We start from the raw sequence: 57,671 nt of genomic DNA on the forward strand, positions 1-57,671 counted from the left end.
TTTTTCCAAGTGCTAGTTTCACTCTTTACCTTTTCTTTATCTTGTGGTGAGAGTTCATTAAAATAAGGAGTGGATAATATCCTTTGCTTTTGTCTTTCTTTTTCCAAAAGGTCTTGTAAGTGTTTCTGTGTTTCTTCCCTATAAAATTCCTCTCCTTTTTTCTTAGCTAAGGCAAGTTTTATATTCTTGCTCTCTTGCAGGTTAAAAAAGGCATCTTTTTCCTCTTTAGTTAAAGAGCTTTCATCTTTTAAGGCTTTGTTTAAAAAATCACTATAAAACACTTCACTCTTAGCCCTAAAGGCTTCATCCTCTCTTTTTTGCTTGGTATCAAAGAAATAAGCAAAACCTTCAATAGGACTTTTAATCTTATCGTCTTTCTCTAAAATGGCTTGTGTAATAGGCTTGTTATTAAGGGTCTGTTGTTGCAGGGTATCTTGAGTATCATTAGTATGCATAGATGGGATTTGTTGGCTTTGGGGATTTATTTGTGTGTTTGTTTCTAATAGCGGTATAGATAAGGGATAAGCTTCCCATTTATTGTTGCTTTTTAGTGCATTATAAATCATCTCCTCTTTTTGTCCTTGCGGCAGTGATTTAAAACTCTCCTCTAATTTTTCCCACGCAATATTAGTATTTAACCTATTTCTCAAATAATCTATGGTTTTTGCCTTTGGTATGCCATCGTTTTCTAATGCATCAAAATCAATAAAAATCCTCTCCATTTTTTAATCCCTTTAATTTTTTTGTAATATTAGCTTTTTAGAGACTTTAAAAAGAGGGTTAAAAAAAATCGTGCATCTTTGTAGTATAAAGAATGAGGCTATCAATATCCCTTTTAGCTTTGGCTTTTTCTATTTGCAATTTATAATATCTCCTCTTTAGCTCTAATACACAGTGTTTAAATTTAGCAAAGGGGATGGTAGAAATACTTTCATCTAATAAAATATCCCTTGCTTTTTGGGTTAAAACTTTTTTAAAAACAAAGGATTCATAATCTTGGGCGTATTCTCCTAAATCCTCATTATCTAAACAATCTAGAGTGATTTCAATTAAGCTCTCATCTAAAAGCAAGGTTTTTAAAAGGGATTGTTCTAAAGAAGTATTTTTATTATTCTTGCCACTTTGTGTAAAAAAGGATGGGGAGAGATTAAGCGTATCTATGGCTTTGGCTATTAGCTCCTCTTTAAGATAAAAATTGCTCTGCCTTGCAATAATAGCTTTTATCTTGTTGATATGCTGCTCTTTTTCTTTAGGTGTTTGTGCGGTTTTAATCCCATTTAGGCAAAAATAAGAAAAGCCATCGATATTTTTAAACTGCAATTCCGCCTTTTTTTGTAAAATCTCCCCTATATCTTTAAATCCTCCACTTAAAAAAGACAAAGAGCAGTTAAAGAAACCTTGATTGATTAAAAGTTCTAAAGCTCTTTTTGTAGCCATAAGCCCTGCTTCATCATTATCAAAACAAAGGTTGATATGAATATCCTCTTTTAATCGATTAATATTGCTTAAATGGTGGGTATTAAAAGCAGTTCCACAAGTGGCAACGCAGTTTCTAACACCCATTTTATAAAGAGCAATACAATCCATAAAGCCTTCTACAATATACACACTTTTTTGCTTGACTATCTCACTTCTAGCCTTGCTTAGGTTGTAGAGTATTTGGGATTTATTAAATATTTTGCTTTCTTTAGAGTTAATATATTTGGCAGTATTTATAAAATTAACATAAGGGTGAATCCTTGCTGAAAATCCTACTATTTTATGCGTAGCATTCCTAAGACCAAAGGTTATGCGATTAGAAAATGGGCTTTTATTATTCTCATACATTATAGCTAATTCTACTAATTCTTTTTTATACTCTGTTGGTAAAACATTGGGGGCTAATCCTATATCAAAAGATTCTAAATCCTCTAATTCTAACCCACGATTAAACAGATATTGCATTATCTTTTCATTCTCTCTTGCTCTTAAATGTTCTTTAAAAACATCATTAAGAGACTTTAGGGCTTCATATCCTTTGTATTGGGGTTTTGCTTGGGTTTTAATAAGGGTAAAATTCATATCATTAGCAATTTCCTCTAAGGCTTCCTGAAAACTTAGCTTTTTATATTCTTGCAAAAATTTGATAGCATCCCCACTAGCTCCACAACCAAAACAATGGTAAATCTGTTTTTGGGGTGAGATTATAAAGCTAGGACTTCTTTCTTGGTGAAAGGGGCAATTACAGGTGTAATTTACTCCACTTTTGCGTAAAGGTAGGTATTTACTAAGCACCTCTATAATATCTATTCTGTCTTTTAATGCTTCAAGATTGGTAACCATAATACACTCCTTGTTTTTTATATACCTTAAATCTTTGGTGTATCAAAAATCATTGTTTCTTTGTTATCCTCAAAAAACACTTCTAAAGGCTCTTGTTCCTGTTCTTTACTAAAGGTTAAGGTTTTGGGGTTAAAAAATACCTTTTCTTTAAAATGCTTCCCTGTTTGCTTGTTTTTCTTGACAATGATTATTCGCTCATTTTCGTTGAAATCTGTATTTTCTCCCTTTTGTTCGGGGATTCTCTCTATCCTAATAGTGATACTTGCTTCGTGTCCTCCCTTTTTGCTCCCCATAGGATTTTCCTTATCTCCTTTAGCTGTTTGCACGATTAAAATCACAAAGATTTTTAAGGTATGGCAAAGCCTTGCAAGTGTGCTAAATTTTAAGCTTTCCTCCTCCTCCATACTTCGAGTTTGGGGGGTAGTAAGGCGCATTTGACTATCAATTAAGAAAAACTTAGCCCCCTTTTTATACATTCTTTTAATATTTGTTACAACCTCATAAATATCAAATCCCTCATTAACTATAAAAATATTATCTGAACCACTAGTTTGCTTTTGTTTTCGATACAAGTGATTTTCAATCATAAATTCAAAGCAAAAAAAGCCCACTTTGGTTGTTTTAGCTAAATTATCTAAAATTTGTAAGCCTAACATTGTTTTCCCAGCTTCTGCATCTCCACTTATAAGCATTAATTGACCGAGTGTGAATCCCCCATTAAAACAAGAATCCAAAAAATCAATTTTAGTAGGATATTGCGGCATTTTGACTTTATCTTTTAATTCCTCAATCCATTCCTTTTCAGTTTTTAAGTCATTGCTATGTATTTCTAGATGTTGTTGCAGCATTGACAAATCTAGCAAGACATTATCATTACTAGCATTTTTTAGTTTATCTGCTAAAAGCCTTTGTTTTTTGATTTTAGATTCAAAAATGAAATTTTGCGTAAAATTTAAATAATTAGGGTTTGGCTCTGTAGAGAGGAAGTTTAAAAAATAATCGCTTTGCTTGAAATTTTCATCTAAAGAACAAAGTAGTGTTTGTATGCTTAAAACTTCTTTTTCTTTTAGGGGTATCATTTTTTCTAAAATATCTAAACCCTTTTTAGAAAAACAATTTTGGGTTACAATTTCTAAAAACTCAAAAAAATCATCTTGGTAATACAACATTGATTTTAAAATCATCGCTTCCATTGTTTCTTATGCCTCTTGAACCCATTTAGGGTATTTTTTAATCTCTTGAGAATACAGAGCTTTAGTTATAATCTCTATTTCTTGTAGCCTTGTGCCTACAAAGTTTTTAATATGCCCTTGATATGCCTTTTGCTCGCAAGTTTTTAGCATTTCTTTTTTAAAAATCCTTGCAAACTCATTTAAAGAAATATTAAATTGTGTATCATTTAAGACAAGGGCTAATTTGTGATAATAGCTTTTAGGAATAATGTTAATAAACTCTATGAGATATTCCTTTAATACTTCATTTTCTAATCGGATCTTGCAAAGAGATACTTCGTTAAATATGCGTGTTTCCATTATCACAATCTTTTAAGAATTGAAAAACAAATAAATTTTGTAATGATTTTTGTATAAAAAAATCATCTAAGCACTTATGCAAATAAGCATTTTTGGATATATTTTTTTGTTTGCTTATTTTTCCTATTTTTTTGATTGTGCTTTGCTTTAGGGTAAATTTTTTTCTTTTTTTTCTTTCCATTTTTGAATCCTTTAAACGCAAAAATTAAAGCATTTTCAATAATCAAACTTCGGCTTATATTTTCAAGTTCTGCAATAAAATTTAAAACTTGCAAGGTTTGTTCTGTTAAATAAAAGCTCCCTGAATGAATCTTAGGGGTTTTTGTCTTTTTGTAGTGCATTTTCTCTCCTTAAACTACAAAATACACTAAATCACCCTCTTTTTGGATATACCTAACCTTTGCATCAATCGTTAAAGGCACTATCTTTCCTTGCTCGTATTTGGCTAAATTTTCTGGGCTTAATTTACCAATATGTTGCATAATAAGCTCCTTATCTTGCTTATCTTGCTGTTGCTTATCTTTGGCTAATTCTTTGGCTAAAGATTTCCTAGAGCTAAAGCCATAGGTAGGTATTATGGTTTTATTTTTAGGGAATAATCCGCTCCAACCTCGATTAATGCTTGTTTGAATAATGCTAATAATATCCTCTCCTTGCTCTTTTAGCTTTCTTAGGTTGTCTAATATGCTTTTCTTTGTGCTAAGGCAAAGATTTCTGTGCTTTTCCTTGCGGTAATTAAAAAAGTTTTGTATGGATTTTAATTCTTGGTCCGAAAAGCCTTTAAAATCTAATTCAAGATTTTTCTTAGGCTTAATAAAGAGTGTTGATAAATTTATAACTTTTTGTGTTTGTCTTAATATAGATTCTCTTTTTTTATAATATATTCTATCTTTATATGTTGATAAATTTTCCGTAATCGGTGATTCTATCAAACGGGAGGAATGATTATTTTTAGGCTCTTTTAAGCTTTCTGCTAAATCCTGCTCTTGTTGTTGCAAGGGTTGGTTTAGGAAATGAATAAATTCTAAATTTTCTATGATTTTTGGTTCTGTTATTTCCTCCTCTTTTATAAAAATCTCCTCCTCTTGAGGATCTATAAATTCATAATACATATATTCATTAAACTTCCCATTTGTCTTGCCCTGTATTCTTTTTAAGAAAGAATTATCAATTAGCTCTCTTATGGCTTTTCTTATCGTTGTCTCTCCAATATTTAGCATTTTTACTAAATACGCAACATTGACATTCCAAGTATTAGGTAGGCTTAAAAGCAGTATCCCTACCATCTTAGCATTAACGCTTAAAGTCTCATTTTTGATAAAGGCATTGCTTACCTTTGTATAATCTGTTTTGCATTGTGATTTAACTATCATTTTTTATTCCTTATAATCATTTAAAAAGGTTGCCCTTTCTTTATTGCTGCTTTTTATAAATTTGGCATAGACCTTATAGGTGATGTTTAAATTACTATGCCCTAGCATTTGGCTTATCCACATTGGCTCTTCTCCTTTTTGCAGCATTATAGAAGCGAAAGTATGCCTAGTGCAATAAAGATCTGCATTGGGGAGATTTAAGGCTTTTAATACCTTATTAAAAGATTGTCTGAAATTATGGATAAGTTTGGCGTATTTTCCTTTAAAGAGCCTACCTTGTGTTTTTAGCTCTAAATTTAAAATTGGAGGCAACACATCAATTACCCTATTGCTTGTCTTTGTTTTGGGGGATTGAATACCATTTACACTTAGTGTTTTAGTGATTTTTAGGGTTTTATTCTCTAAATCAAAATCACCAGATTCTAAAGCAAAAATCTCCCCACATCTAGCACCACTAAAAAAAGCAAGGGTTAAGTAAAGGCGCAAGGAGGCAGGATACATTGGTCTTTTACTCTCTTTTAGGATAGCAAAGACTTCCTCTAGGCTAAAAACCGTTCTTTCTTTTGAGGGCTTAATATTCCTTAGTTTTTTATTAAAGAAAGGATTCCTGAAATCACTCCTGCTTTGCTCGGCTAAAGTAAAAATTGCATTTAAAACCATACAATAAAGACTGATAGTAGCAGAGCATAGATTTTTTTGTAAAAGCTTGGTATAAAAGAGTTCTATATGGTCTTTATGATAGGATTTAATAGGTTTATTGCCGATTATTTTTACAATGCCTTTAAGGGTTGATTGGTATTGCAAAAAGGTATTTTTCTTAATAAAGGGCTTTTGCGTTTGTAAGAATTTATTCCCATAATATAAAAAATCATTGTTTCCATTGCTAATATTTGGGTTTAAATAATTATCAATGAATGCCTCTAAATTAGTGCTAACAAACTCTATATTTTCAGCATTAAAGGGTAAAAAAGTAGAAAATCTTAAGCGATTTCCATTAACACTGGTGTGAATATGGATTTTTCCACCCCTATTGACTAAAGGTTTTTGAATTTTAGACATTATTTCTCCTTTTTAGTTGGTGAGATACGCACAAAGGTATCAATGATATTATGTGATTTTTTAAGATAAACAAACCCATCTTTCACATAATAATACTTTGGGCTATATATTGATTTCTTTCCAATTATCATAGACATATTATTCTCCTATGGTTAAATTTATGGCTTGTGTTAGGATATGCAAGTATCCCCCTAAAGAATGAGTGAGATTCTCTAAGATTTGGCTAGGGTTTTTAACAAACTTTGCTATTTCAATACTAGTAGTTCCAATAAAGAGCTTTTGCTTGGTCCATACAAAAGGAATTTCTAGTAATTGCATAGAAAAGACATCTACCCCATTGCCTATACAAAGGGCAAAATTAACCCCCTCTAAATTAGCTTTTGACAAATCCGCTCCTAAAAGGTTGCAAGAGGTTAAATTAGCCCCGTCTAAATTGGCACTCCTAAAATTAGAATAGCTTAAAGTGGAGTGGCTAAAATTGCATCCTTGTAAATTGCTACCTGCAAAATTACAACTATGCAAAAATTGATGCGAAAAGTCGGTATTGCTTAAATCCATAAAAGCATAATTAGTTTGCATATCTATCCTTTCAGGGTTGTCTTAAAAGGCTATTAGCTGCTTCTTTTAAGATAGCGGTAAAGTAATCATCAAATACCGACTTTTCAAAACCCATTCTATAAGTGTTGTAGTTTTGCTTGATGAGTTTTACATACCCACATAAATCCACATAAGAATCACTTTCTTGTAATTCTTGTAAGGTTTTACCACTGCTAAGCCCATAATAAAGCCTTGCTAGCTTTAAGCTTAGATAAAAGCCTAAAGCATTATTGTGCTCTAGTTCTTGGCTTTTAAAGTCTTTAGCAAAGTCTAGGAGCTTTTCGCAATTAACTTTAAAGTCTCCATATTCTTGCCCTCTTTGGCTTAAGATTTCATCAATGTTTTTCATTTGTTCTCCTTTTGTTGTAGTTGTTTTAGCTGTGTTATATTGTTATAGGGGAGAAATTCCATATATTCCATATCCTCACTAGACAAATAAAACACATAATGTTCTTCTTTGCCTTTTATATAAAAGGCAAAATCTTTGGCATAAAACCCATTAAGACTCTCTTGGCAAGAGAAATAATGTAAAGTGGAATTTTCGGGTGTTGCTATTTGAGATGGCAAAAAAGGCACTTCCTTAATGAAATTTAAGTCTCTATCAAAGATTTGTAATGCCTTTTTAGAAAAAGAAAATTGACCAAATCGTAAAAAGAAAAGGTCAGAGGCATTTAAATTTATACCAACAAATGGCGGCATTTGTGAATAAGTATTAAAAGGTTTATTAAAATCCTTTCCTTCAAACACATAAGAATTGCAAACAAAGAAGTTTTTATAAAAAATGCTATTTTGGATTTTATTAATCGGTCCCACTTGGAGTTGAAATTTCCCTGTAAAATACCTAAAATGAGTTTTTAATGCCTTAAAATGTAGCCATAGGTCATTTTTTAAATGGCTATTATCACATTGTATTTTTAAAACACTAAAAGTATCACTCACATAAACAGCATCTTTTTTGATGTGGATAGTTTTTCCAGGTCCCAAATTTTTCTTTGCCTTAGCATAGTTATAATTAAAAATCCTGGAATCTAAAGTAACACTTATTTTATCCATTGGTTTTTCTCCTTTTGTTTTCTTATTTTTAAGATGGCTTTTAAAATTTCTGCCTCATTAGATAGGCTTTGCATTTGATTAGTATTGAGTGTTTTACTCTTTTGTTCTTTATGAATTTGTGCTAATCTTTGCGGAGCTGTTGTGATAAGCTCTTGAATTGCTTTTTTGCGTTTTTTCGTGAAAGATTTAAATCTTATAAAACCTTTAACTTCCTTATAAACTTTTTCATAAAAGTCAAAAAGCCATATACCCATACATTTAGCACAATAAAACAAGGTATTTGTTTGGTGATTATGCGTAATAGCTTCTAAAGCAAGTTTTTGTATTTTGAAATCTTGTTGGTATTTTTCCCTTACATTAAATGTTTCACAATATGCCTTAAATAAGGTATTTAAATTATCATTCATACCTACGCCTCATATAATCAAATGCTCTTGTAAGACAATATGGCTCAATATCCTCGTGAAAAGTATCGCTCATAGAATTCACAAAGATTTTGCTACCACTTGGATATTTCTTTTCGTCTAATATTTGTTCTAAATGTTCTGCATGGAATATTACTTTATCCCAGCCCAAATAGTATTTTGGCAATCTTTTAAATATTGCGTTGTTCTCTCTACAAAGGCATTGATACATATTCAGATGATACTTACTATCGCACCTTTGGCTCATTTCTTGACGACAAAACTCACACAACATAGATTTATGAGCTTCTTTTCTAGCCATTCCCTGCAAACACTTAGTCATAGCCTTAGCATAGCAGTTATCACACGCAGCAGATATTTCAGTGCAGCCTGTTATCACATTCCAAGTCTTATCTGTCCATTCTATTTTACTCATTTTGTTTTTCCTATTAAAGCATTTCGCAAACGCCACACACAAGGGCAAAAATACATACTTATTGCCCCACACACTCACACACAAAGGCGTTATGAACTAATATAAACTAATGTTTAAATGAATAATTTTAAAAAGTGAAAATCAATTTTTGAAGCAAAAAGTGCAGTTTTGGCACAAAATTTCTGTAACCCCATTGGGTTTCTACCCCCCCGCCTTTTAGGTAAAAATTCCTACAATTCGGATAGACTTGCAAAAATGGCACAAATATAAAAAGTATATTTAAAAGATAAGGATAGATGAGTTTTATTCAAGATTCAAAAAGATAGTGGATTATACTCCATAAAATCATAGTTAAACAGAGGGGCTAGAAAGATAAAGAAATTAAGCCATAAGAACTTTTAAGATAAATGGGGATAATGATGAGTTTTAAATAATAATTTTTGGTTTTTGTAGAAAGTGCAGCAAGTTTAGTAATTTTTAGTTGTAGAATCCCTAGCAAGATTCTACAAACTTGATTTTATAATCCTAAAAGCTCTTTTACTCTTTTACCATAAGCTGGGTCAGCCTTAGTGAAATGCTCAATTTGTCGCTTACAAATCTCTGCTGGGACACCTTCCATTGCCTCTTTAATGTTTTGGCATAGTGCCTCTTTTTGTTCATTACTCATTAAGCGGTATAAATCTCCTGCTTGGCTAAAATGATCTTCTTCGTATTCACGATGATTATATCTAGCCATTACATCACCTTCTTGTATATGTAATGGTGGTTCAATAGCATTAGTATCTTCTTTATAATCCTCATAATAGCTAGGATTATAATTTCTCTCTCCACCATATCTACCCATTTGCATATATCCATCTCTATGTGTGTTAGCCACAGGTGCAATAGACGCATTAACAGGAAGTTGAGAATGATTGATACCTAAACGATATCTTTGTGTATCTCCATAGCTAAAAAGTCTGCCTTGCAACATTTTATCAGGACTGTATCCAATTCCTGGAACGACATTAGCTGGATTAAATGCTGCCTGCTCTACCTCTGCAAAATAATTTTCTGGATTTTTATTTAATTCTAAAATACCAACCTCAATCAGTGGATAATCTTTGTGAGACCAAACCTTCGTTAAATCAAAGGGATTGACTTTGTAATTTGCGGCATCTTTTTCTGGCATAATCTGCACACAGAATCTCCACTTAGGAAAATTTCCTTTTTCTATATTTTCAAATAAATCTTTTTGGTGAGACTCTCTATCTTTAGCAATAATCTCCTCTGCTTCTTTATTAGTGAGGTTATGGATTCCTTGCAGACTCTTAAAGTGGAATTTCACCCAAAATCGCTCATTTTTGGCATTAATAAAACTATAAGTATGGCTACCAAATCCGTGCATTTCTCTATAACTTCGCGGTATCCCTCTATCACTCATAAGTATTGTTACTTGGTGTAAAGATTCAGGATGCAAACTCCAAAAATCCCAAGCGGCTGTGGCACTTCTTAAATTAGTCTTGGGATCTCTTTTTTGAGTATGTATAAAATCAGGGAATTTCACGGCATCTTTAATAAAAAATACAGGCGTATTATTGCCTACAAGATCCCAATTTCCCTCATTGGTATAAAATTTCAAGGCAAATCCTCTCACATCTCGCTCTGCATCTGCCGCACCTCTCTCACCTGCTACGGTGGAAAATCGTAATAATACTTTTGTTTTTTTGCCCACAGAGCTAAAAATATCTGCTTTTGAATATTGTGTAATATCCTTTGTAATCGTTAATTCACCATAAGCGGCACTTCCCTTAGCATGAACTACACGTTCTGGAATCCTTTCTCTATCAAAATGTGCTAACTTTTCTAAAAGCCAAGTATCTTGTAAAAGTGTAGGACCTCTTTTTCCCGCTGTGATGGAATTTTGATTATCTCCTAATGGAGTTCCTGTTGCTGTTGTTAATTTTTTACTCATTGATATTTTCCTTCAATTATTATTTATAATTCTAAAATATAAAAATTACTCTGTAAATATATCATATTTTTATTAAAAGAAAATTATTATCAATGGAAATTTTAAAAAAATTATTTTAGAAGATTCTTTTTGGTGAGAATACCTTAAAAATTAAAACTTCATTTATTACATTTTTGCTAAAATTATTTGCATAGGTGTAGTGAGTGGTTGCTTTTTAAAGAGGAAAGTCCGAGCTACTTTGGGATAGGATTCCATTTAACCAATGGCTAGAGTAATCTAAGGGAAAGTGCAACAGAAAACAAACCGCTAAATAGCAAGGGTGAAAAGGTAGAGTAAGAGCCTACCGAAAATGTAGCAATACATTTTGCTTTGCAAACCCAATCCGTAGCAAAAAGGGCAAGGTTAATATCCCAAATTTTAGCCCTTTGCTAGATTTTTAATGCGAATTAAAAACAAGATAAATAACCACATAAACAGAACTCGGCTTATAGCTACACCTAAATCTATCTAAGGTTTTATGATGAAGACAAATTCTCTTAAAGACTCACATATTCAACTCTCTCACGGAAGCGGTGGTATTCAATCCCAAATTCTTATTACAGAGCTTTTCTATAACTATCTAAAAGGTTCTATAGTAGGAATAGGAGAAGATGCTGGTATAGGCGAAATCAAAAATAAAATGGCAGTTAGCACAGATGGCTATACGATTTCCCCTTTGTTTTTTTCTGGAGGCGATATAGGAAAGCTTGCAGTTTGTGGGAGTTGTAATGATGTAGCAATGATGGGTGCTAAGGCAAAATATCTTACAGCTAGTTTTATGATAGAAGAAGGATTTTTAATAAAAGATTTAGAGCAAATCCTAAAATCCTTTGGTAATACCTTAAAAGAATGCGGAGTAAAACTTATATCAGGAGATACTAAAGTCTTACCCAAAGGAACATTAGATAAAATTTTTATTACCACTACGGCTTTTGGGGAAGTTCTTTACCCCAATTTAAGTGCTTTTAAGATACCAGAAGACACTGCTATACTTTTAAGCGGAGATATTGGTGATCACGGAGCAATTATCTATTCTACCCGTGAGGGGATAAATTTACAAAGCAATCTACAAAGTGATTGCGCATTACTTTATCCTATGTTAGAGCCACTTTTTAAAAGTAATATAAAAATCTATGCTTTAAGAGATGCTACAAGAGGCGGTATTGCAAGTGTATTAAATGAATGGGCAAATACCTCTAATATTGGAATCACCATAGAAGAGAGCAAACTCCCTATCAAAGATGAAGTCAAAGGAATTTGTGAGCTTTTAGGGTTTGAAGCTTATAACTTAGCCAATGAGGGAATGTGTGTTTTAAGTGTCGCTAAAGAAGATGCTCAAAAAGCTTTAGAGATTTTACACAAAACACAAAAGGGTAAAAACGCGCAAATGATAGGTTACACTCATAATCATCATCCAAAATCCGTAATTTTGCAAACAGATTATGGTTCCAAACGTTTTTTAGAATACCCAAGCGGGGAACTACTCCCTCGAATCTGCTAATTCTAAGAGGTAATTACGCCACAATCTCCTTATTGTATTGCATTCTTAAGTCTTATGGGATCTTTTTAGGGATTCCGCACACACTCTAGCACTAGCCCAAGCAAAAGCTAAGTTATAACCCCCTCTATCCCCTACAATATCAAGCATTTCGCCTATAATATAAAGCCCACTTACGGCTTTACTCTCCAAAGTATTAATCTTTACTGCATTAGCACTTACTCCACCTCCACTAACTTCTGCATTTTCAAAACCTTGCAATTTAGGATTCTTAAATTCCCAATTTTTTAGGCAAAAAATCAGTTTTTTAATATTTTTTGTATGACATTGTTTTATCTTTAAAACTTCCATACAAACCCTAGCAAATTTGGGAGGTAAAAAACCATTTAATAGCTGTAATAACGACCTTTGTGGAAAACTTTTATGAAGTTTTAGCAACATTTGCTCTAAAAACTCTGCTTCAAAATTAGGCAAAAAGTCTATAATTAAAACATTATCCTGTGATGTTTGAATTTGCGAGGAAATATCCAAAATACCAAAACCCGAAACTCCATAGGAGGTAAAAAGTAAATCATCAATAACTTCTTTTTTGGTAATGGTATCAACCTTTAAAGTTATCTTAACTTTCAATTTCATACCACTTAAATCCCTTAAACTATGGGTATCAAGCTTTAATGGAACTAACGAAGGATAAGTTTGCACAATCTCCAAACCAAGACTTCTTGCTAACTCTAACCCCTTGTTGCTTCCCCCAAGTTTTGGATATGCCTCACTCCCACAAGCAAGTATTAAATAAGAAGATTGATAAGTTCCTTTAGTGCTTTGCACAAAAAAATTTTTAGAATCCTTATGGATATTTAAAACTTCTTCTTCTAAGTGGATTCTCACCTTACCCTCTTCTAGCTTCAAAGAAAATACTTCCAAAAGGGATTTGGCACTTTGAGAATTTGGATATACCCTACCATCTAATTGCTGTGTAAGCAACAAACCCATTTTTCTGCAACATTCTTGAAACTCTGAAAAATTAAAACCCTCTAAAATAGATTGAATAGCTTGGGAAGTAAAGCTACTACTTTGATAGCAAGAGGTGCGTGTATAGAGATTATGAATATTACAGCGTCCATTACCTGTTGCTAAAAGCTTCTTTCCTAAAATTTTATTTTTTTCAAAAAGATAAATAGGCAAACCCAATTCTAAAAGTGAGATAGCACAAAAAATACCACTTGCGCCACCACCAACAATTATGATATTAGGAGTTATTGAAAACTCCCATAAGACATTATTTTATTATAGCGATTTTGTAAATAGTCCTTATCACTGCGTATCTCTTTTAAAGAAGTCAAAAAGTATTCCTTAATTTTCTGAGCCGCCATTTCTTTATCCCTATGCGCACCAATTTTTGGCTCCTCTATAATCGCATCAATTAAACCCGCTTCTTTAAGGTCTTCTGGAGTAATCTTCATAGATTGCGTTGCACCCTCAATCTTACTAGCATCATTCCATAAAATAGCCGCACAACCTTCAGGAGAAATAACACTCAAAACAGAATATTCCATCATAGCTAATCTATCTGCAACAGCAATTGCCAACGCTCCACCACTTCCACCCTCTCCAATAACAATAGAAATTGTTGGTATTCTTAAGGTGCTAAACTCTTGTAAATTTTTCGCTATGGCTTCACTTTGCCCCCTCTCTTCAGCACCAACACCAGGATAAGCACCAGGAGTATCGATAAACATCAATAAAGGGATATTGAATTTTTCTGCTATTTTTGCAACTCTCAAGGCTTTGCGATACCCCTCTGGATTTGGCATACCAAAATTCCTATAAATTTTATTCTTTGTCCCTCTTCCCTTTTCTTCACCAATTATCATAACTTTTTGGTTATCAATTTTTCCAAGATAGCAAACAATAGCATTATCATCACTAAAATGCCTATCTCCATGAATTTCTACAGAATCTTTTAAAAGCAAATTAATATAATCCATTGCATAAGGGCGATCAGGATGTCGCGCTAATTGTAATTTTTGATAATCGGAGAGATTAGAATAAACTTTGTGTATTTCTTTATCTAAGTCTTTTTGCAAAATCTCAATTGCGTGAATATCATTCTTCAGTTGTGCCGTTGTGATACTCTCTTGAAGTGTTTTGATTTTTGTTTCAAATTCTAAATAAGTTGACAAACCCTTACACCTTCTTAAAAATAACAACTCCATTAGTTCCACCAAAACCAAAGGAATTACTCATAATCGTATTCACATTAGCCTCTCTTGCCCTATTAGGTATATAATCTAAATCACATTCTGGATCTTTTTGTGATTGATTAATCGTTGGGGGTAAAATACCTTTTTGCATAGCCATAATTGCAATGACTGCCTCTATACCACCTGCTGCCCCTAAACAATGCCCTATTTGACCCTTTGTAGAGCTTACAGGAGGAACATCACCATTAAACGCTTTCTTAAGTGCTAAAGTTTCATATAAATCATTGTATTTTGTGCTAGTTCCGTGAGCATTGATATAATCTATCTTGGTATTTGCCATTTTTAGAGCATCGCGTATGGCTCGATAAGCACCTTCTCCCTCTGGGGATGGAGCTGTGATATGATTAGCATCACCACTCTCACCAAAACCAATTAATTCTGCATAAATTTTAGCCCCTCTTTGCTTTGCTATTTCGTATTCTTCTAAGATTAAAGCAGCCGCACCCTCTCCCATAACAAAACCGCTTCTTTTAGCATCAAATGGACAAGAAGCAAGTGTAGGTTCATCATTTCTATCACAGAGTGCTTTCATTGCGGCAAAACCGCCAATACCAACCCCACAAATTGCAGATTCTGCTGCAACTACCAACATCCTATCTGCTTGATTTATCATAATTGTTTTTCCTGCTTCGATAATAGCGTGCGTACCGGCTGCACAAGCTGTAACACTTGCTAAATTTGGACCTTTAAGCGAAAAATCAATGGAAATAAATCCACCTAACATATTCACTAATGCAGAGGGAATAAAAAATGGAGAGATTCTTTTAGGTCCCTTGTCAAAATTAATCACAGAATTTTTTTCAATATTTCCTAAGCCACCAATACCAGAAGCAGAATACACGCCAAAGCTTTCTGCATCAATATTGCTCACTAAACCTCCTTGTGAATCAAGAAGTTCGCTATCTTCCATAGCTTCCTTAGCGGCTTTAATGCCAAGCTGAATAAATCTATCAGCTTTCTTTACTTCTTTAGCATCCATTACACTCACAGGATCAAAATCAGTAATTTCCGCAGCAATTTTCACAGGAAATTCAGAAATGTCAAAAGAGGAGATTGTTTTAATTCCACATTTTCCCTCAACAATAGCCCCAAAAGAATCCTCTCTATTTAATCCTAAAGCATTAATCATTCCAATACCTGTAACTACAACGCGTCTCATATTTCTCCCTTAAAAACTTGAGTAAAATGCTTCATAGTATGCCAAAGGACATACTATAAGACATATCAATTAAGATTTTGCCTTTTCAATATAAGCCACTACATCACCTACTGTTGCAATCTTTTCTGCATCTTCATCAGGAATTTCAATCTCAAACTTTTCTTCTAATGCCATTACCAATTCAACAACATCTAAAGAATCGGCTCCCAAATCATCAACAAATTTAGATTCTGATTTAACCTCACCTTCATTTACATTTAATTGCTCTACTACCACAGCTTTCACATCATCAAATATTGCCATATAGCATTCTCCTTAAATTTTTCGATATTTAAAATGAAGAGTAATTGTAGCTAAGTTTTTCTTAAAAAACTTAAAGCCTCTACATATACAATCCGCCATTAACCTTTAAAACTTCTCCTGTTATATAATTTGCATAATCAGAAAGCAAAAAGGCAACCGCTCCAGCTACTTCCTCTCCTGCTCCAAAATATCCTAAAGGAATATTGGTAATATAAGATTGCTGGATTTCTTCCTTAAGATTTTTTGTCATATCACTTTGGATAAATCCGGGAGTAACACAATTAAAACGGATTTTTTTACTACCACCTTCTTTTGCAAAAGATTTTGTCATAGCTATCATACCACCCTTACTTGCTGCATAATTACATTGCCCTATATTCCCAATCTCACCAATAATAGAAGCAATATTCACAACACTACCATATCCCTGTTTGCGCATAATTTTTAATGCCTCCTTACAACCAATAAAACAAGAAACTAAATTGGCATCCAAGACTGCATTAAACTCCTCTACCTTCATACGCATTGAAAGCTTATCATTAGTAATACCTGCATTATTAACCAGATAACCCAATTCTCCATCACTTTGCACTATAAGTCCTAAAGCCTCTACAAATTGTGCTTCATTAGTGGCATCAAAACAGACAACAGCTACTTTGCCCCCTTGCTTTTCAATCTCATCTTTTAAAGCATCTGCAACTTCAGGCTTAGAGCGATAATTAATCCATACTTTTAATCCCATTTGCGCAAGTAACCTTGCAATATCTGCTCCAATGCCCCTACTAGAACCTGTAATTAAAACATTTTTGCCATAAAATTTCATAACAATCCTTAAAAATAAAAGGATATTATACCTAAATTTAGGCGGTTACCTCATAATAAATAAGGGTTTTAGAATTAGCCATATCCCTCTTTATATCAAGTATATTCAATCCCTCAATCATCAAACACTCTAACTCCTTGAGAGTTTTTAAATTATTATTGGCACATTCTCTTAGCAAGATTCCACGATAATATTTTGCATAATGGCTCACTTTTTTTTGATTCTTTATAAAAATAGGTTCATAGACTAAAAATGTAGAGGGTATTGGAAGACATTGTTGATAAAATCCTGCCCTTAAATCTAAAATCTCCTTTTCTTTATCTAAAAACTTCAAATATTTTTCTTTATTCTTAGCATAAAACTTTTTACTTTCAAAACCCAAAAATCCATTTCCTTGCTTCAAATCATAATAGGGAATCAAATCATTAGCTTTCAATAAACCAAAAAGGTTTGAAAAGATTAAAACTTGCCTATCAATATATTCTTGAGAATTTAAAGGTAATTTTTCATAATCAAGCGCTCTAAAAGCTACACCATCATAGCGCAAAATAGCCTTTAATAGCGGTATTTTAAAAATATTTTGCAATAAAGCTATTTCGTTCATATTAAGGTTTTTAACCCCTAAAAGTTTCTTTAACTCTTCATCACTTGCACTTGTCAAAAAAGCATAATAAGCATTTAAAACTTCTTCTAAATTAGGGGTTAAAAAATCCTTATAAAACTCTTTTTTAGTTTTTATCTCTTGTGAATGGGAAGTTTTTTTCTTTTCGCTAGGTGAGAATAAAATCCACATTTTAGACCTTTATGTTATAATTTTGGCAAATTCTATCACTAAAGGCTAGGTTATGCAATATTTATTTAAGCTTTGTCCCTATTTTTTAGCCCTCTATTTACTACTTATTGGCATTAGTTTAGGAGCTGCTTTAGCAAGTGGGGCTTTTACTGCGCCCTCTATTTTTCGCGCTGCAGAGATTGTTCAAAATTTAGAAATCACTACTTTTCAATCAGGCATTTTAATGACTTCTATTTTTATCAAGCTTAATTTTCTATTAAATATTTTAGCCTTATATATTATTATCTATGAAACAATACTAAGCTTCTATAAAGAAAAATTTACGCCTTTATTAGGGCTAATTAATGTTATTTTAATTTTTCTTTTTACTCTGTATTACACTCCTTTGATTGTAGAAGCACAAATCTCAGGGGAAGATAGCCTTTATAATGAATCTTTTGTTGCTATGCATCACCAATCTGTTTTAGTCTTTAAAACCCTTATCATAGGCTTATGTGTGCTTTTTATTTATCGTGTTTTAAAGGTTATTAATAGCGGTTACAAAGGTAAATAAACTCACAATTTCTGCAAACCTCTCTCTTTTCAGAAAGCTCAAAAGAAATGGCTTTTGCTTTAGCCTTAATCTCCTCTAAATATTTGGATAGATATTCTTGTTTTTCCACTAATACTTCCTCATAAATAATTTGTGGTTGGCAAATACTATAAAAAGCAGCTTTAATGGATTCTCCTAATTTCAAATCTTTAAGTGCTAAAGCATAGATAGGAAGTTGAAAATCTTTAGATTTTTCATAATTTTTTTGTGTATCGCATTTTATTTCTCTCTTGTATTTATAATCCAAAATCAAAATCTCATCACCCCTTTTATCAATCCTATCTATCTTTCCATAAAAAGGAATCCCACAAAACTCCATAGAGAATTCCTTTTCAAGTGCTAAAGGAATCCAACCTTCTTGCAATCTTTTTTCTTCTTTTTTTAAAAAAGCTTCTAAATATCTTTTTGCTAATTGGCTCAAAAAATATTCTTGTTGGCTAGAGGAAATTTCAAGATTTTGATAAGTTTTTTGAATAACTTGTTGAAAATCTCTTTTCTCTAAAAACTCACTAAAACCCTCTTGCAAAGCTTTATGAATCTTACTCCCTATGTTAAAAGTTTCTTTTTTTTCTTTAAATCCCTGCACATAACGATAGTAATATTTTCTCTTACAGGTTAAAAAACATTCCAAACTCGTTGGACTAAATTTAAGCTCTAAAGGCTCTATAATCTCTATTTCTCGGTAATTCAACGCTCCTCCACGCAAAAAATACTGCCCAAACTCTAAAACATTACCCTCTAAAACCTGTTTTTGCGAAAATACCCTCTCATCTAATAAAAATCTTGAGGGTTTATCCTCTTGATTATCAAGAGTTAAAAGCCATACTTCTTTGGAATTTTTAAAAAGTTGTGAATAATAATATTTTTGTAAATTCTCTCTATCTACCCTAGTAGGCAATCCCACTTTTTGCCGTATCGTTGTATTTAAAAAAATATCTTTATGGCTTAGAGCAGGAACATTTTCTTCTATAAATTCTGGAATTAAAACATAACTAAATGCTATCCCCCTTGTTTCTAAAATCCCCATTATGCTAATTCTACCTCCACCCACATCATCTAAGGTTTCTTGCTCCAACATAAAAAGAAAGGCAAATACCTTATCTTTGGGGGATAAATGATAAAGATACTTTAACCCGCATTCAAATTTTTCTAAAACTTCATAAATTCTTGTTTTAATTTTTTTATCCTCTTGAGAGTTCCCTTTAAACTCTGCAAGAAAAGCCTTTAAAGATTCTAAATCTCTAAATCCTTCTAAAGATTCCAATAACGACTTAAAAAGTGAAGTTTCTATGATTTTCTTACCCATTGCAAAATTAAAATTCCTTGCCCTATCAAAAAGCTTAAGATATTTCACAAAATCCTCATTGGGTAAAACAACACAAATTTCCTCTGGTGCAATGCCTCTTTGCAACCATTTATCAATTTGCATAAACATTGCCCCAATTTGCGTGATTCTATCTGGTGTTTGCAGAATATGAATTTCTGCTTGTTTATCACCATTATCTTTTCTTAAAGAAACTTTTTCTATCTTCTTAGCTTCTAATTTCACAACAACTTCACCAAATTTCAAAGAAAGACCAAAGAGATTCTCATAATATTTTTGATTAAAAGCTTGAATATCAAGCTTAAAAAACACAGGTTTATAAAGAGAAATTTCCTCAAAAACCAACATTTCAAAGCGACTTAAAAAACCATCTAAAGCAACTTCAATACAATCATAATTCCCCAAAAGCTCAAAAGTAATTTTAAAATCTTCTAAAAAATATTTGTCAAAAAATCCATTAAAGGCTAATTTATCCTTATAAGATTTAAAAATCGCCTTTAAGACCTTCAAATGATCATCATAAAAAGCATAAACATCAAGCTTCTCTAGCTGTTCTAGCACGATACATTCTGCGCATAATTCATCATAAAACTTTAGAAAAAAACTAGAATTTAAAAGGAATTGTGAAAAATTCTTTGCAAATTCTCCAAGACCCTTGGTTTGATTTTCTCTAATAGCCTCATAGAGATAGATAAGACGCAAAAATTCTGGAATCTTAACTTTATTTTCAACCCTTAAAACAAAATCTAAAAACTCCCCAATACTCTGTGCATTAGGCAAAAAGTTCTGATGATTTTGATAAAAAAACTTAATGGCTCTGGAGGTGGAAAACAAGTAAAGAGTTTGAAGACTCACCTACAAAACCCTTTTAATCGTTTTTAAAACATTCTCCACACTAAACCCAAAATATGCAAAAAGTTCCTCTCCTTTGCCACTAGCCCCAAACCTATCCATACCAATAACCTCATCGGCAAAAGCTCTCCATTCTAAGCCTCGACTAGCTTCAATGGCAATCACTTTACCTTGCAATAAAGAATCTTGATAGCTCTTATCTTGCTTGAAAAATAAATCCAAACAAGGCACACTTACCACTTGAACCCCTAGATTTTCTTGCTCTAATTTTGATGCGCATTCTAAAGCCAAAGCTACTTCACTTCCACTTGCTAAAAATGTGATTTTAACAGGCTTTGTGGATTTTCGTTTTAAATATGCACCCCTTTTTACATCCTCTTTATTGATCTTTTCTAAAACAGCAAGATTCTGACGACTTAGCACAAAGGCACAAGGACCCTCAATCTCCAAAGCACACTGCCAAGCTGCGATATTTTCATTAGCATCTGCTGGACGAAAAACATTCAAATTTGGCATAGCCCTAAAATGGCTTAATTGTTCAATGGGTTGATGGGTTGCGCCATCCTCTCCCACGCCTATACTATCGTGCGTCCAAATATAAAATACCTTGCTTTTCATAAGCGAAGCTACCCGCACACTAGGGGTTAAATAATCACTAAACACAAAAAAAGTCGCATTAAAGGGCAAAAAAAGCCCATAATTAGCTAAGGCATTACAAATAGCCCCCATACAATGCTCCCTAATCCCAAAGTGAAAATTACGCCCTTTAGGAAAATCCCCCATACCCTTTAATTCTGTGTTATTAGAAGGTGCTAAATCTGCACTCCCCCCAATAAACCCCTCTAAGGCTTTAGCAATGGCATTTAAAATCTCTCCATTACTAGAACGCGTTGCGATACTCTCCCCTGTTTTAAACTCTGGATAAACAATCGCATTAAAATCAGGATTTAAAAGCCTCTCTAAAAACTCTCTTTTAGGATGATTCTTAGAGATTATCTCCCATTCTTTATTGGCTAACTCTCCGAGTTCTTGCGTATTTTTAAAGCCAATAGCACAGGAGGGGGGAACAAAAAATTTCTGCTTAGAATCAAAACCCAAAGCTTCTTTAGAATCTTTAATCTCTTGCTCTCCTAAAGGAGCACCGTGGCTTTTATGAGAACCACAAAGCCTAAGTGAGCCTTTGGCAATCTTTGTTTTAGCGATAATAAGTGTAGGCTTTTGAGCATTTTTGGCATTTTCTAAGGCTTCATCAATAGCTAAAAAGTTATGCCCATCAATCTCAAAAACCTCCCAATTTTGCGCTTTAAATCTTGCTTTTACATCCTCGCTAAAAGCAATCTTACAATCTCCTTCGATAGTAATATCATTACTATCATAAATGACAATGAGATTATTAAGACAATGCAAGCCCGCCAATGAAGCAGCCTCATAAGAGATTCCCTCTTGTAAATCTCCATCCCCACAAAAGCAATACACCTTGTGCGAGATAAGATCCTCCCCCAACATAAAAGAAGCCATTTTTGCCCCCATTGCAAAGCCAACTGCATTAGCGATTCCTTGCCCCAAAGGACCTGTGGTAATCTCAATCCCTTGTGTATGTTTATATTCAGGATGACCCGGAGTTTTAGAGCCTAATTTTCTAAAACCCTTTAAATCCTCCAAACTTACATCAAACCCCCATAAATGAAGCAAACTATACACCAAAGCACTAGCGTGCCCTCCACTAAAAACAAGCCTATCCCGATTAATCCAACAAGGATTTTTGGGGTTTATTCGGATATGATAGCCCAAAACCACTGCAATATCTGCTAATCCCATAGGAGCACCGGGATGTCCGCTATTTGCTTCTTGCACCATATCCGCACAAAGGAATCTTAAAGTATCCGCCATCAACTGATATTCATTGATTTCATTTTTATCCAACATTATTTCCCCTCATCTTAAATCTTTAAAGAATCCTTTTGAATTTTGCTTGTAAAGCTTCATAAAAGAATTAGCTCTTTTTGTAGTGCTATTTTTATTGAAATCTTATAAAACTTTCTTTCCATTAATTTTGCAATCTACAATAATCTCTTATTTAGTTATAAGCTAAATGATAATTACTTATTCCTTGCAGTAGCAAATTCCCATAACTTTAAAAAAGGAATTTTACTATAAATACCCAATCTTTACTGAAAAATTTAAGAAAATTGCTGAATAACCTTTAAAAATTCTTTATAAACTTTGTTTAAATCATTGATCTCTTCTAATCTCTCCTGATTGAATGGTGAATCTTTTTGTAATATCTCCAATCGTTTATAAATATAGCAAAAAAGCTGATAACTAATATCAGGTATTTTATCTAAATCATCACTATTACCTTTAATCACAGCCTTAGCTGGGATTCCAACAGCCGTAGAATTTGGGGCAATAGAATGAATAACAACAGAATTTGCGCCAATTTTTGAATGTGAGCCAACAACAATATTCCCAAGCACTTTTGCACCCGCTCCAATAATCACATTATCCCCAATAGTTGGATGCCTCTTAACTCTCTCTAAGCTCACGCCCCCTAAGCTCACTCCTTGATAAATTGTTACTTCATTGCCAATCTCTGCAGTCTCACCAATAACAACACCAATGCCATGATCGATAAAGACTCGATGACCAATCTTACAAGCGGGATGAATATCGACATTGGTTAGCCATTGCGTAATTCCCATTATAACTCTTGCTAAAACTTTAAAGCCTCTATTATAAAGACTATGTGCGAAACGATAATGCACTAATGCTATTAAACCCGGATAGTTAAAAAACAATTCTATTTTAGAGTTAATCGCAGGATCTTTTTGTAAAATCACTTCAAAATCCTCTTTTATCGTTCCCCATAGGGTTTTTGCATACTCCATCACATAGCTCCCTCATTCTTAAACACAGTTCTTAAATAACCATTTTCACTAAGCATAATATAAAGTTGTCCTAATACCTCTTGCTTGGATTCTTCAGAGATTTTCTCACTCTCATCAAGCTTTTGCTTTAATCGTCGCTCAATTTCTTTAGTATCATAATCCAAATCATCTAATACATCTAAAATCGTTTGCGCTTCTAAGAGATTTTCTATTTTATAATTTCCCTCCTCATCAAAGACAACGCTAAATTCTGTGGGGTGTGTAAAAAGATTATGCCGCATTCCAAGCACTTCTTGATAAGCCCCAACCAAGAAAAAGCCTAAAAAATACTCCTCTTTATTGACATCAATATCGTGTAAAAAAAGTGGCGTGTTTTTATTAAATGCTATTTCTCCATCACTATCACAGGTAATATCCCACAAACTCGCACTTCTTGTAGGTTTTTTGTTGAGTTTATCAAGCGGAATAACAGGAAAATTCTGTCCTAATCCCCAATAATCTGGCAAACTTTGAAAAAAGCTACAATTTAGCAAATACCGCTCTTGCACTTGCTCTTGAATCCTAATAATATCACGATGGTTTTTGTGTTTTAAAATCTTAATCACTTTTTTGATAATTAAATGCACCAAAACTTCTGTATTGCTTCTATCTTGCAAATCAATATAACCTAAATCAAAAAGCGTTAGAAGTGATTCCATATGCTCTAAGCTATCGTGCAAATATTCAATGGCGGTTTTATCCACCACGCTATTATAGAGGTCATAAAGTTCCTCAATGAGTGGAGGATTCTTTTCTTTTAAGCGCAAAGCTTCCTCATCATATTCTTGAGAAAAAAGCTCTAAAACAGGACTAATAAGCACTGCGTGGTTAGCACAAACATAACGACCGGATTCGATAAAAATATCTGGCTCTGGCTCTTTTTTGTTTTTAGCAATCTCTTTAAGCGTAAAGACAACATCACCACTAAATTCCGCTAAAGTGTAATTGCGGTTTTGATGATTTTCATATTGCGTATATTCTACGGCTAATCCCCCACCAATATTGACATATTTAAGGTTTTTAGCTCCCATTTTACGCAATTCTGCATAAATATTTCCCGATTCCCTTAAAGCTTTTTTTAAAGGCGAAATATCGCTAATTTGACTCCCAATATGAAAATGAATCATCGTAAAATGCTCTAAAAGCTTATTTTGTTTTAAAAGCTCAATAGCCTCCACAAGCTCTGTGGCACTCAAACCAAACTTAGAATGAAATCCTCCACTTTTTGCCCAAACTCCAACCCCTGTGCTATGAAGTCTTATCCTTAATCCAATCTTTGGGTAAGGCTTTCCCATAGTCTTTGCGACTTCAATGATAGTTTCAAGCTCATTTAACCCTTCAATCGTAAGCGTAATATCATACCCCATTTTTGCAGCGATAAATCCGAGAGAAATCATCTCTTTATCTTTAAAGCCATTAACGGTAATTGGGGCGTTTTCATTGGTATAAGCCATAGCGATAATAAGCTCTGATTTACTCCCGGCTTCTAGTCCATAGCATCGATTTTGTGTTAGCTCCATTAAAGGTAAAATAAAATTAGGATAATGATTGACTTTGATAGGAAAAACAGCTTTAAATTTGCCTTTATAATGATTTTCTTTAATAGAATCTTCAAAGCTTTGAAAAATCTTTTCGATTTGCTTTTCTATCAAATGAGGGAAGCGGATAAGCAAGGGACCTCTATACCCATCTTCTCTAACTCTTTTTACAATTTCAATGAGTGCGGGTTTATTTTTGTAATTTACTTTGACTTGACCATTTTCAATCACAAAATCATCATTAGCCCAATATTTAATGCCATAATCAACCATATCGATACCTCAAATTCAAAATACAGAAACATTGTAACATAATTCTTAAAAGTTATTTATTTTGCCTTTGTGATTGTTTAATCATTTATTTTTTTAAGTTATTATCCAAAAGTATAAAAACTTTATTCAAATTTTTAAGGATACAATAATGAAAGCTTTTACATATTCGCTCATTCTAGCAACTGCTTTATCAAGCTCCGCTCTAGCACAACCGCATAATCATTCGCACTCTCATTCGTCTATAAAAACCCCTAATCAAGGGATTTTGACAACTATTATACAATCTATGCACGAACCTATGATGAAGCATAGCCCTGTAAAAAGCGGAAATGCCAATAAGGATTTTTTAAGCAATATGATACCTCATCATCAAGGTGCCATTTTAGCTTCAAAGGAAGTATTAAAAGTACCTAACCTAAACCCAAAAATTCGCAAAATTGCAGAAAACATCATTAAAAGCCAAGAAGAAGAAATTAAACTTTTTAATTCTTTACTTAGTAAATCTCTCCCCCAAACACCAAACAAAAAAGCTTATAAAAACTTCTACGATGAAAGCCAAAAGACTATGGATTCTATGATGGATAAAATGAATAAAGCTTATGATGATAATCCACAAAAAGCTTTCTTAGCTGGTATGATACCCCATCATCAAGGTGCTATTTTAGCTTCAGAACAAATTTTAAAAATTAGTGATGATTCAAAAACCCGAGAGATTGCTAATGATATTATCAAAGAGCAGACTAAAGAGATAGCAGAAATGGAGAATCTTTTAAAAGAAATGGAATAAACCCCCATTCCTTTTCTTAAACGAGTTAAAATTAATTAAGCTGTAATATTAAACCCATCTTGTGCATTAACATTTTGCCCATTGTTTCCTGTCCCATTTTGGACATTTTGTGCATCTATTGAACGCCTATTATTTTCATTATCTCTATTTTGTTGAGCGTTTAAAGTATTATTGCCTTGACTTGTTGAATTATAATCATTGTAACCACCATAATAATTCGCACTACTTACATTCATAATTGCTTCCTTGTTCTTAAAAATTAGAGTCTATTTGTATCCCAAAACTCCTTAAAAAAATATTATTTAAAAACTATAACCCCATAGAGGATTATCGGAAATAGAGATATAAAAGCAGAGATAAGAGATTTTAAAATCTCATAAAAAGTTTAAATCTTATTTTTATTTTTTAATGAAGCCTTTGCTATACTAAAAAAATTTACAAATTCTAAAAATTATTAAGGAATACTAATGCAAGAGGTTATTGACTCAATTGCGCAATATGGCTATATTCTCTTATTTTTATACTCTTTAGGCGGTGGTTTTGTCGCCTTAGTAGGTGCAAGCGTATTGAGTTATGTAGGAAAAATGGATTTAACACTAACTTTAATCATAGCAGGTATAGCAAACTTCTTAGGAGATATTGCACTTTTTTACCTTGCACGTTACCAAAAACAAAGTGTTATGCCCTATTTTGCAAAACACCGCAGAAAACTTGCTCTAGTGCATTTGTTAATGAAAAAATATGGTTCGTGGATTTTAATTATCAAAAAATACATTTATGGACTTAAAACTCTCATTCCACTAGGAGTTGCCCTAACGCATTATCCTTTTAAAAAGTTTATATTTTATAACGCCATAGGTTCGCTAATTTGGAGTATTAGCGTTGGAGTTTGTGGATATTTTCTAGGAGAAATTCTTATTAAAACCTTTGATACTCTTTCTAATTATCCCTATATTGCACCTTTATTTATAATCATCTTGTTTGGAGGTTTATGGCTATGGCTTAGCAAAACAAGTAAAAAATGGAGGCAACAATGAATCTCAAAAGATGTATAAAAAATCAGGTCTTAATTCTTGATGGAGCAATGGGGACAGAAATACAAAAAAAGGCTATACCAAATTGGGGAACAAATACCAAAGGAGAAAGCCTTAATGGATGTAGTGAAGCCTTAAATCTTTATACCCCCTCTATTATTCAAGAAATCCATACAAGCTATTTACAAGCAGGTGCAAATATCCTAAAAACCAATACTTTTGGGGCTATGCCCTGGGTTTTAGCAGAATATGGTTTAGAAGATAGGGCAAAAGAAATAGCAAAATTAGGTGTGCAACTAGCCAAAGAATGTATCCATAAACATAAACCCTCAACCTATCAAAAAGATGCACTTTTTATAGCTGCTTCCTTAGGTCCTGGGACAAAGCTTCCTAGTTTAGGGCATATTACTTATGATGAAATGTTTTTAGGTTATTGCCAATGCGTAGAAGGATTTAAAGAAGCAAAGGCTGATATTATCCTCTTAGAAACCGCTCAAGATCCCTTGCAAATTAAAGCAGCTATCAATGCTTGCCAAAGCGTAGCCAAAGAGATTCCCATTATGGTTTCAGCCACTATTGAAACCAATGGTGCTATGTTAATAGGAACAGATATTGTAACGCTTTTTCATATTTTAGAATCCTTTGATATTTTATCTTTAGGGATTAATTGTGGTTTAGGTCCTGATTTAGTCAAAAGGCATTTATTAGCCCTTAGTGAAGTTTGTAAATTTCCCATTTCTATCCACACTAATGCAGGTTTGCCCCAAAACAAAGGGGGGGTTACCTATTATCCAATGGAAGCAGAAGAATTTAGTGAGATTCAAAAAGACTTTTTAAATATTAATGGAGTCTCTTTGCTTGGTGGTTGCTGTGGGACTACACCTGAGCATATCAAGCTTTTAGTAGAAAAAACTAGAGGCAAAACCCCTCTTCCACCAAAGGCAAACTATCAACCAAGTATCACCTCTCTCTTTAATGCCTATACACTCAAACAAATTCCCTCTCCACTACTCATTGGAGAACGTTCCAATGCAACAGGCTCTAAAGCTTTTAGAGAACTTCTCTTACAAGAAAACTATGAAGCGGCTTTAAGCGTAGGAATGGAACAAGTAAGAAGTGGGGCGCATTGCCTTGATGTAAGCACTGCTTTTGCAGGAAGAGATGAAAGCAAAGATATGCAAGAGCTTATTATGCGGTATTGCACGAAAATTTCCCTACCCTTAATGCCAGATTCCACACAAATTAAAGCTTTAGAAACTGCTTTAAAACTCATTGGCGGGAGATGTATTATTAATTCTGCTAACTTAGAAGATGGGATAGAAAAATTTGATGCAATTGCGCAATTAGCTAAAAAGTTTGGCTCTGCATTAATCTGTTTGACGATTGATGAAAAAGGAATGTGTAAAGATTCTAAAAGCAAGGTTGAATGCGCTAAAAGAATGATGGATAGAGCTATTACTATCCATAACTTAAGAGAAGAAGATATTATTTTTGATCCCCTCACTTTCACCATAGGGAGCGGAGATGAAGAATATTTTGATGCAGGCATACAAACACTCAATGCTATTTTAGAAATTAATAAGCTTTATCCTAAAGCAGGAACTATCCTTGGACTTTCTAATATTTCTTTTGGCTTAAGCAAAGAAGGAAGAATCTGCTTAAATTCTGTTTTCTTGCATTATGCCCTAAAAAATGGCTTAAGTGCTGCCATAGTCAATGTTTCTCACCTCATAGCTTATAACCAACTAGAAAAAAAAGATATAGAAGTTTGTGAAAATTTAATTTTTAATACCCAAAAAACCTCACAACCTCTCTATGACTTTATCCAACACTTTGAAAATAAAAATAGTCTCAATTTAGGAACAAAAAACAATGATTTGCAACTTAGCACACAAGAAAAAATAGAAAAATACCTCATCAATGGAGATTTAACAGCAATGTTAGAACTCTTACCCCAAGCCAAAGAAGAGATTAATCCCGAAGTTATTGTCAATGAGATTCTTATTGATGCTATGAAAATTGTCGGGGAAAAGTTTGGCGCAGGAGAGATGCAACTCCCTTTTGTTTTACAAAGTGCAGAAGTTATGAAAAAAAGTGTAGATTATCTTAATGAATTCTTACCCAAAAAAACAAGCAGCCATAAAACAACTATCGTTATAGGGACAGTCAAAGGTGATGTGCATGATGTAGGCAAAAACCTTGTAGATATTATTTTAAGCAATAATGGCTTTAATGTGATTAACATAGGCATTAAAGCAGAATTAGAAAAATTCTTAGAAGTGCTTAATACCCAAAAGATAGATTGCATAGGAATGAGTGGGCTACTAGTAAAATCTACACTTGTTATGAAAGAAAACTTAGAAGAACTTAAAAGATTAGGAATAAAAATCCCCATTATGCTAGGAGGAGCCGCTTTGAATCAAGCTTTTGTAGAAGAGTATTGTCGCCCTAATTATGAAGGCATTATTTTTTATTGCAAAGACGCCTTTGATAGTGTCGCTGCAATGCAAATCATTCAAAGTGGAGACTTTAGTGATTTAACCTTACCTAGCCAAAAAAATGCTAAAAAAGATTCCAAACTACAAAAAAGACTTGCTAAAAAACAAGAAGGCAAAGAAGAAATCACTATAAAACCCCTAAAATGCGAATTAGATTTCCAATACCAAACCTACTCTCCGCCTTTTTTTGGTAAAAAACATCTTAAACTCAATATGCAAGAACTCAATGAAGTTTTTGGATTTTTAAACAAAGATTTGCTGTTTAAACACCGATGGGGATACAACAAATTACCCAAAGAAGAATATCTAAACCTTAAAGAAAAAGAATTAGAGCCTATGCTACAATCCCTTAAAGAAGAGTTTTTAGAAAAGAATATTTTTGAACCCATTGTTCTTTATGGGTATTTTCATACTCGCACCAAAGAACCTCTGCAAAAAGAAGACGGGCTTATTTTAGAGTTAAGTCAAAATAAGGATTTCTCTAACTTTGAATCCTTTCTTTTTCCGCGCTCTTGCAAAAAACCTTATTTATGCCTTGGAGATTATTTCAATCCTCAAGGGGATATTTGCGCCTTACATTTAGTCTCAAGTGGTTTAAATTTCGCCCCTTTTGAAGAACAGCTTTATAAAGACTCAAAATACCACAAATATTATCTCACTCACGCATTGGGAATGGATTTAGCAGAGGCTTTAGCGGATTTTATTCACGCTAAAGTAAGGAAAGAATTAGGATTAGGCACAAAAGAGGGGCAAAGATATTCTTTTGGTTACCCTGCTTGTCCTGATTTAGCCTTAAGCAAAGGACTTTTTAATCTCTTAAAGCCAGAAAAATTAGGCATAACACTTACCCAAACTTATCAAATGATTCCAGAAGCTACAACTTCAGCTCTAATAGTCCCTCATAAAGAGGCAAAATATTTTTCGATTTAAAGGATAAAAAATGTTTAAAAAACTCAATGAAGAAGAACAAAGAGTTCTGTTATATAAAGGCACAGAAGCACCCTTTAGTGGGAAATACGAAAACTTTTTTGAAAAGGGTATTTATGCTTGTAAGCAATGCGGGAATGAACTTTACACTTCAGAGAGTAAATTTCATTCAGGTTGCGGTTGGCCTAGCTTTGATGATTGCATACAAGGCGCCATTAAAGAGCAGCTTGATGCCGATGGCAGAAGGATAGAAATACTTTGTGCAAAATGTGGTGGGCATTTGGGGCATATCTTCAAAGGAGAGGGTTTTACAGCAAAAAACACGAGACATTGTGTAAATTCAGTTTCATTGGATTTTAGAAAAAATTAGTTTTTGTAAGAGAAATTTTGCTAAAATCAGAATGTGAAATTCAGCTTTATTAGACTTTAAGGAAAATATGGAAGAGTTATTCATACAATGGCTACAAGAATATGGCTACATTATCTTATTTGTTTGGAGTACATTAGAGGGCGAATTAGGTCTTATAATGGCTGGGATTATGTCTCATACAGGACATATGTCCCTACCTATTGCGATTCTTGTAGCGGGACTTGGAGGATTTGTAGGCGATCAGGTTTATTTCTACATTGGTCGTTACAATAAACCCCTAATCTATAACAAACTCAAAACCCAAAGACGAAAATTTGCGCTTGCTCACCTACTTTTACAACGTTATGGTTGGCCCATTGTTTTTATTCAACGTTATTTGTATGGTATGAGAACCATTATTCCTATGAGCATTGGAATTACGCGATATAGTGCAAAGACTTTTGCCCTCATTAATTTTATTAGTGCTATTATTTGGGCAGCTATTACAATTTTATTAGCTTATTTCTTTGGGGAAGAGTTATTACAACTTGTAGAATATGGAAAAGAGCATTATTATATTGCCATTCCTTTTGCTATTCTCATAGGTGGAGGAATCTACTATTATCTTCATAAAGCTACGCAAAAAGCTGGAAAAACCATTCAGGAGAAATCAAATGAAAATTTTAGCTAATTATCAAAAGGGGGAGGTAGAAATACTTTTTATTCGAGACAAAAAAATGTCGCAGCTTACAAAAGCCCAAAAAGATACTCTGTCTCTTTTAGGATTTGAAGGGATTGGAAATATCTTTATTCCAGAGAGTAAAACTTTTTTTATTGGTATTCAAAAATCTTTAGAAGACTTCCCAAATTCTCTAAGAGATTCCCTAGCCCAAGCTATAATTAATCTTAAAAAACTCAAAATCAAATCTATAAGCTTAGAAGCAAAAAACTTGCAGGAAGTCAAAGAAATCTGCGAGGGAATCTTACTTGGTGATTATACCTTTGATACCTTTAAAAGCGAAAAATCCAAAAGCACCCTAAAGGAAGTTTATATCCACACACCCACATTAGACAAAAAAGCTGTTGATTCACTCATTGCACAAACCCAAATCATTACCTATAGTGTCAATACAACAAGGGAACTTATCAATACCCCACCTATGAAAGCTACCCCTCAATACATAGTTGATTTCGTAAAAAAACTTTCAAAAGAGGTCGGATTTGAATGCAAAGTGTATGATGCAAAATTTTTAGAAAAAGAAAAAATGGAAGCTTTTTTAGCAGTCTCTAAGGCAAGTTGCCATAGCCCTTATTTAGTGCATTTAACCTATAAACCTAAAACTTCAAAAAAATCTAACCTAAAAAAGTTTGTTTTTGTTGGAAAGGGTTTAACTTATGATTGTGGCGGACTAAGCTTAAAGCCCGGTGACTATATGACAACAATGAAAGCAGACAAAAGTGGGGCTTGTGCGGTTATTGGTATCATAGATTCTCTAGCAAGGCTTGGGGTAGAGGCTGAAATACACGGGATTTTGGGATTAACAGAAAATATGATTGGAGGGAATGCCTATAAACCTGATGATATTTTAATTGCTAGAAATGGCAAAAGCATTGAAGTAAGAAATACCGACGCAGAAGGTCGTTTAGTATTAGCTGATTGCCTTAGCTATGCAAGTGATTTAAAACCTGATTTTTTGATAGATTTAGCGACACTTACTGGAGCTTGTGTTGTAGCACTAGGTGATTACACAATGGGAATTATGGGATACAACCAAAAGCTCAAAGAAGATTTTTTAAAAATAGCGTCTAATGCGGGAGAATTAGGAGGAATCCTTCCTTTTAATCCTTATTTAAAAAAGCTTTATAAATCCGAAGTGGCAGATCTTTGCAATATTCCATCAAGTCGTTATGGAAGCGCAATAACAGCAGGGATGTTTTTAGGAGAGTTTGTCGCAGAATCTTTATCACAAAAATGGTTACACTTAGATATTGCAGGACCTGCTTATGTAGAAAAATCTTGGGGAGTAAATCCCTTTGGCGCAACCGGTGCTGGAGTAAGGGCTTGTATAGAATTTGTTAGACAAAAATCAAAGGCATAATATGGGCTTATCTATTGGAATTATAGGCTTACCTAATGTAGGAAAATCTACAACCTTTAACGCCTTAACTAAAACCCAAAACGCACAAGCAGCCAATTATCCCTTTTGCACTATTGAACCCAACAAAGCTATTGTTCCTGTCCCTGATGAGAGATTAAGAGAATTAGCAAAAATTGTTAATCCCCAAAAGATTCAACACTCTGTGATTGAATTTGTAGATATTGCAGGACTTGTTAAAGGTGCAAGCAAAGGAGAGGGATTAGGCAATCAATTTCTTGGTAATATTAAAGAAACCGAAGTAATTTTGCATATTGTGCGCTGCTTTAATAACTCCAATGTTACACATATTGAAGGCAATATTGATCCTTTACGCGATATAGAAATCATTGAAACAGAATTACTCTTAGCAGATATGCAAACCCTCCAAAAAAGAATCGAAAAGCTTACAAGAAACGCAAAAAGTGGAACGGATAAAAAAGCAAAAATGGATTTAGAAATCACCCAATCTTTGCTAAAACATATTCAAGGTGGAAATGCTGTAAGAGATTTTCAAAATAAAGACAGCGAAACATTTATAGCCCTTGATAAAGAACTTAGATTTTTAACAAACAAAACCATTATTTATGGAGCAAATGTCGATGAAGAAGGCTTAAAAGAAGATAATGAATTTTTTAAGAATCTTCAAGATTATGCCAAAAAAACAAATTCTGAAGTTATCAAAATCTGTTCAAAAATAGAAGAAGAATTGGTAGGATTAACACAAGAGGAACAAAAAGAATTTTTAAAAGAATTAGACATTCAAGAAAGTGGGCTTGATAGCATTATCCGCTTAGGATTCCAAAAACTAGGCTTGATTAACTATTTTACAGCAGGGGTAAAAGAAGTGCGCTCTTGGACTATCCATAAAGGCGATAAAGCCCCTATCGCAGCGGGTGTGATACACCAAGACTTTGAAAAAGGCTTTATTAAAGCAGAGGTTATTGCTTATGAAGATTTTATCCAATACCAAGGAGAAGCCAAAGCAAAAGAAGCAGGAGCAATGCGAGCAGAAGGAAAAGACTATATTGTAAAAGATGGTGATATTATACATTTTAGGTTTAATGTCTCTAAATAATCTTTTGTGAAAATTTTATCACATCTGATTCAACACAAACCCCTTAAAGGTTGCATTTATATCATCTTAAAAATAAATCCCATTGCCTCATTTTATGTTTTACTCTTTAAAACCCAGCAAAGATTGAATATTTTGTTGGTGCTTTTTTATGAATGCACTTTCTTGACAAAGGCTTTCAAATCTCTCTTGAAAGTCTTTTAAAAAATTATTATGGATATAAAAATTCTCAATCTCTCTCTCCCCTATTCTTTCATTATTATATTGATAAATCTCACTTAAAGACCTTCTTCCCTCTTTTGAGATAAAATATAAATATAAAGCTTTAGCAATCCCGCAATCTTTTAATCGCAATACCAAAATCCCAGCATTAGCAATAACAATTTTATCCCCAATCTCTTCACCTATAATCGCCACCTTTGGATTCACTCCACGAATAGCTAATAAAATATCATAAGGATATAAGCGAATATCCTGTATTTTCTTCGAGCTTGTTTTAAGGCTATATTCGCCAAAGGTGTTGGTAAAACCATAATCTTCAAAATTCTTTATTCCCATATCATAGCATTCTATAAGGTCTTTATTACCCCTCGTATCAATTCTCTGCCCTCTAAAACAGGTTTGCAAATATTCCTTAAGCTTTACTTTATCATCCATTAAAGTGTTTTGTATATAAAAAGTAGGCTTTAGGTAACCTTTCTCTAGCGATTCATAACTCACTAATTGTGAGTAAGCTCCATTTTGTTTAGAAAAATATAAATCTAAAATCTCCTCTTTGTTAATAATTCTATTATATTTACCTTCTTTTAGAAAAAAACTCTTTAAATCCATAAAAAGTACTTTTTTGCTTTCTTTAGATAATACCAATAAGCAAAATTCTCCCATTTGGTGGGGAAAAATATTTTTAGGCAATTCCATAATGCATTCCAATAATCGATTGTTTGTCAAATATTCACAGAATTTTTTACCCAAATCTTTATATAGCAAAACAGAACGAATGATGAAAATCGCTTTTGTCTTAAAATGAGCCAAAGAATGCGCTAAAAATGGTATTTCAGGAGCTATCTTGGAATAATAATCTAAAAAGACAAAGCGAGAATCCTCTTTGAAGTTAGGTAAAGTTTGCCGAATTAAAGGAGGATGGCAAAATAATTTGTCAAACACTCCTCTATCTTTTGATAAAGAAACATCATTTAAAACATCAATGACTTGAAGATGAGCCTCTTTAACTCCCGCTAAAGAAGCTAGAATCTTTGCAATACTAATAAGTTCTCCATTAATATCTTCGCCATAAATAACACAATCTCTTCTCTTTTCTTTTAATGAAAGCATCCAACTCCCCATACCACAACAAGGATTATAAATACTCTCTCCCTTTTTAATCTCTAAAAGATCTAAAATAAGAATATTAATCTCAATAGGGGTAACATAATCATAAAATCCCAAAATGGTCTTTTGTAAAGCAACGGCTTGGATAAACCTCTCAATATTTTCTAAAGAAATAGGCAATTCCCCAAAATTTCGTAAAACCTTTTTCCAATTTAACTTCCCATCAATTAAGATTGGCTCTATATGCAAAGATTCTAGATATTGATAAAAAGATTTTGGAATTTGCTTTTCTTTTGTATCAAGCAACACATTTTTAAACGTTGTGTTTTGATGAACTAATAAAAATTGCAAAATCACTTTTAAAGATTCTAAATTATCTTTAGAATATCTTTGAATATATTGAAAATTTTGCAACAATTCTTTCATAAATTCCCCTCTTTATTGCTTTAAACAAGTGGTAAAATTATAACAAATTTCTCCTTAGTAAGCAGAATTATCCCTCCATTCCTGCTTATAAAGAGGCTAAAATTTTTATAAAATTTATTTAAATTCAATTTGTATTTATAAAAATTTTTATAAAATCCTAGAAATTTCATCTAAAACGCTAAGAGTTATTCCAACTATGATTCATACCCACTTTATAGAAGACTTTATCAATAAATTAAAAAATAGCCAAAAATGCTTTACCTATGAGTTTTCGACACCTGCTAGCTTCTCATTAGAGGACTTTTATAATTTTAGCGACTCCTTACTTCAACAGCTTGATGCTTTTGTTTGCACAGATTCTCCATTGGCTAAACTCAAACATAGTGCGACTTTGGCTAGCCTTAAAATGCAAAATATTTTTAAAATCCCAAGCATTACAACGATGTCTATGAGAGATAGAAATACTCTCTCTTTGCAAAGTGAGCTTATTGGAATGAATAGCTTAGACCTACGGCTTATTTTGGCACTCACAGGAGACCCCTTAAGGCTTGGTAATCAAACACAAGCCAAAGGGGTTTTTGAAGGCAATAGTAATTTATTGCTTAAAATCATACGACAACTCAACCAAAAAAAAGATATTAACGACCAAAATATTCAAGGGGAGTGCAAGAAAATCTATCCTTTTAGTGTCTTAAATGCTTATCCAAACAAAAAAGAAACCTTGTATAAAAAGATGAAAGAAAAGATACAAAATGGAGCAGAAGCGATTTTCACACAGCCCATTTATGACTTACAAATTGCTCAAGAACTCATAAGCTGGAATAAACAAATCAATCAAGAATGCAATACACAATCTGTTTTGATACTTGGCTTTTTCCCCATTACTTCCTATAAAACTGCTTTGTTTTTACACCATAAATTACCCGGTGTCTATGTGCCACAAGATTGGCTTGATACCCTAGAAAAAGCCCATAGGCAGAATAATGAGGTAGCCATTGGATTAGCAAAAAGTAAGGATTTCTTTGAAAAACTTCGGTGTTTTTACCAAAAAATTCATTTTATGAGTGCTAATAAACCTAAACTCATTGAAAATATTTTATGCTAAAATCCCACAATAAATTTTAAGTAGAATAATATCAATGGTTGATCGTCCTTTATTTTTCTTTAGTGTAAGTTTAATCACTATTAGTATTTTATTTTCCTATTCTCTCTCTACTTTTGCTGCTTTATATTATGAATATAATGAATTTCATTTTATGATTCGTCAATGTATTGCTGGAGTTTTAGGGATTTTACTAATGTGGGGAATCTCCAAATGCAATCCAGATTCTTTTATTTTAAAGTTTGGATTTTTATTATTTTTTGGTGGAATTTTTTTAATGTTTATTATGCACTTCCTCCCTGAAAGCCTTGCAACAAGTGCTGGAGGAGCGAAAAGATGGATTAGACTACCCTTTTTCTCCTTAGCTCCTGTCGAATTTTTTAAGATTGGTTTTGTAATCTTTTTAGCCTGGAGTTTCTCACGAAGATTTTCTTTAGAAGAGCAAAAAGATTTAAAAGAAGAGTTTATTACTTTTCTGCCCTATACACTAGTATTTTTAATTGCTGTTTATCTGATTGCAATTTTACAAAATGACTTAGGGCAAATCGTGCTACTTGGCACAACCTTAGCTTTAATGATGATTTTTGCAGGTTCTTCTTTTAAACTTTTTTTATATTTACTAAGCTTTACCTTCACACTCTTTATTATTATAATCATCACAAGCGCTCATCGTATTATGAGAGTAAAAGCGTGGTGGGCTGGAACGCAAGACTTAATTCTCTCATTCTTTCCTCCAAGTATTGCCAATTCTTTGCGCGTTGAAAACCTCCCAGAACCTTATCAAGTCCAACATTCCCTAAATGCCATAGCCAATGGAGGTATTTTGGGAGAGGGCTTAGGCAATGGGCTAATTAAACTTGGTTTTTTAAGTGAAGTGCATACCGATGTTATTTTAGCAGGCATCACAGAGGAAATAGGATTTTTAGGATTAATGTGCATAAGTCTGCTTTTTTTAAGCCTTATTTTTAGAATCTTAAAAATCGCCAACCGATGCGAAAATACCATTTATTATCTTTTTTGTTCAGGCACTGCCATTATTTTAGGATTTTCTTTTTTGATTAATGCTTTTGGTATTTCTGGACTTATTCCTATAAAGGGTATTGCCGTCCCATTTTTAAGCTATGGTGGAAGCGCGATTTTAAGCTCAAGTATTATGATTGGTATGGTTTTGTCTATTAGCAAAAGGGCAAAAATATCCTAACTTTTAGGAGAGTTTAATTATAATATTAAATCCTAACACAACAAAGAGACAAAATGAAAGACACCAAAGCCTTAAATATTCCTACATTAAGCGGTAATCTTTGCAATCAAGTCTTACTTCAAGCCGCACAAGAATTCCAAACTCCGCTTTTTGTTTATGACTTTAACCACATAGCAGAAAAATACCAACAACTAAAACTAGCCTTTGCTGGAAGAAAAACACTTATCTGTTATGCCCTAAAGGCAAATCCTAACTTAAGCGTCATTAAAAAGCTCTCCACCTTAGAAAGTGGTGCAGATTGCGTTTCTCTAGGAGAAATTAAACGCGCTATTATTGCTGGAATCCCTCCTTATAAGATTATTTATAGCGGTGTTGGAAAACAAGATTATGAAATACAAGAGGCTTTAAAAATTGGCATTTTATTTATCAATATTGAAAGTAAAGAAGAACTTTTAAGGGTTGAGAAAATCGCTAAAGCTATGAATTTAAATGCTAGAATCTCTATCCGTGTTAATCCAGATATTGATGCCCAAACACATCCTTATATCTCCACAGGGTTAAAAGAAAATAAATTTGGTGTTAGCATTGAAGAGGCAAAATCACTCTATTTATATGCGCACAATTCTAAAATCTTAGAACCCATCGGGATTCACTTTCATATAGGCAGTCAATTAACCAAGCTTACACCCATTCAAGAATCTGCACAGAAAATTGCCTCTTTGACACATAGTTTATTGGCTTTAAAAATCAATTTAAAGTTTTTTGATATTGGAGGAGGTATTGGAATTACTTATAATGATGAAATTACTATTGATCCTTATGATTATGCACAAGCTATTTTAGAAACCCTAAGAGGGCTTGATATGACTATTATTTGTGAGCCGGGTCGATTTATCGTAGGTAATAGCGGAGTATTTTTAACAAAGGTTTTATTCGAAAAACAAAATCAAGATAAACGTTTCATTATCGTTGATGGAGCTATGAATGATTTAATCCGCCCAAGTCTTTATAATGCCTACCACCAAATTATCCCGCTAAAAGATACAAAAACCCCTCAAAGTCCCGCTGATATTGTAGGACCCATTTGCGAAAGCGGTGATTATTTAGGAAAAAACATTAATCTACCCAAACTACAAAGTGGGGATATATTAGCAGTGCTTAGTGTGGGGGCTTATGGATTTAGTATGGCAAGTAATTATAATACTCGCACAAAATGTGCAGAAGTTGCGATTGAAGATGGCAAATTACGACTTATTCGCAAAAGAGAATGTTTTGAAGATTTAATTGCTTTAGAAAAGGATTATTTAGAGGAGTTTTGATGAAGTTAGAACATTTTAGAAAAGAAATTGATACCATTGATGATAGTATTTTAGAGCTTTTAGAAAAACGTATGGAGATTGTCAAAAACATTGGAAAGCTCAAAATGCAAAGCAATGCCCCTATTTATCGTCCAGAGAGAGAGCAAGAAATTATCCAACGATTACTTAAAAAAAATCCTATTCATTTAAAGAAAAATGCTATTGAATCCATTTATTTAGAGATTTTTGCGGTAAGTAGGAATCTTGAACTTCCAGAACGAGTAGCCTATCTTGGACCACTTGGAAGCTATACTCATCAAGCCGCTGAAAGTCGCTTTGGGGCAATATGTGAATATCTCTCTTATAACACCATACAAACAACCCTTAAAAGCGTTGAACAAGGTTGCGCAAACTATGCAGTAATTCCTATTGAGAATAATCAAAATGGTATAGTTGGGGAAACGCTTGATTTGTTAAAAAGCACTCCTTTAAAAATTGTGGCTGAAGTTTATATGCCAATCCACCATTGTTTTGCAACTTCCTCTCAAAACATTCAAGAGATTAAAAAAATCTACTCAAAAGATATTGCCTTTGGACAATGCTCCCATTTCTTAAACGAAAGAAGCTTAGACCATATCCAAAAAATACCCGTAGATTCTACAGCTAGAGCCGCTCAACTTGCCGCAAAAGATTCTAAATCCGCTTGTATATGCTCACATATTGGGGCTAAACTCTATAAAGTGCCAATTTTGTTTGAAAATATAGAAAATAACGCCCATAACCAAACGCGTTTTATTATCATTAGCAACTTTAAAAATCAATCCTGCGGTAGAGACAAAACTTCTATTTTTGCAAATCTAGTAAATACCAACAAACCCGGGGTATTGTATCACTTGCTTCAAGATATTAAAAAGCTTAATATCAATATGACTTCTATCCAATCTCGTCCAGCACATTCAAATGGCAACTTTAGCTATTGTTTTTTTATTGATGTAGATGGGCATATTGATGATGATAACATTCACCAACTCTTTGAAATTTACCCCAAAGAATTAAAATGGCTCGGGAGCTATTTCAAAAATTAGTTTGCTTGAAAAATCTGTTAAAAAAATACTATAATTGCTTTCATAAACTCAAAAGGAGCTTAAATGGCAGAAGAAGGAAAAGAATCTAAATTATCAGCCTTAAAACAAAACAAAATGATTCTCTTTGCTATTATTGGTGTTGCGGTATTACTTTTAGTTATTTTAATTGTAGTAGCCGTTTTAATCTTTAGCGGTGATGATGAACCTCAAGCCAATGATCCCATTCAACCAACACAACAAAGTGCAGCAGAAAAAGGAAGTATAGCAAACCCAAATAGCAGCCTTTTAAGTGTAGGACCTATGTATCCCCTCAAACAATTTATTATTAATTTAATGAGCAGTGGAAGTGGTAAAAGATATTTAAAAACCTCTATTGTTTTGGAATTAAGCACAGCACCTTTACAACAAGAGATTGATACAAAAAATGATGTTATACGTGATGTTATTATTACCATCTTAAGCTCCAAAACCCTTGAAGAAGTCCAAACAACAAGAGGCAAACAAAAGCTAAAAGAAGAAATGATTGATAGAATCAATGAATTTTTGGTTGATGGTAGAATATCAAACTTATTCTTCACTGAATTTGTGGTGCAATAATATTTGATAGAAGTTGGCATTGATTTAGTCTCCATTAAAAGGATTGAATTATTTATCCAAAGATTTGGAGAGAAGGGATTATTGAGATTCCTCACTCCACAAGAGATAGCAATTACCAAAACAGCTCAAAATGTTGCAGGATTTTGGGCGGCAAAAGAAGCTTGTTCAAAAGCTTTAAAATGCGGTATCTCTAAAGAACTAACTTTTTATGACATTTTAATTTCAAAATCCCCAAAAGGAGCCCCTCTCCTAACACTCACACAAGATAAAATTATTGCTTTTAATCTCCATTCTCTAAGTCTTTCTATAACCCACGATAATGGTTTAGCTATCGCAATTGTTGCTGCAAATTTTAAAATAAAATAGGCTTCAATAAAAAAATGCTATAATGGCGACTTTATCTCATTAAAAAGGAATTTTGTGATTAGATTATGCTCTTCCTCACTTAGCAGAAAACTAATCTTATCATCATATAAAATTCCTTTCATACAATGTGATAATAATTTCAATGAAGAAAGTCTATCTTTAAAAACACCTAAAAGTTTTGTCTATCAAGCTACACTTGGCAAACATAAGGTTGCACTCCAAACTTATGGGCTAGAAATTCCACTTTTAGTAGTCGATAGTGTGGTAGAGTGCGACACAAAACTCCAACGAAAAGCCAAGAGCCTAGAAGAAGCAAGAAGTTTCTTGTCAGCACAAAGTAACGCTTCTATTAATATTTTAACTTGTATGATTTTACATTCTAAAAACTTCTATTTTCTAAATCTTAGTCAAACATATTATGAATTTTTTAATTTCAACAAAGAAGATATGGAAACTTATCTTGCTAGTAAAGAATGGAAAAATAAAGCAGGAGCCGTTATGGTAGAGGGATTTCATCAAAAATATATCAAAAAACAAATCGGAGAAACCTCTAATGCTATGGGATTAAACTTCCAAGCACTTCAACCCTTTTTAAAAGAAATATTATGAATACTGGAATGGTTGCTATAATGCTTGCTACTTCAATTGTTATTGGATTAATGGGGCTTATTGCTTTCATTTGGGGGCTAAAGAATGGGCAATTTGATGATGAAAAAAAAATGATGCAAGGTGTTTTATTTGATAGTGAGGAAGACTTACGACATATGGCAAATAATCAATCAATAAAAAAGGGAAAAAATGAAAGAATTTTATAATATTGCAATTATTGGAGGAGGTCCAGGAGGTATTGCTTCTGCGGTTGAATCAGTAATTTTAGGAATCCAAGATGTAATTTTATTTGAAAAAGGAGATGGTCATTCTACAACTATCCGTAAATTTTATAAAGACAAAAAACGAGTAGATAAAGATTATAAGGGACAAAAAATAGAGCTTAATGGTAATATCTATTTCTGCGATGGAACAAAAGAAAGCACCTTAGATTTGTTTGATAAAATCATTAAAGAGAACTGCTTTGAGGTTCATTTCAATACAGAAGTAGAATCCATTAAAAAAAAGGGAGATTTATTTGCTATCCAAACAGCTAATAATGCAACGATAAAGGCTAAATTTATCGTAATCTCCATTGGAAAAATGGGACAACCCAACAAACCTTCTTACCCACTTCCAAGTTCCCTTAAAAATGTAATCAACTTTAATGCCAATACCACTCAAGATGGAGAAAAAATCTTAGTTGTAGGTGGTGGAAACTCTGCTGTTGAATACGCTTGTGTGCTTAGCCAAACTAATCCTATTACACTCAATTATCGACGCACAGAATTTTCAAGAATCAACGAAACAAACCAAGATAATTTAAATGTATGCCTACAATCCCAAAAAATTACTCCAAAATTTGGTATAGATATCCAAAAAATAGAAGATGAAAAAGGCAAACCAAAGGTTTATTTTACAGATGATAGTAGCGAAATTTTTGATAGGATTATTTATGCCATTGGTGGAATAGCCCCTATTGATTTTCTCAAAAAATGTAATTTACAACTCAATGAAGATGGCACTCCTATAGTCGGAGATGATCATCAAAGCTCTGTAGATGGCATTTATATTGCTGGTGATATTCTTTTTAAAAATGGAGGCTCTATTGCAGCAGCATTAAATCACGGATTCCATATTATCCAAAGCATCAAAGCAAGACTTTAAGATTTTAAGGTTTTATTATAGAAGTTTTAGTAGAATAGAAATTTATTTTACAATCTTATTTATAAGGATAAGAAATGGCAAGAAGATGTTTTTTTAGCGGAAAAGGTCCTATGGTTGGCAATAATGTAAGCCACGCAAACAATAAGACAAAAAAAAGATCTCTCCCAAACTTAAGAACCATTAGAATTAAACTAGAGAATGGAACAACTACTAAAATTAAGGTCGCTGCTTCTACTCTAAGAACTATGAAAAAGCACTCTTAATCCTTTATTTTGGATTAAGTAGTGCTGAATAATTTTAAAAAATTCCTCCATTGGGAGGGTGTCCAAAAACCTGATATTGATTTATCAGGACCACTTTATGAACAACTAAAACCTTTTAGAACTCCTTTTATATTATTATTTTTAGGATTGCTTCTTAGCACATTAGGCTATGTGGTTATCTCGGATTACAACCTAATTGAAGCCTTTTTTCAAGCTTCCTATACTTTTACAACAACAGGCTTTGGAGCGCTACAAGAAAGTGAATTTGACGCTTTAGACATCATCTATACAGCAATTGTAATGCTTGCTGGTTCAGCTGTTTTAAGTTTCTTTGTTATTAGTATTATTGATGTATTAAATCGTGGAAAACTCATCTCTATCATCAAGGAACGCAATATGATTTACAAAATCGCCCGACTTAAAAACCACTTCATCATTTGCTATCATAATGAATACACTATCCAGCTCTCTCAACAATTCAGAGAGGCTCATATACCCTTTGTTGTCGTAGATAACAATAATGCACTAGAAGATATTGCAGCAAAATATCACTATCCTTTTTATGTTAATGAAAACCCTCATACAGAAATTGCTATGCTAAAATCCCATCTCTCTAGTGCTAGAGGCGTTATTACGCTTTCAAACAACATTGCGGATAATATTGCACAAATTGCTTCAGTGCGCCTTTATGAAAGGGAATTAGGACGCAAACCCTATTTTATCATTGGCAATGCCAACACTAATGAAGATGAAGAAAAACTCAAAAAACTCGGGGCAGATTATGTCGTATCCCCCTCTAGACTCTTCGCACAAAGAGTTAATGCTATGGCAACCCGCCCAGATATGGAAAACCTCCTTGAACGTTTTGCTTACCAAAAAAACACACCCCTTGATTTAGAAGAAATTCTCGTCCCTCGCTATTCTTGGTTAATCTTAAAAAAACTCAAAGAAACGCATCTGCAAGAAATTACACAGACCTTTATTGTGGGAATTACACAAAAAGATGGCAAATTCATCTCTATGCCAAATGGAGATACATTAATCACCAATGAATGCAAACTACTTGTTATTGGGACTTCCAATGGAGTGCGTTTAACCAAGCAATTAATAGCCAAAAAAGATAAACCTGAGGAGTTAAAATATGTTTAGTCTCTTTCCTATTGATAATGGAGTAGTTGCAGCAGAGGGATTTTTCTGTGATGGCATAAGTGCGGAATTAAAACAAGATTCAATGCCTGATATTGCTTTTATCTACTCTGATACCCCCTGTGAAGTGGAAGCAATTTTCACACAAAACAAGTTTCAAGCCGCACCCATTTTGCACTACAAAAATTACAACCCATCTTTTAAGACAAATTTTGTCTTAATAAATTCTAAAAATGCTAATGCGCTAACAGGCATACAAGGATTAAAAAACATTGAAGAAATCCTCCAAGAACTCCAAACATTACACCCACAAATCATTAATCCCATTATGAGTTCCACAGGTGTAATTGGCGTTCAACTCCCAAAAGAAAAAATCATTCAATCACTCCACCAAATACATTTACACCATACAGACAACAAACAAGCCTCCCTTGCAATTATGACGACGGATAAATTCAATAAAACTCTTGCTTTTGAAGTGCTTTTAAAAGATAAAAGCCATTTTAGAATCGGTGCAATTTGCAAAGGAGCAGGTATGATAAATCCATCCCTTGCGACAATGCTATGTTTCATTACAACCGATGCAGCTATCCCTAAAGATGATATGAAACCATTAATGCAAGAAGCTGTAAAAACAACTTTTAATGCTATTAGTGTCGATGGAGATACCTCAACTAATGATACAATTTTGCTCTTAAGCAATGGCAAAAGCAAAGCTTATGACAAAGAAGCCTTTCTCTTTGCCCTCACACAAATTATGCAACAACTAGCACTAGAGATACTAAGGGATGGAGAAGGTTCTACAAAACTTGTTGCCTTTGAAGTTAAAGGAGCAAAAAATAAAGAAGAAGCAATAAAAGCAGCAAAAGCCCTTAGTCAATCCCTATTGGTTAAAACTGCGCTCTTTGGTTGCGATCCAAATTGGGGTAGGATAGCATCTACCATTGGCGCAAGTGGCATAGAATGCAATCCTGATACCTTAGAAATTTATTTTGGCGATGTATGCGTTTATTCCAAAGGAGAGATTCATTTTGATAATGAAAATGAAAGAAAAGCCGCAAAAATCCTCCAACAAGATTCCTATAAAATCACATGCAATATCGGTTTAGGTGAAGAATCTTTTACCGCTTATGGTTGTGATTTGGGCTATGAATATATTAAAATCAATGCAGATTATAGGAGCTAGAAATTGTTTTAACCAAAGCAACTATAAACCTCTATCCCATACCCTAGAAAACACTGCCTAGAATTTTAAATAATTTCTATTATCCACTACTTGTTTTTAAATACACTTAATTTCTTTGCTCTACATTAAATAACAATCTCAATACAACAGCAATCCATTCAATTTCACAGAAATCTATTAATTCATTCCTCTACAAAACTACTGCATTTTTGTTTTTACAGAATTTTGTTTGACTTTGCAATTTTGTTTAACGACAAGTTTCCACTGCATTATTTATAAGGGGGTATTTTATCAAAGTGCGAAATTTATAGAGTGAGTGGCTTTGAGATGCGGTCAAATAATAGTTTGTTCTTTAAAATACTTTGATTTAAAATGAAAATTAAGCTTAGTTTTTTCACAAAACATCACAAAATGCCTTTGAAAAATGGGTTTTAAGCTCGTATTAAAGGGTATCTAAAACACTCACAAAAATCATCACAAAATTTGCGTTAAGAATTAGGTGTAAATTTTGGAAGGAGACAGATTTTTAAGACTAAGTAACAGAAGATTTTATTTGTTTGATGTCTTTTTTAACTCACGCATTTTTAAAAAAAGATAAGGCAAGCAAATAATCTCACCCCCCACCCCGCACAGAATTAGCAACGATGAATGCTTCTCCTAACTTGTAAGAAAGACTTGTTTTTATCTTTAAATCTTCTTTATAATCACTATAAGATTCTAAAGAAGGGAGTTTAAAGTTTGGATTATTTTGGACTTTTTGCTTATTGCTTTTGCTCTTTGTTGTGTTTGCAAAAAACCATTAAATCCTAACAGGTAGCTTAAGATTCCACTGAAAGTTTTAGCATCTTTAACAAAGATTTGTCCTTTTCTTGTCTGCTTCCAATGTCTTTTGTAAAACTCCATTATCCACGGCTTTTAGCTTAAAGGCTTCTATACATTGCCCTTGCACAACTTCACATACTATCATTTGAAAGACACTCGCAACACCCTTTTTATCTAGCACACTAAGCCTATTAGGGATTCCTGTTAAAAATCGCTCAATAGGTTCTTCTAGGTTCATACCAATAACGCTTTCTCTAGCACCGCTCATTCCTACATCACTTACTCCAAAAGTCCCCTCAAAAATCTCTAAGTCATCAGTCCCTATATGCGTATGAGTGCCTAAAATCGCCCCAATTTTTCCTTTAAGCATCATAAACATTGCTCGCTTCTCACTAGTAGCTTCGGCGTGAAAATCTATAATAATATTCTTTATCCCCTGAAGTCTTAAATCCTCAACAACTTCCTTAGCACAAATAAAAGCATTATCACATTGTGGCATTCCAAAATGTCCCATAAGATTCAGCACGGCAAAAGATTCTTGATTTATTTCTCCACAATACAATCCTGTTCCAATCACAGCTTTTGGATAATTATACGGACGCAAAATCTTAGAATCTTTTTGCTCTAAAAGTGGAAAAATATCCTTTTTATCCCAAGTATGATTCCCTCCTGTAAAAACATCTATCCCATAGGATTTTAATTCTTCATAAGCACCAACGCCAAGCCCAAAGCCGTGACTTGCGTTTTCGCCATTAGCAATTATGCAATCTAAACGATATTCTTCTCTAGCAGTCTGTAAGTATCTGCGCACCCCTTCTCTGCCAATCTTCCCTACAATATCACCAATAAAGCCAAAACGCATTAAAATCTCATTCCAAAAGAACCTGATAACTTCATATTGTTTTCTCTTCTTGCTAATTCATCTACTAAAGATAGATTAAAAAAATAATCCCCATATGTTAAATAATAAGAAACACCAAGTGAAATAAGGTATTTGTTAAGCTCATTTTGTTGGGTAAAGCTCTGTGTTATAAAATCATTAAATCGTGCTTTATTTTTAAGTGTTTTTCCATTTAATCGGTATTCATATATTCCAAAACCCGAAAAGGTATGTTTTAAGAATGTATCTTCAAAGCTATAAGAGAGATTTAAACCACTAGCTAAGGAGGTGGTATGATGATTAATTGGTTGATACTCTTTAGACCATAATTCTCCACTTTCTTTAAAAGATTCTTGATGATAGTAGGCGTAATTAAGATATACCAAAGGCGTTAAAGTAAAATCCTGCAATTCCCAATCTTTTGCTACACCCATTTGCAAAGCAACTGATAAACTATTATATTTGGCATTAATGGAGCTAGTAGAACCTAAAACATTCCTATTCATTTTATTAAAACCATAATTAAAAAAGCTTCCACCAAGAAGCTTGAAAGCTCCAAGATTATAAATCGTATTGACCCCAAAATTTGCATTCTTGGAATCAAAATCACTTTGATTAAATTCTAAATCAGTATTAGAATATTTTAGATTCAAAGTCGCCCTTAAATCACTATTAATATCTTTTCCAATCGCTAAATCTACGCCACTAGAATAACCCTTATTACCATCTCCATTAATTTTTTTATAAGAAGGACTAAGATACCAAAAAAGGTTTTTATTATTTAATTCTAAAAAGTTCCAAGTGTTTGTTAAGCTATCACTACTTACAGAAGCCAAATATTGGGGTTCTTGATGAAGATTAAAGGCTAAAGAAGTAGCAGCACTAGGATTAAGAGCAAAGAGCATATTATGCTGTGTGGTAGATAAACTATTATTAGCATCTGAAGCTGCATTGTCCAAATAACTCTTTCCCTCAATACTTTCTAAAATCTGCACAGAATTAGGACTATTATCTAAGAGTGCAAAGTAATTTTTATAACCCTCCGATAAATTTCTATCATTCCTTATTTCCCTTAAAACACTTCCTACATTACTATTTGCGGTATTATAAGCATCTCCTTTAAGTGCAGGAGCAACAATAATTCCTTTATTAGCCGCATTAATCGTTGTTTTATCTGCATCAAGCACAGCTTCAAAACTCATCGCATTATTTTCCTTAACCCTCACTTCTGTGAATTTATCAATAGAATCGCCAAGTTTCCCTAAATCAATTTTGACATATTCCCCACTATAAAAAAACTGCTGGAGGGGAATATACTCTAATACCCCACTTTGAATATCATAACTACCAGCAAGAAGTAAAGAGTTTTTATCGCGCCCAAAATCAAGTTGCAAAAGACTATCTACACCTACTTGTCTATAAGTCCCTCTCACTTCTAAATTACTCAAATCCTCATTACCAACCCTTACAACACCTTCGTTCATTAAATCTTTATGAATAATCCCATTACCACTTAGTTTCCCGCCTTTTTCAACAAACACATTACTATTAACTAGCTCCCCCCCGCTTTTAGCACTCCTTTTTAATCTCAATGCTCCATCTTGAATGATAGTAGAACCCCTATAAGTATTCACACCACTAAAAGTCAATTCTCCCTTTCCCTTCTTAATAAACCCAACATTAAGGTTTTGCATATTTGTTGGCAGATTTTTTGCACCACTATAATGCAGACTATCATCCCACTGCTTTTGGGCAATATTGTTACTAAACTCTGCATTAGCCCCTTGTGTATCAACCTGATAATAGAGTTCTTCGGTATTATTTTTAAGCCTTGCTTTGTCTCTATCATTAAGGCGATTAGCATCTAAGGTAGCCACCCCCCCTAAAGCCTTTTTTACATCTAAAATGCCTTGCCCAAAGACAGCTTCCCTACTTAATCGAACAACTGCCTCATAATTTGCAGGGATTACCTTTGTAATAAGATTATTTAAAATATTATCTGCTTCAGTGCCTGTATAGCCCTCTGCTATCAAATCTTGCTTAATTTGCTGCGTATTATTATTTGCTGGTGGAGCATTATCAATATAAATAATCGTATAATACACATTATTGGGGTTATTGACATTGGTGCTTCTTTTTACCACCAATTTAGGGGCTTGATAATCTTTATTAGCTGTGCTTAATAAAATATCTGCGATTTGCTTACCATTTAAAAAGGGAAATTTCTGTGCCACTAATGCCGCTGCACCACTCACCATAGGAGCTGCCATAGAAGTTCCACTTTGTTTGAAATAGTCATTTACACCTCTAGCATCTACACTATTGATTTGCCCTCCAAATGCCATTAAAGAATAATTTTCGCTCTTTAAAAAACCATTACTAAAATCACTCACTCCCTTAGCGGTTACTCTTAATTTATCTCCATCTCTAAAAACACCATCAGCATTTAGAGAGCCAACATTAATAAAAGAACGTAAATTCTCATCAAAACTTGGCAAAATAGAATTCAATCCTGAAGAAATGATTCCCTCATTTCCACTGGCAAACACAAGCAATGTCTGATTTTTTTGCGCTAAATTACTTATTTCTTCGGCATAAGAAAATTGATAGACATTTTGTAAAAAAAACTCGGATGGCTGCGTATCATAAAAAAATCCCCTATCAAAAGATAAATCTTGAATACCAACAAAAGGATAAAATGTATCATTCCAACTATTATTAATAATCTTTACCTTATTTTTTGTAAAAAAGTCTGTAAAACTAGGAGGAACGCCATTCCCAAAGATTTGTCCAGAATAAAGCATAGCATCATAAGCTACACCGTGGGGCTTAGATGAATCAAGTTTCTCTCCAGCAATAATGCCTCCCACATGACTTCCATGTCCATTACTAGAGGCATCAAATATCGCTTCTCCCCCTATTTTATTCTTTAAACTAATATGATTTTTATTCATAGCAGAATCCAACACACCGACATTAACACCCTTACCTGTAATACCTTGCTTATAAACATCTTGTGCATTAATTAAATCTAAAGCTTTAGAATTCACAAAATTATCTGCCAAAATTTTTACAAACGAAAAAATCCATAAAATAATTAAAACTCGCATTTTCCCCTACTTAAAGATATTTTTCAATTTCACAAAAACCGCCTCTAACACCTTATCTTCCTCTTTAGTTTCTGCGTAAAAAGTCTCTTGCTTTTTGTCCAAAAAAACAAAAGCGATTTTTTCTGCATAATTAAAGATTTTAGAGATTCTAGCATTTCTTGCTAAAATCTTAATTATAATAAGGTCTAAAAATTGTTTAGAATAAATATCTAATTGCCCAAATCTCTCTTCAATCTCTCTAGCAATATCATAAACATTTTTAGCATCCTCGCAACGAGAAAGTCTCCTATATAACTCTAAGCGCAATGATTCAGATGCAATAAGCTCTGGATTTAAAAACGCTGTAACACTTAATTTAACATCTATATTGTTTTCTTCTTTAATATTCCCACTTAAGGTATAAATCGCCTCTTCAAGCATTCTTAAATAAAGGGAATAACCGATATTTTTAATATGCCCACTTTGTGCTTCTCCTAAAAGATTCCCTCCTCCCCTGATTTCTAAATCGTGATAAGCTAAAGCACCACCACTCCCCAAATAAGAATTTTTTTCTAAAGCCAAAAGCCTTTTTTTGGCTTCTTGAGTAATAGGTGTAGAATCTTCTAGCAGAAAATAACAAAACCCCTCTTTGTTTCCCCTACCTACCCTTCCTCTTAGTTGATGCAAATCCGCAATTCCAAATCTATCACTCTTATCAATTAAAATCGTATTAGCATTGGGTAAATGCAATCCAGATTCCACAATGGAAGTGCAAAGAAGTATATCAAACTCTCCTCTAGCAAAGCCCAACAATATATATTCTCCCTCTTGTTGAGGAATCTGTGAATGCAAAATAGCAATTTTCAAATGGGGCAAAAGTGCTAAGATTTCTTCCTTTTTGCGCTTTATAGAGGCGATATTGTTATAAATATAAAAAACCTGCCCACCTCTTCTTAACTCCCTTAAAATACTCTGCTTTATTAAAGAATCCGAATACACCTTAACAAAACTCCTAACTGCCAACCTCTCATTTGGAGGTTCTTTCAACTCACTTAAGCCTTTAATATGCGATAGTGCCATATTAAGAGTTCTTGGAATAGGTGTAGCAGACATCGTAAGGAGGTGAATATTCGTGCTTAAATCTTTAATCTTTTCTTTTTGTTTAACGCCAAATTTATGCTCTTCATCTACAACCATTAAGGCAAGATTCTTAAAAATCACATTCAAAAGTGCGTGCGTTCCTACAACCATTTGTATCTCTCCGCTTTGCAAACCCTTTAAAATCTCCTTTTTTTCTTTAGTAGATACATACCTATCAAGCCTTGCAATCTTCACCCCAAAACCACTTAATCTCTTCTCAATAGTCTGAAAATGTTGATAAGCTAGGAGTGTTGTAGGGACAATAATAGCGCATTGGTAGCCACTTAAAAAACAAGCAAACATAGCATTCATAGCCACTTCTGTTTTACCAAATCCAACATCACCGCTTAGTAATCTATCCATAACCCTATGGCTTGATAAATCTTTAAATATCTCTTTGATAGCGCTTTTTTGACTTTGCGTATAGACAAAACCACTTTGAGATTGAAAAAGTAAAATTTCTTCTTTATTGGTATCAATAGCTATCCCATCAATAAGCTCTCTTTTTGCAGCAAGAGCCACAATAGCCTCTGCAATAACAAGCAATTTTTCACGCACTTTTTCCTTTAGCCTAGCAAAAGAACCTTTGCCTAATTTATCCAAAAGAGGTATTCCGTCCCCATCAGCAATGTATCTATCAATCCTATCAAGATTTTCTACGGGTAAAAGTAGCTTATCCTCTCCTAAATATTTTAACTCAATAAAATCTCTAGTTGCTCCAAAAATATTGGCTTGGATAATGCCATTAAAAAGTGCTACCCCATAATCAATATGCACGACATAATCGCCCTTTTTTAACTCATCAATTAAAATCTTACTTACAAACTTCTGTTTTCGTTTCGTAGCAGTATTTAAAGACAGGATTAAAAGCTCTTTACCTAAAATCCAAATACCATAGTCTCTCTCTAAACAAAATTCATATTCTTTATGCTCACTAGGGAGAATCCCTGCTTGATGAAGTTGGGATTGTGTTTTAGAAATAATGGTGATTTTTTTATCTTTATGTAATGTTAAAAAGGTAGAAATTTGATTAAACTTCAAATCAAAATCTTGATAATGACTCGATTCTTCTAAAACTTCAAAGGTTGAAATCTCCTCTAAAACCTGCGTATTATGCTCTTTAAACTTCATAATTTCTGAGATTAATGTTAAGACTTGGGGTAATAATTTACAAGGGTATTCTTGGAATAAATATTGAGTATCCTCCAAATACCATAACCCAAAAGAAGCAACCAAAGCATTACTCCTATCTTGCACTTCTTCTTTAGCAAGATTTTTTTCTATGTTTTGCAAAAGCTTCTCATAGCCTAAACTATCAAGATTAAAAAAAGCTGGAGGAATCTCTAAAGCCTCTATTTCTTCTTTAAAAGAAATTTGCGTCTGGACATCAAAACTTCTTATGCTTTCTACTTCATCACCAAATAAAGAAATCCGCACAGGATTTTCTAAATGAGGCAGAAAAATATCTATAATATCTCCACGAATAGAGACTTCCCTGCCCATCTCTACAAATTCTACAAATTCATAACCAAAATGCAAGAGCTGTTCTTTAAATTCTTGCAAATTAATCAACATTCCAAATTCTATTTTAAAGCCCTGCAAGGATTCTAATTTTGGCATTTTATGCAATAAAGTATGCAAAGGAGCGAATAATAATTTCTCTTTTTTGTATTGATAAAATGCTTTAAGGGTGTTAAAAATTTCTGAAAGTTCTTCTTGATAGCTTCTTAAATCTTCCCCAAAAACCACTGCAAAATCAGGTAAGACAAAAGACTTAAACCCAAGAAACTCTGCTACATCACTTAACTTATGGGCTTGAATCTTATCTTCGACAAGAAAGATTAAGCCTTCTTTATAAGTCTTTTGAAAATGACCTTTGTTAGTATTTAAAAACTCATAAATACTACTTTGACTCAATAGCTTCCTTGTTTTGAAGAGTTATACTATTAGGTTTAATAGTGTTCCCAAAAGATTGCTTATATTCTGTATCATAAACATTTTTATATTCATTACCTTTATGGACAATACTTTGACCAACAAGCTCACCTGTTTTTTCAATAATAAGTTCTTTAGCGACAATCTCCCCTTCAATCCTCCCTTGAGGCAAAATCTCTATAATATTACAAGTGCAACTTCCCATAACCTTACCACTTACCACTAAATGTTCTGTATTAATATTCCCATTGACATTGCCATTTTTACCAATTATTACATTATTTTTAGCAATAATACCGCCCTCTAAATTCCCATCAATATGTAAATTACACTCACTAAGAATATCACCTTTTATTCTAGTGCCTTGAGCGATAATACTTGTGTTTCCTGAATTTCCGATAGACTGTTTATCACCGTTAGTAAAGATTGCCATTTTATACTCTTCTCCTTTTCAAAAATTTCTGTATAATCCCTCATAGTCCATTCTATAAAGGGTCGAGGATTCAAATCCTTTGCCAAATAACGAATCTCATAATGCAAATGAGGTCCCGTGCTTCTTCCAGTGTTCCCAGAATATGCAATTAATTGCCCTCGTCTTACAAAATCTCCTTTTTGCACAGCAATTTGGCTTAAATGTGCATAGAAGGTTTTAAATCCAAAAGCGTGCTCTAATTTTACCATAATTCCATATCCACCATTATAGCTACCACCCACGAAATCCGCTACACCATCAGCTGGTGCATAAATAGGAGTTCCAATAGGAACCCCAAAATCCATTCCCGTATGAGAATGCGTTCGTTTTGTAATAGGATGCACCCTTAATCCCCATTCCGCTGTAACACGATAAGCACCGCGCAAAGGAGATCCATTAGGGATTAACTGCATAACCAAAGCTTTTTGCGTTCCTGTAATCTTTGCTAAATCTACCCTCTCTACAAGACTTAAATCTGTCTCAATAATCCTATCACTTAACCCAACAATCCCCTCTAAGTCTTCTATTCTATCAGAAACTATCATAAGCTCTTCAGTTTTTTCATTAATTAAATCCTGAAGATGTTGATTTTTTTCATTAATTTTCAAATACTCTTTTTGCATCGAATTTCGCTTGTCTTCAATCTGCTTAACTTCTTTTAAGAGTAATTGAATAGAAATAAAGCTAAAGAAAAAAATCACTACTACCAGCAAAACAACATACAAAATAATTTGTTTCATATACTGATGGATATTATATTGTTTAGACCCATTAATATCTGTAATAGTTACGATAAATCGATTTTTCATCTTTTAAACTTTCTCAAAAATTCTCCCACCACACTAAAAGAACCACAAACTAAATATTTCTCGTTTTTGTTTAAAGTCGAAAAATATTTATAAGGTATTCCTAATATCTTTAAAATCTGCTCTAAATCTCCCTTTGCTATCATTCTTGGATGATTCAAAGCAAAAATCTCTAGACTTTTAGTAATGGGCTTTAAAACCTCTAAAATTGCCTTTGGGTTTTTATCTTTATAAGAATTATAAACTAAAATATATTTGTCTTTACTAAAATTTTCTAAAATTGCCTTTGCGCCCCCTACATTATGCACCACATCTAGCCATACATTGGAAAATAATTGTTGCATTCTTCCTTGTAAATCTAGCTTTGGGAGATTAAGAATATCTCCTTCATACCCTAAATCCCTAAAAGCATAATAAGCTAAAGCCAAATTCTCCTGCTGATACTTAGGATAGGCATTGTTATAACAATATTTTTTTATATCCTCTGAAATATCTTTAGAATCCAAAATAGATAATTGTGTTTTTTTATTTTCTGCAATCTCTTTGGCGATCTTTATCACAGGAGAAAAACTTTGGATTCCTAAAATAGCCCTTTTATCCATTGCATTAAGCTTTGTTCTAGCAATAGCCTCCAAACTTTCTCCTAAAAACTCCTGATGATCAAAACTTATAGAAGTAAAAAGGGTTAAAATAGGCTTAGTGCAAGTTGTTGTTGAATCAAATTCCCCCCCAAGTCCTGCCTCACAAACAAAATAATCACATTCCTTAAAAACTTCTAAAGCCAAAAAAGTTAAAACTTCAAAATAACTAGCCTCTTGGAGAGACTTTGGGTTTAAGCTCAAAAAAGCCTTATTTAAATCTTCCAAAGAAACATTTGCACCATTTAACCAAAAACGTTCATTAAAATGTAGCAAATGCGGGGAAGAAAAATGCCCTACATTAAAACCTCTTTGTCTTAGCAAAAGACTTAAAAAGCGTCCTACGCTACCTTTCCCATTAGTTCCGATAACTTGGATAATTTTACATTTTAAATTAGACAAATTAGGCAAAGAATGTAAAATAGTTGGAGCTCTTCTAGGATCAAAAGGGGCATATTCACTCCCCTTTTGTTCTAAAAAATCTTCAATCTTCATAATCAATAACGCCTTGTGTATCTTTATGTTTCACAAATTCCTCTAAAGTTACCTTTAGCATTTTCTCTAAACTTTCTTCATCAATGCGGTGTGAAACTTGAGCGCTAAGTTTTATATGAATACGCGTTTGTTGATAGATAAAAGTGCTTTTCTTGACTTCTGTATCTAATTGACGAATAAATGCAATAGCTTGATCCTTTTGTCGTTCTAATAAACAAGCTAAAAATTCCTCCTCCCCATAATAAGCAATCAAATCACTAGCATTACTATATTGCTTTAAAAACTTTCCAAGTATAGCCAATACTCGTTTTAATGCTTCCTTTCCATGAGCTTCAATGGCTTGATCATAACCCACAATACCAAAAACAACCACCGCATAATTTCTCTTATTTTCTTTATATTCCCTTTCGGCAAAATTCAAAACATCTTGCATACCTTCCTTGCTTATCAAAGTCGTTGCAGAATTAATTGGCAAAGAATCCATATCCGTATATTTTAAAACACTAGTTTTTTCAGCATTCAATGTTTGCTCGGGCTTTAAATCTTCTTCTGGGAGGGTAGGAGAAAGAGATAATTCTTGAAAAAAAGTTTCTATTTTTTTTAGGAGATTTTTTCCAATCTCTCTGTCCCTACTGCCCTTTAAATACTTCTTTACTTCCTTTTGCAAACTTTTAAATTTATCATTTGCTATTTTCAAATCACTAATAAATTCTAAAGTTTTATCAAAATCATTCCATTTTACTTCTAAGTGTTTTTGAGATTGCTCAATCCAACGTTTTTTATAATTCTCTTTGGCTTGAAAACTAATTTTATCTATTTCTATAAGCTCACCTTTAGCAAGGGTATTAATCTCTTTATTAGGATGAGTAGATAACAATCTTAAAAAAATCTTTTCTGTTTCTAATAAGGTATTAAAGTTTTTTCTATAATGATAAATTAGATTAAGCACTTTGATAAGAAAAATCGTTAATTCATCTTTATTTTTAAAAGTTTTATTACCAATCTCCTTAGCATCTCCTTGAAGCATTCCTAATAACCGATTTAAATCAATGGGTTCTTCTTCCTTTGTCTTTATCCCCATCTTTTTCATCTGGCGATAATATTCTTTTTCATACGCCTCTGGTGTTGGTTCAATTTTGTTTTCTATGAGCTGCCGTAAAGTTTCTCTGGCTATCAATTTTATATTTGGCATTATGAAATATCAATCCCAATTTGTGAAATAAAGTTATCTAAGGTATTTAAAACTGCTTTATTAATCGCTTCCATTCTTATAGAATCCGTAATAACTGAAACATCACCTAAAGCAAAATTATAATATCCCTGCTTAGTGAAAACTCTCGTTTTTTGTGTAACTTTGTTCGTATATTTAAATTCAATCTCTGTTTGACATTGATAAAAAGTCGAAAAACCTATGGTATTTTCTGCTAGAGGGGAGAAACTAATATTTTTTAAAATAATTTCAATCACTGCAATAGAATCTTCTTTGTCCCCAATAGGAGTATGGAGCTTTTTAAAAATAGCCTTAGATACCTCATCTTTTAAAGTTACACTATTTTTAGGATCTCTTACATCAATTTTGACTTCTACAAAAACCCTATCCCCAAAAGCTTCTTTAGTATGATGAGCTATAGGCGTATAACCACAACCCATCAAAACAAGCATAAAAATAAGCAAACTATACTTCTTCATACAACCACCAAATTAACTAATTTATTAGGCA

At 33.2% G+C, this 57,671-nt stretch carries 56 protein-coding genes and 1 other RNA gene (1 of these 57 running past the window's edge); 22 read left to right on the forward strand and 35 right to left on the reverse strand.

Annotated elements, in window-relative coordinates:
• The 14 genes from C6H18_RS00005 to C6H18_RS00065 form a co-directional block, all read right to left on the reverse strand.
• The coding region (locus C6H18_RS00005; protein ID WP_158654840.1) for a hypothetical protein at positions 1-722 on the reverse strand (722 nt) is incomplete at its 3' end.
• Positions 723-780: 58 nt separating this feature from the next.
• The gene (dnaG, locus tag C6H18_RS00010; RefSeq protein ID WP_104721078.1) at positions 781-2,322 is read right to left on the reverse strand and encodes a DNA primase; all 1,542 of its coding nucleotides are present in this window, start codon (positions 2,320-2,322) and stop codon (positions 781-783) included.
• 26 nt (positions 2,323-2,348) lie between these two features.
• The gene (locus C6H18_RS00015; RefSeq protein WP_104721079.1) at positions 2,349-3,515 is read right to left on the reverse strand and encodes an ATPase domain-containing protein; all 1,167 of its coding nucleotides are present in this window, start codon (positions 3,513-3,515) and stop codon (positions 2,349-2,351) included.
• A 6-nt stretch (positions 3,516-3,521) separates the two neighbouring features.
• Complete coding sequence (locus C6H18_RS00020) at positions 3,522-3,854, reverse strand: hypothetical protein (RefSeq protein ID WP_104721080.1); 333 nt, start codon at positions 3,852-3,854, stop codon at positions 3,522-3,524.
• Between the two features lie 74 nt (positions 3,855-3,928).
• Positions 3,929-4,195: a hypothetical protein gene (locus C6H18_RS00025; RefSeq protein ID WP_104721081.1), complete on the reverse strand. Its 267-nt coding sequence runs from the start codon at positions 4,193-4,195 to the stop codon at positions 3,929-3,931.
• A 9-nt stretch (positions 4,196-4,204) separates the two neighbouring features.
• Positions 4,205-5,227, reverse strand: coding sequence for a helix-turn-helix domain-containing protein (locus C6H18_RS00030; RefSeq protein ID WP_104721082.1), 1,023 nt, complete (start codon positions 5,225-5,227; stop codon positions 4,205-4,207).
• 3 nt (positions 5,228-5,230) lie between these two features.
• On the reverse strand, positions 5,231-6,286 hold the full coding sequence (locus C6H18_RS00035) for a site-specific integrase (RefSeq protein WP_104721083.1): 1,056 nt from the start codon (positions 6,284-6,286) through the stop codon (positions 5,231-5,233).
• Positions 6,286-6,423, reverse strand: a complete 138-nt coding sequence (locus C6H18_RS09380) for a hypothetical protein (RefSeq protein WP_158654841.1) — start codon at positions 6,421-6,423, stop codon at positions 6,286-6,288. Before C6H18_RS09380 ends, C6H18_RS00035 begins: the two co-directional genes overlap by 1 nt.
• Before the next feature lies 1 nt (position 6,424).
• Entirely contained in the window at positions 6,425-6,865 is a 441-nt protein-coding gene (locus tag C6H18_RS00040) for a pentapeptide repeat-containing protein (protein ID WP_104721084.1), read from the reverse strand.
• 10 nt (positions 6,866-6,875) lie between these two features.
• Positions 6,876-7,232 (reverse strand): hypothetical protein, encoded by a 357-nt coding sequence (locus C6H18_RS00045; protein ID WP_104721085.1) that lies wholly within the window; start codon positions 7,230-7,232, stop codon positions 6,876-6,878.
• A complete protein-coding gene (locus tag C6H18_RS00050) occupies positions 7,229-7,936 on the reverse strand; it encodes a hypothetical protein (RefSeq protein ID WP_104721086.1) in 708 nt (235 codons plus the stop codon). Before C6H18_RS00050 ends, C6H18_RS00045 begins: the two co-directional genes overlap by 4 nt.
• A complete protein-coding gene (locus tag C6H18_RS00055; RefSeq protein WP_104721087.1) occupies positions 7,924-8,343 on the reverse strand; it encodes a hypothetical protein in 420 nt (139 codons plus the stop codon). The genes C6H18_RS00050 and C6H18_RS00055 overlap by 13 nt, the downstream gene beginning before the upstream one ends.
• Positions 8,336-8,776 carry a DUF5131 family protein gene (locus tag C6H18_RS00060; protein WP_104721088.1) on the reverse strand — a complete coding sequence of 147 codons (441 nt, stop codon included), beginning with the start codon at positions 8,774-8,776 and terminating at the stop codon, positions 8,336-8,338. Before C6H18_RS00060 ends, C6H18_RS00055 begins: the two co-directional genes overlap by 8 nt.
• 517 nt (positions 8,777-9,293) lie before the next feature.
• Entirely contained in the window at positions 9,294-10,730 is a 1,437-nt protein-coding gene (locus tag C6H18_RS00065) for a catalase (protein WP_104721089.1), read from the reverse strand.
• Positions 10,731-10,921: 191 nt separating this feature from the next.
• On the opposite strand from C6H18_RS00065, the gene rnpB reads away from it, so the two are divergent.
• Both rnpB and hypE read left to right on the forward strand, forming a co-directional pair.
• Positions 10,922-11,234, forward strand: an RNA gene (gene rnpB, locus C6H18_RS00070) — RNase P RNA component class A.
• Positions 11,235-11,250: 16 nt separating this feature from the next.
• Positions 11,251-12,270 carry a hydrogenase expression/formation protein HypE gene (gene hypE / locus C6H18_RS00075; protein ID WP_104721090.1) on the forward strand — a complete coding sequence of 340 codons (1,020 nt, stop codon included), beginning with the start codon at positions 11,251-11,253 and terminating at the stop codon, positions 12,268-12,270.
• Between the two features lie 45 nt (positions 12,271-12,315).
• Here hypE and C6H18_RS00080 read toward each other — a convergent pair whose 3' ends face one another.
• From C6H18_RS00080 to C6H18_RS00105, 6 genes are all read right to left on the reverse strand, one after another.
• On the reverse strand, positions 12,316-13,527 hold the full coding sequence (locus C6H18_RS00080; RefSeq protein ID WP_104721091.1) for an aminoacetone oxidase family FAD-binding enzyme: 1,212 nt from the start codon (positions 13,525-13,527) through the stop codon (positions 12,316-12,318).
• A complete protein-coding gene (gene accA / locus C6H18_RS00085; RefSeq protein ID WP_104721140.1) occupies positions 13,524-14,450 on the reverse strand; it encodes an acetyl-CoA carboxylase carboxyl transferase subunit alpha in 927 nt (308 codons plus the stop codon). Before accA ends, C6H18_RS00080 begins: the two co-directional genes overlap by 4 nt.
• A gap of 4 nt (positions 14,451-14,454) precedes the next feature.
• On the reverse strand, positions 14,455-15,690 hold the full coding sequence (locus C6H18_RS00090) for a beta-ketoacyl-ACP synthase II (protein WP_104721092.1): 1,236 nt from the start codon (positions 15,688-15,690) through the stop codon (positions 14,455-14,457).
• Positions 15,691-15,759: 69 nt separating this feature from the next.
• Positions 15,760-15,993, reverse strand: a complete 234-nt coding sequence (gene acpP, locus C6H18_RS00095; protein WP_104721093.1) for an acyl carrier protein — start codon at positions 15,991-15,993, stop codon at positions 15,760-15,762.
• Positions 15,994-16,072: 79 nt separating this feature from the next.
• Complete coding sequence (gene fabG, locus C6H18_RS00100) at positions 16,073-16,816, reverse strand: 3-oxoacyl-ACP reductase FabG (protein ID WP_104721094.1); 744 nt, start codon at positions 16,814-16,816, stop codon at positions 16,073-16,075.
• A 37-nt stretch (positions 16,817-16,853) separates the two neighbouring features.
• Positions 16,854-17,609 (reverse strand): YaaA family protein, encoded by a 756-nt coding sequence (locus tag C6H18_RS00105; protein WP_104721095.1) that lies wholly within the window; start codon positions 17,607-17,609, stop codon positions 16,854-16,856.
• A gap of 52 nt (positions 17,610-17,661) precedes the next feature.
• Here C6H18_RS00105 and C6H18_RS00110 point away from each other — a divergent pair, with 52 nt between their 5' ends.
• On the forward strand, positions 17,662-18,162 hold the full coding sequence (locus tag C6H18_RS00110; RefSeq protein WP_104721096.1) for a DUF4149 domain-containing protein: 501 nt from the start codon (positions 17,662-17,664) through the stop codon (positions 18,160-18,162).
• Here the strand turns inward: C6H18_RS00110 and C6H18_RS00115 are convergent.
• From C6H18_RS00115 to speA, 4 genes are all read right to left on the reverse strand, one after another.
• Positions 18,137-20,380 (reverse strand): PD-(D/E)XK nuclease family protein, encoded by a 2,244-nt coding sequence (locus C6H18_RS00115; RefSeq protein ID WP_104721097.1) that lies wholly within the window; start codon positions 20,378-20,380, stop codon positions 18,137-18,139. The two genes, C6H18_RS00110 and C6H18_RS00115, sit on opposite strands and share 26 nt — an antisense overlap.
• The gene (gene tkt / locus C6H18_RS00120; protein ID WP_104721098.1) at positions 20,381-22,303 is read right to left on the reverse strand and encodes a transketolase; all 1,923 of its coding nucleotides are present in this window, start codon (positions 22,301-22,303) and stop codon (positions 20,381-20,383) included.
• Between the two features lie 254 nt (positions 22,304-22,557).
• Positions 22,558-23,265 carry a serine O-acetyltransferase gene (cysE, locus tag C6H18_RS00125; RefSeq protein WP_104721099.1) on the reverse strand — a complete coding sequence of 236 codons (708 nt, stop codon included), beginning with the start codon at positions 23,263-23,265 and terminating at the stop codon, positions 22,558-22,560.
• Positions 23,265-25,115, reverse strand: a complete 1,851-nt coding sequence (speA, locus tag C6H18_RS00130; RefSeq protein WP_104721100.1) for an arginine decarboxylase — start codon at positions 25,113-25,115, stop codon at positions 23,265-23,267. The genes cysE and speA overlap by 1 nt, the downstream gene beginning before the upstream one ends.
• 148 nt (positions 25,116-25,263) lie before the next feature.
• On the opposite strand from speA, the gene C6H18_RS00135 reads away from it, so the two are divergent.
• Positions 25,264-25,902 (forward strand): DUF305 domain-containing protein, encoded by a 639-nt coding sequence (locus C6H18_RS00135; protein ID WP_104721101.1) that lies wholly within the window; start codon positions 25,264-25,266, stop codon positions 25,900-25,902.
• A 35-nt stretch (positions 25,903-25,937) separates the two neighbouring features.
• On the opposite strand, the gene C6H18_RS00140 is transcribed toward C6H18_RS00135, so the two are convergent.
• Positions 25,938-26,138, reverse strand: coding sequence for a hypothetical protein (locus C6H18_RS00140; protein WP_104721102.1), 201 nt, complete (start codon positions 26,136-26,138; stop codon positions 25,938-25,940).
• 231 nt (positions 26,139-26,369) lie between these two features.
• Between C6H18_RS00140 and C6H18_RS00145 the strand changes: the two genes are divergently transcribed.
• The 6 genes from C6H18_RS00145 to ychF all read left to right on the forward strand — a co-directional run bounded on the left by C6H18_RS00145 (position 26,370) and on the right by ychF (position 33,923).
• The gene (locus C6H18_RS00145; RefSeq protein WP_104721103.1) at positions 26,370-26,939 is read left to right on the forward strand and encodes a DedA family protein; all 570 of its coding nucleotides are present in this window, start codon (positions 26,370-26,372) and stop codon (positions 26,937-26,939) included.
• On the forward strand, positions 26,936-30,364 hold the full coding sequence (locus C6H18_RS00150; RefSeq protein ID WP_104721104.1) for a methionine synthase: 3,429 nt from the start codon (positions 26,936-26,938) through the stop codon (positions 30,362-30,364). The genes C6H18_RS00145 and C6H18_RS00150 overlap by 4 nt, the downstream gene beginning before the upstream one ends.
• A gap of 10 nt (positions 30,365-30,374) precedes the next feature.
• Complete coding sequence (locus tag C6H18_RS00155; RefSeq protein WP_104721105.1) at positions 30,375-30,731, forward strand: methionine-R-sulfoxide reductase; 357 nt, start codon at positions 30,375-30,377, stop codon at positions 30,729-30,731.
• Positions 30,732-30,798: 67 nt separating this feature from the next.
• Complete coding sequence (locus C6H18_RS00160) at positions 30,799-31,401, forward strand: DedA family protein (protein ID WP_104721106.1); 603 nt, start codon at positions 30,799-30,801, stop codon at positions 31,399-31,401.
• A complete protein-coding gene (locus C6H18_RS00165) occupies positions 31,385-32,809 on the forward strand; it encodes a leucyl aminopeptidase (RefSeq protein WP_104721107.1) in 1,425 nt (474 codons plus the stop codon). Before C6H18_RS00160 ends, C6H18_RS00165 begins: the two co-directional genes overlap by 17 nt.
• A gap of 1 nt (position 32,810) precedes the next feature.
• Positions 32,811-33,923, forward strand: coding sequence for a redox-regulated ATPase YchF (ychF, locus tag C6H18_RS00170; protein ID WP_104721108.1), 1,113 nt, complete (start codon positions 32,811-32,813; stop codon positions 33,921-33,923).
• A 99-nt stretch (positions 33,924-34,022) separates the two neighbouring features.
• Here ychF and C6H18_RS00175 read toward each other — a convergent pair whose 3' ends face one another.
• Complete coding sequence (locus C6H18_RS00175; protein WP_104721109.1) at positions 34,023-35,675, reverse strand: N-6 DNA methylase; 1,653 nt, start codon at positions 35,673-35,675, stop codon at positions 34,023-34,025.
• A gap of 196 nt (positions 35,676-35,871) precedes the next feature.
• Between C6H18_RS00175 and C6H18_RS00180 the strand changes: the two genes are divergently transcribed.
• From C6H18_RS00180 to argJ, 12 genes are all read left to right on the forward strand, one after another.
• Positions 35,872-36,780 (forward strand): methylenetetrahydrofolate reductase, encoded by a 909-nt coding sequence (locus C6H18_RS00180; protein WP_104721110.1) that lies wholly within the window; start codon positions 35,872-35,874, stop codon positions 36,778-36,780.
• Positions 36,781-36,814: 34 nt separating this feature from the next.
• Positions 36,815-37,978 (forward strand): FtsW/RodA/SpoVE family cell cycle protein, encoded by a 1,164-nt coding sequence (locus C6H18_RS00185; protein ID WP_104721111.1) that lies wholly within the window; start codon positions 36,815-36,817, stop codon positions 37,976-37,978.
• Positions 37,979-38,031: 53 nt separating this feature from the next.
• Entirely contained in the window at positions 38,032-39,297 is a 1,266-nt protein-coding gene (gene lysA / locus C6H18_RS00190; protein ID WP_104721112.1) for a diaminopimelate decarboxylase, read from the forward strand.
• Entirely contained in the window at positions 39,297-40,361 is a 1,065-nt protein-coding gene (gene pheA / locus C6H18_RS00195; RefSeq protein ID WP_104721113.1) for a chorismate mutase, read from the forward strand. Before lysA ends, pheA begins: the two co-directional genes overlap by 1 nt.
• Before the next feature lie 63 nt (positions 40,362-40,424).
• The gene (gene fliL, locus C6H18_RS00200) at positions 40,425-40,958 is read left to right on the forward strand and encodes a flagellar basal body-associated protein FliL (RefSeq protein WP_104721114.1); all 534 of its coding nucleotides are present in this window, start codon (positions 40,425-40,427) and stop codon (positions 40,956-40,958) included.
• 3 nt (positions 40,959-40,961) lie between these two features.
• The gene (gene acpS, locus C6H18_RS00205; RefSeq protein ID WP_104721115.1) at positions 40,962-41,324 is read left to right on the forward strand and encodes a holo-ACP synthase; all 363 of its coding nucleotides are present in this window, start codon (positions 40,962-40,964) and stop codon (positions 41,322-41,324) included.
• A gap of 54 nt (positions 41,325-41,378) precedes the next feature.
• The gene (maf, locus tag C6H18_RS00210; protein WP_104721116.1) at positions 41,379-41,933 is read left to right on the forward strand and encodes a septum formation inhibitor Maf; all 555 of its coding nucleotides are present in this window, start codon (positions 41,379-41,381) and stop codon (positions 41,931-41,933) included.
• On the forward strand, positions 41,930-42,139 hold the full coding sequence (gene ccoS / locus C6H18_RS00215) for a cbb3-type cytochrome oxidase assembly protein CcoS (RefSeq protein ID WP_104721117.1): 210 nt from the start codon (positions 41,930-41,932) through the stop codon (positions 42,137-42,139). The genes maf and ccoS overlap by 4 nt, the downstream gene beginning before the upstream one ends.
• A complete protein-coding gene (locus C6H18_RS00220; RefSeq protein WP_104721118.1) occupies positions 42,123-43,079 on the forward strand; it encodes an NAD(P)-binding domain-containing protein in 957 nt (318 codons plus the stop codon). The genes ccoS and C6H18_RS00220 overlap by 17 nt, the downstream gene beginning before the upstream one ends.
• Before the next feature lie 74 nt (positions 43,080-43,153).
• Entirely contained in the window at positions 43,154-43,342 is a 189-nt protein-coding gene (rpmB, locus tag C6H18_RS00225; protein WP_104721119.1) for a 50S ribosomal protein L28, read from the forward strand.
• A gap of 21 nt (positions 43,343-43,363) precedes the next feature.
• Positions 43,364-44,491 (forward strand): potassium channel family protein, encoded by a 1,128-nt coding sequence (locus tag C6H18_RS00230; RefSeq protein ID WP_104721120.1) that lies wholly within the window; start codon positions 43,364-43,366, stop codon positions 44,489-44,491.
• A complete protein-coding gene (argJ, locus tag C6H18_RS00235; protein WP_104721121.1) occupies positions 44,484-45,674 on the forward strand; it encodes a bifunctional glutamate N-acetyltransferase/amino-acid acetyltransferase ArgJ in 1,191 nt (396 codons plus the stop codon). The genes C6H18_RS00230 and argJ overlap by 8 nt, the downstream gene beginning before the upstream one ends.
• An 847-nt stretch (positions 45,675-46,521) precedes the next feature.
• Here argJ and C6H18_RS00240 read toward each other — a convergent pair.
• The 9 genes in view from C6H18_RS00240 to leuS are tightly spaced (at most 6 nt apart) and all read right to left on the reverse strand, a layout consistent with a single transcriptional unit that may run on beyond the window.
• A complete protein-coding gene (locus tag C6H18_RS00240; RefSeq protein WP_104721122.1) occupies positions 46,522-47,358 on the reverse strand; it encodes a TIGR00282 family metallophosphoesterase in 837 nt (278 codons plus the stop codon).
• On the reverse strand, positions 47,358-50,486 hold the full coding sequence (locus tag C6H18_RS00245; protein WP_104721123.1) for a S8 family serine peptidase: 3,129 nt from the start codon (positions 50,484-50,486) through the stop codon (positions 47,358-47,360). The genes C6H18_RS00240 and C6H18_RS00245 overlap by 1 nt, the downstream gene beginning before the upstream one ends.
• A 6-nt stretch (positions 50,487-50,492) precedes the next feature.
• On the reverse strand, positions 50,493-53,522 hold the full coding sequence (gene mfd, locus C6H18_RS00250; protein WP_104721124.1) for a transcription-repair coupling factor: 3,030 nt from the start codon (positions 53,520-53,522) through the stop codon (positions 50,493-50,495).
• Positions 53,509-53,973 carry a bactofilin family protein gene (locus tag C6H18_RS00255; RefSeq protein WP_104721125.1) on the reverse strand — a complete coding sequence of 155 codons (465 nt, stop codon included), beginning with the start codon at positions 53,971-53,973 and terminating at the stop codon, positions 53,509-53,511. The genes mfd and C6H18_RS00255 overlap by 14 nt, the downstream gene beginning before the upstream one ends.
• Entirely contained in the window at positions 53,892-54,821 is a 930-nt protein-coding gene (locus C6H18_RS00260) for a M23 family metallopeptidase (RefSeq protein WP_104721126.1), read from the reverse strand. Before C6H18_RS00260 ends, C6H18_RS00255 begins: the two co-directional genes overlap by 82 nt.
• Positions 54,818-55,951 carry a bifunctional folylpolyglutamate synthase/dihydrofolate synthase gene (locus C6H18_RS00265; protein ID WP_233704005.1) on the reverse strand — a complete coding sequence of 378 codons (1,134 nt, stop codon included), beginning with the start codon at positions 55,949-55,951 and terminating at the stop codon, positions 54,818-54,820. The genes C6H18_RS00260 and C6H18_RS00265 overlap by 4 nt, the downstream gene beginning before the upstream one ends.
• Positions 55,941-57,143, reverse strand: a complete 1,203-nt coding sequence (locus C6H18_RS00270; RefSeq protein ID WP_104721127.1) for a diguanylate cyclase domain-containing protein — start codon at positions 57,141-57,143, stop codon at positions 55,941-55,943. Before C6H18_RS00270 ends, C6H18_RS00265 begins: the two co-directional genes overlap by 11 nt.
• The gene (locus C6H18_RS00275) at positions 57,143-57,640 is read right to left on the reverse strand and encodes a hypothetical protein (RefSeq protein WP_104721128.1); all 498 of its coding nucleotides are present in this window, start codon (positions 57,638-57,640) and stop codon (positions 57,143-57,145) included. Before C6H18_RS00275 ends, C6H18_RS00270 begins: the two co-directional genes overlap by 1 nt.
• Positions 57,637-57,671, reverse strand: partial view of a leucine--tRNA ligase gene (gene leuS / locus C6H18_RS00280; RefSeq protein ID WP_104721129.1) — the end only. Its footprint extends 2,410 nt past the window's final position; only the last 35 of its 2,445 coding nucleotides appear in the window; its start codon lies beyond the right edge, outside the window — the gene reads right to left on this strand; its stop codon occupies positions 57,637-57,639. Before leuS ends, C6H18_RS00275 begins: the two co-directional genes overlap by 4 nt.

The sequence above is a fragment of the Helicobacter mesocricetorum genome, from assembly GCF_900198605.1.
Classification (GTDB): domain Bacteria; phylum Campylobacterota; class Campylobacteria; order Campylobacterales; family Helicobacteraceae; genus Helicobacter_D; species Helicobacter_D mesocricetorum.

Bases quoted from the DNA above. Each gene is read 5' to 3' on its own strand.
- dnaG (WP_104721078.1), bottom strand. From the start codon at position 2,322: ATGGTTACCAATCTTGAAGCATTAAAAGACAGAATAGATATTATAGAG.
- C6H18_RS00015 (WP_104721079.1), bottom strand. From the start codon at position 3,515: ATGGAAGCGATGATTTTAAAATCAATGTTGTATTACCAAGATGATTTT.
- C6H18_RS00020 (WP_104721080.1), bottom strand. From the start codon at position 3,854: ATGGAAACACGCATATTTAACGAAGTATCTCTTTGCAAGATCCGATTA.
- C6H18_RS00025 (WP_104721081.1), bottom strand. From the start codon at position 4,195: ATGCACTACAAAAAGACAAAAACCCCTAAGATTCATTCAGGGAGCTTT.
- C6H18_RS00030 (WP_104721082.1), bottom strand. From the start codon at position 5,227: ATGATAGTTAAATCACAATGCAAAACAGATTATACAAAGGTAAGCAAT.
- C6H18_RS00035 (WP_104721083.1), bottom strand. From the start codon at position 6,286: ATGTCTAAAATTCAAAAACCTTTAGTCAATAGGGGTGGAAAAATCCAT.
- C6H18_RS09380 (WP_158654841.1), bottom strand. From the start codon at position 6,423: ATGTCTATGATAATTGGAAAGAAATCAATATATAGCCCAAAGTATTAT.
- C6H18_RS00040 (WP_104721084.1), bottom strand. From the start codon at position 6,865: ATGCAAACTAATTATGCTTTTATGGATTTAAGCAATACCGACTTTTCG.
- C6H18_RS00045 (WP_104721085.1), bottom strand. From the start codon at position 7,232: ATGAAAAACATTGATGAAATCTTAAGCCAAAGAGGGCAAGAATATGGA.
- C6H18_RS00050 (WP_104721086.1), bottom strand. From the start codon at position 7,936: ATGGATAAAATAAGTGTTACTTTAGATTCCAGGATTTTTAATTATAAC.
- C6H18_RS00055 (WP_104721087.1), bottom strand. From the start codon at position 8,343: ATGAATGATAATTTAAATACCTTATTTAAGGCATATTGTGAAACATTT.
- C6H18_RS00060 (WP_104721088.1), bottom strand. From the start codon at position 8,776: ATGAGTAAAATAGAATGGACAGATAAGACTTGGAATGTGATAACAGGC.
- C6H18_RS00065 (WP_104721089.1), bottom strand. From the start codon at position 10,730: ATGAGTAAAAAATTAACAACAGCAACAGGAACTCCATTAGGAGATAAT.
- hypE (WP_104721090.1), top strand. From the start codon at position 11,251: ATGAAGACAAATTCTCTTAAAGACTCACATATTCAACTCTCTCACGGA.
- C6H18_RS00090 (WP_104721092.1), bottom strand. From the start codon at position 15,690: ATGAGACGCGTTGTAGTTACAGGTATTGGAATGATTAATGCTTTAGGA.
- acpP (WP_104721093.1), bottom strand. From the start codon at position 15,993: ATGGCAATATTTGATGATGTGAAAGCTGTGGTAGTAGAGCAATTAAAT.
- fabG (WP_104721094.1), bottom strand. From the start codon at position 16,816: ATGAAATTTTATGGCAAAAATGTTTTAATTACAGGTTCTAGTAGGGGC.
- C6H18_RS00105 (WP_104721095.1), bottom strand. From the start codon at position 17,609: ATGTGGATTTTATTCTCACCTAGCGAAAAGAAAAAAACTTCCCATTCA.
- C6H18_RS00110 (WP_104721096.1), top strand. From the start codon at position 17,662: ATGCAATATTTATTTAAGCTTTGTCCCTATTTTTTAGCCCTCTATTTA.
- tkt (WP_104721098.1), bottom strand. From the start codon at position 22,303: ATGTTGGATAAAAATGAAATCAATGAATATCAGTTGATGGCGGATACT.
- cysE (WP_104721099.1), bottom strand. From the start codon at position 23,265: ATGGAGTATGCAAAAACCCTATGGGGAACGATAAAAGAGGATTTTGAA.
- speA (WP_104721100.1), bottom strand. From the start codon at position 25,115: ATGGTTGATTATGGCATTAAATATTGGGCTAATGATGATTTTGTGATT.
- C6H18_RS00135 (WP_104721101.1), top strand. From the start codon at position 25,264: ATGAAAGCTTTTACATATTCGCTCATTCTAGCAACTGCTTTATCAAGC.
- C6H18_RS00140 (WP_104721102.1), bottom strand. From the start codon at position 26,138: ATGAATGTAAGTAGTGCGAATTATTATGGTGGTTACAATGATTATAAT.
- C6H18_RS00145 (WP_104721103.1), top strand. From the start codon at position 26,370: ATGCAAGAGGTTATTGACTCAATTGCGCAATATGGCTATATTCTCTTA.
- C6H18_RS00150 (WP_104721104.1), top strand. From the start codon at position 26,936: ATGAATCTCAAAAGATGTATAAAAAATCAGGTCTTAATTCTTGATGGA.
- C6H18_RS00155 (WP_104721105.1), top strand. From the start codon at position 30,375: ATGTTTAAAAAACTCAATGAAGAAGAACAAAGAGTTCTGTTATATAAA.
- C6H18_RS00160 (WP_104721106.1), top strand. From the start codon at position 30,799: ATGGAAGAGTTATTCATACAATGGCTACAAGAATATGGCTACATTATC.
- C6H18_RS00165 (WP_104721107.1), top strand. From the start codon at position 31,385: ATGAAAATTTTAGCTAATTATCAAAAGGGGGAGGTAGAAATACTTTTT.
- ychF (WP_104721108.1), top strand. From the start codon at position 32,811: ATGGGCTTATCTATTGGAATTATAGGCTTACCTAATGTAGGAAAATCT.
- C6H18_RS00175 (WP_104721109.1), bottom strand. From the start codon at position 35,675: ATGAAAGAATTGTTGCAAAATTTTCAATATATTCAAAGATATTCTAAA.
- C6H18_RS00180 (WP_104721110.1), top strand. From the start codon at position 35,872: ATGATTCATACCCACTTTATAGAAGACTTTATCAATAAATTAAAAAAT.
- C6H18_RS00185 (WP_104721111.1), top strand. From the start codon at position 36,815: ATGGTTGATCGTCCTTTATTTTTCTTTAGTGTAAGTTTAATCACTATT.
- lysA (WP_104721112.1), top strand. From the start codon at position 38,032: ATGAAAGACACCAAAGCCTTAAATATTCCTACATTAAGCGGTAATCTT.
- pheA (WP_104721113.1), top strand. From the start codon at position 39,297: ATGAAGTTAGAACATTTTAGAAAAGAAATTGATACCATTGATGATAGT.
- fliL (WP_104721114.1), top strand. From the start codon at position 40,425: ATGGCAGAAGAAGGAAAAGAATCTAAATTATCAGCCTTAAAACAAAAC.
- ccoS (WP_104721117.1), top strand. From the start codon at position 41,930: ATGAATACTGGAATGGTTGCTATAATGCTTGCTACTTCAATTGTTATT.
- C6H18_RS00220 (WP_104721118.1), top strand. From the start codon at position 42,123: ATGAAAGAATTTTATAATATTGCAATTATTGGAGGAGGTCCAGGAGGT.
- rpmB (WP_104721119.1), top strand. From the start codon at position 43,154: ATGGCAAGAAGATGTTTTTTTAGCGGAAAAGGTCCTATGGTTGGCAAT.
- argJ (WP_104721121.1), top strand. From the start codon at position 44,484: ATGTTTAGTCTCTTTCCTATTGATAATGGAGTAGTTGCAGCAGAGGGA.
- C6H18_RS00240 (WP_104721122.1), bottom strand. From the start codon at position 47,358: ATGCGTTTTGGCTTTATTGGTGATATTGTAGGGAAGATTGGCAGAGAA.
- C6H18_RS00245 (WP_104721123.1), bottom strand. From the start codon at position 50,486: ATGCGAGTTTTAATTATTTTATGGATTTTTTCGTTTGTAAAAATTTTG.
- C6H18_RS00255 (WP_104721125.1), bottom strand. From the start codon at position 53,973: ATGGCAATCTTTACTAACGGTGATAAACAGTCTATCGGAAATTCAGGA.
- C6H18_RS00260 (WP_104721126.1), bottom strand. From the start codon at position 54,821: ATGAAAAATCGATTTATCGTAACTATTACAGATATTAATGGGTCTAAA.
- C6H18_RS00265 (WP_233704005.1), bottom strand. From the start codon at position 55,951: ATGAAGATTGAAGATTTTTTAGAACAAAAGGGGAGTGAATATGCCCCT.
- C6H18_RS00270 (WP_104721127.1), bottom strand. From the start codon at position 57,143: ATGCCAAATATAAAATTGATAGCCAGAGAAACTTTACGGCAGCTCATA.
- C6H18_RS00275 (WP_104721128.1), bottom strand. From the start codon at position 57,640: ATGAAGAAGTATAGTTTGCTTATTTTTATGCTTGTTTTGATGGGTTGT.